Here is a 56,965-nt window from a genome sequence, read left to right on the forward strand (position 1 = left end):
GTGCCCAACAATGCTCACGCGTTGTTCGCACGGCCGATGGTGACCAGCCCGACTGCATTGATCGCCATCGAGATCGAGGACGACAGCCACGAGGCGCTGGTGTTCTGCGACGGTCGCCGCGAGATGCGGGTGCCGGCCGGTGGGCGGCTCGAGGTGACCAAGTGCACGACACCGCTGAAGTGGGTGCGCCTCGACAGTGCACCGTTCACCGATCGTCTGGTGCGCAAATTCCGGCTGCCGGTCACCGGCTGGCGGGGGCAGTGAACCGGCGATGCTGGCTGAGATCCGGATCGAGTCATTGGGCGCGATCAGCGCCGCCACCGCGGAGTTCGACCGCGGCCTGACCGTGCTGACCGGCGAGACCGGCACCGGCAAGACCATGGTGGTGACCGGACTGCACCTGCTGGGCGGGGCGCGCGCCGATGCCACCCGGGTGCGGTCGGGTTCGGAGCGGGCCGTCGTCGAAGGCCGTTTCGCCACTGCAGAACTCGATGACGCCACCGGCAAGCGGATCGACGAGATCCTGGATTCCTCCGGTGCCGATCGCGACGACGACGGCAGCATCATCGCGCTGCGCACAGTGAGCCGGGACGGGCCGTCGCGGGCCTACCTCGGTGGGCGCAGTGTGCCCGCCAAGTCGCTGTCGACGTTCACCTCGGAACTGCTGACGCTGCACGGCCAGAACGACCAGCTGCGGCTCATGCGCCCCGAGGAACAGCGCGCCGCCCTGGATCGCTTCACCGGCGTCGACGCGAAACTCGAGCGCTACAAGAAGCTGCGCGACCAGTGGCAGGTGGCCCGGCGGGATCTGGTGGATCGGACGAACCGGGCTCGCGAGCTGGCGCAGGAGGCGGACCGGCTGAAGTTCGCGCTGACCGAGATCGACGGCGTCGACCCGATGCCCGGAGAAGACGAATCGCTGGTGGCCGACATCCGCCGGCTCTCCGAACTGGACGCGCTGCGCGAGGCGGTCGCCGGCGCCCGCGCCAGCCTGTCGGCCGACGACCTCGCTGACGGTGAACCCCGCTCGGCCACAGACACTTTGGGGCGGGCGGTGGCGCTGCTGCAGTCCACTGACGATCCCGCGTTGGGTGCGTTGGCCCGTCAGCTCACCGACGCGCTGACCGTCGCCGGCGACGTCGCCCGTGAACTCGGCGACTTTCTGGGCGACTTGCCTGATGACGCCAGCGCCTTGGAGACCAAGCTCGCGCGCCAGGCCGAGCTGCGCAACCTGACCCGCAAGTACGCCGCAGACGTCAACGGTGTGCTGGCGTGGGCCAAGGAGTCCCGGGAGCGCCTGGCGCAGCTCGACGTCTCCGAGGACGCGCTGGCTGGGCTGGGTCGGCGCGTCGACGAGCTTGCCGGTCAGGTGGCGACGTCCGCGCTGGAGCTGTCCAAAGCCCGCACCAAGGCGGCGAAGGGTTTGGCCAAGGCCATCACCGCGGAGCTGACCGGGTTGGCGATGACACACGCCGACTTCAGCGTCACGGTATCGCTGATGCCGGCCCGCGACGATGACAGCGCACCGTTGCGGTTGCCGTCGGGCGAGACCGTGCATGCCGGTGGCGAAGGCATCGACCTGGTCGAGTTCGGGTTCACCGCGCACCGCGGCACCGACGTCCTGCCGCTGAACAAGAGCGCCTCCGGTGGTGAGCTGTCCCGCGTGATGCTCGCACTGGAAGTGGTGCTGGCCGCGTCGGCGGAGGGCACCACGATGGTGTTCGACGAGGTGGACGCCGGCGTCGGTGGCCGGGCCGCGGTGCAGATCGGCCGCCGCCTGGCGCGGCTTGCCCGCAGCCACCAAGTCATCGTCGTCACCCACCTGCCGCAGGTCGCCGCATATGCGGACAGCCACCTGGTCGTCGACAGCGCAGGCAACGGGACCAGCGGGGTGCGGCGCCTGGACACCGAGGAGCGGGTGGGCGAGCTGGCGCGGATGCTGGCCGGGCTGGGGGAGTCCGACACCGGCCGCGCGCACGCCCGCGAGCTACTCGAATCTGCTCAGGACGAACGGCTCAACTGAGCTCGGTCAGCCGGTGCTGGCCGAGAGCGGTAAGGACGAGAATCACGTATCCGAACCGTGTTACTGCTGTGACAAAATGTGACTTGTGGGGCTGGTGTTACGGCGCGCCTCCGCGGATATCCGCCCGGTCGCCGACAGAATCCCAGCATGAAGATGTCAGCGCTTCTCTCCCGTAATACCGGTGCACGACCAGGAGTCGCGGGGACTGCCCGCGTCGATCGCGACATCGATCGCCTGCTGCGCCGCGTCGGCCCGGGGGACATCGTGGTGCTCGACATCCTCGACCTGGACCGGATGACCGCTGACGCTCTGGTCGACGCGAACATCGCCGGCGTGGTCAACGCCTCCCCGTCGATCTCGGGCCGCTACCCGAACCTCGGCCCGGAAGTATTGGTGGCCAACAACATCACGCTGATTGACAGCGCGGGTCCCGAAGTCTTCAAGAAGATCAAAGACGGCGCGAAGATCCGGCTGCACAACGGTGGGGTGTACTCCGGTGATCGCCGGTTGGCCCTGGGCGTGGAGCGCAGCGATGAAGAGATCGCCGACCTGATGCAGGACGCGAAGACCGGGCTGGTTGCGCACCTGGAGGCATTCGCAGGCAACACCATCGAATTCATCCGAAGCGAGAGCCCGTTGCTGATCGACGGTATCGGCATCCCGGACATCGACGTCGACGTCTACCGCCGCCACGTCCTGGTGGTAGCCGACGGGCCCGGCGCCGAAGACGACCTCAAGGCGCTCAAGCCCTTCATCAAGGAGTACCAACCGGTGCTGATCGGGGTGGAGAGCGGAGCGGACCTGCTGCAGAAGAACGGCTACCGGCCCCAGCTGATCGTCGGCAACCCCGACCAGATGAGCGCCGACGTACTCAAGAGCGGTGCGCAGGTGGTCCTCCCGGCCGACGCCGACGGGCACGCCAACGGATTGGAACGCATTCAGGATCTGGGCATCGGGGCGATGACTTTCCCGGCCGCCGGTTCGGCCGCCGATCTGGCGCTGCTGCTCGTCGACCACCACGGCGCCTCGTTGATCGTGACGGCCGGCCACTCGGCGAGCATCGAAGAGTTCTTCGACCGCTCCCGACAGCAGAGCAACCCCTCGACGTTCCTCACCAGGCTGAAGGTCGGCGAGAAGCTCGTCGACGCGAAAGCTGTTGCCACGCTGTACCGCAACCACATCTCCGGTGGCGCGATCGCCATGCTGATCCTCGCGGTGCTGTTCGCGATCATCGCCGCTCTGTGGGTGTCGCGGGCCGACACATTCGTCATCGACTGGATTGTGACCTACTGGAACCGCTTCTCGCTGTGGGTGCAGAGCTGGGTGACCTAGGCGTAGAGCAGAAAGGCTCACCGCTGTGATATCGCTACGCCACCATGCCATTTCGCTGGCTGCGGTGTTCCTTGCGCTGGCCGTCGGCGTCTTCCTGGGCTCAGGAGTGCTGTCCGACACGTTGCTCTCCGGGCTGCGCGACGAAAAACAGGACCTGAACAAGCAGATCACCTCGCTGACCGATCAGCGCAATGCATTGAACGAAAAGCTTGGTGCTGCAGACGATTTCGACAAACAGATGTCGAGCCGGATCGTCAAGGACGCGTTGGCCGGCAAGTCCGTGGTGCTGTTCCGCACCCCTGACGCCAACGACGACGATGTGGCGGCGACGAGCCGGCTGATCGGGCAGGCCGGCGGAACCGTCACCGGCACGGTCGCGCTGACGCAGCAGTTCGTCGACGCCAACTCCGCGGAGAAGCTGCGCTCGGTGGTCAACTCCTCGATCGTGCCCGCCGGCGCACAGCTGAGCACCACGCTGGTCGACCAGGGCTCGCAGGCCGGCGACCTGCTCGGTATCGCGCTGCTGATCAACCGCAACCCCGCGATCCGACCGGCGGACGACACCCAGCGCGACACCGTGCTGGCCGCGCTGCGTGACACCGGCTTTCTGACCTATCAGGGCGATCGCCTGGCCGCGGCCAATACTGCGGTCGTCGTGACCGGGGGAGCGCTCGGCGACGACGCCGGTAACCAGGGCTCCACGGTCGCCCGGTTCGCCGCGGGGATGGCCCCGCACGGGTCGGGAACGGTGCTCGCCGGCCGGGATGGATCAGCCACCGGAACCGCGGCGCTCGCGGTGACGCGGGCTGATGCCGGGATGGCGGCCGACGTGACCACGGTCGACGACGTCAGTTCCGAGTCGGGCCGGATCACCACCGTGCTGGCCCTGCAGAACCTGATCAACGGGGCGCCGTCGGGCAAGTTCGGCATCGGGCCCGGCGCCGCGTCGCTCACCGTTCCGCAGTAGACGCCGGGCAACGCAGAGGTAACGAAGGCCACTGGCGTGTTAGCGCCGGGTTGTCGGCGTCGGTGTTAGGGTGAGATTCCGTGGGTAGGCAGGCCCCAGGCAGTTCCCAGCGATCCCCTGCCCGACGTCACGGAGGTTGCTCTTGCCCCCACTGCGCAAGCACCCGCAGACCGCCACCAAACACATCTTCGTCAGCGGTGGAGTTGTCTCGTCCCTCGGTAAGGGCCTGACCGCCAGCAGTCTCGGTCAGTTGCTGACCGCGCGCGGTCTGCAGGTGACGATGCAGAAGCTCGACCCCTATCTGAACGTCGACCCGGGAACGATGAACCCGTTCCAGCACGGTGAAGTGTTCGTCACCGAAGACGGCGCAGAGACCGACCTCGACGTCGGGCACTACGAGCGCTTCCTGGACCGCAACCTGTCCGGATCGGCCAATGTGACCACCGGGCAGGTGTATTCGTCGGTGATCGCCAAGGAGCGCCGCGGCGAGTACCTCGGCGACACCGTGCAGGTGATCCCGCACATCACCGACGAGATCAAGGGCCGCATCCTGGCGATGGCCGAGCCCGATGCATCGGGCAGCCGACCCGACGTGGTGATCACCGAGATCGGCGGCACCGTCGGTGACATCGAGTCGCTGCCGTTCCTGGAGGCCGCGCGCCAGGTCCGCCACGAAGTCGGCCGGGAGAACTGTTTCTTCCTGCATGTCTCGCTGGTGCCGTATCTGGCGCCGTCTGGCGAGCTGAAGACCAAACCCACCCAGCACTCGGTGGCCGCGCTGCGCAGCATCGGCATCAGCCCCGACGCGCTGATCCTGCGCTGCGACCGTGACGTGCCCGAGCCGCTGAAGAACAAGATCGCGCTGATGTGTGACGTCGATATCGACGGGGTGATCTCGACGCCCGATGCGCCGTCGATCTATGACATTCCGAAGGTGCTGCACCGCGAGGAACTCGACGCCTATGTGGTGCGCCGGCTGAACCTGCCGTTCCGCGACGTGGACTGGACGCAGTGGAACGACCTGCTGCGCCGGGTCCACGAGCCCAAGGAAACCGTCCGAATCGCGTTGGTGGGCAAGTACGTCGACCTGTCGGACGCCTATCTGTCAGTGGCAGAGGCGTTGCGCGCCGGCGGGTTCGCGCATCGCGCCAAAGTCGAGATGCGCTGGGTCGCCTCCGACGACTGCGAAACCGACAACGGTGCGGCCGTCGCGCTGGGGGACGTGCACGCCGTGCTCATTCCCGGCGGGTTCGGCATCCGCGGCATCGAGGGGAAGATCGGCGCGATCCGCCACGCCCGGCATCGTGGGCTGCCGGTCCTGGGTCTATGCCTCGGGCTGCAGTGCATCGTGATCGAGGCGGCCCGATCGGTGGGACTGACCGAAGCCAACTCGGCCGAATTCGACCCGGCCACACCGGATCCGGTGATCTCCACGATGGCGGACCAGCGTGAGGCGGTCGCCGGGGAGGCCGACCTGGGTGGCACCATGCGGTTGGGTGCCTACCCGGCGACGCTGGAAGTCGGTTCGATTGTCGCCGAGGCATACGACTCGACCCATGTGTCCGAGCGCCACCGGCACCGCTACGAGGTCAACAACTCGTATCGCGACCGGATAGCGCAGAGCGGTTTGCAGTTCTCGGGCACCTCACCAGACGGCCATCTGGTCGAGTTCGTCGAGTACCCGCGCGACGTGCATCCGTTCCTGGTCGGCACACAGGCCCATCCGGAGCTCAAAAGCCGTCCGACGCGCCCGCATCCGCTGTTCGTCTCGTTCGTCGGTGCGGCCATCGACTACAAGGCGGCCGAGCGGTTGTCTTTGGAGATCCCGGAGCAGCACTCCAACGGCAAGGAACACCCGGAAGAGGCGGCCCAGCCGCTGGCCGAGCAGGTTCCAGAGCACTCAGCCCGTGGCTGACCACGACTTCGAGACCGTCTCCTCTGAAACCGCTTATCGCGGAAACATTCTCGCCCTGCGAGTCGATCAAGTCCGGATGCCGGGCGGCAATATCGCCAAGCGCGAGGTCGTCGAGCATTACGGTGCCGTGGCAGTCGTCGCTGTCGACGAAGCCGGCCGGGTGGCGATGATTTACCAATATCGGCACCCGATCGGGCGCCGGCTGTGGGAGTTGCCCGCCGGGCTGCTCGACGAACCGGGGGAGGACCCGACCGAAGCCGCGGCCCGCGAGCTGCGCGAGGAAACCGGCCTGACCGCCGAACGCTGGGACGTGCTCGTCGACTTGATGTCCTCGCCGGGGTTCAGCGACGAGGCGTTGCGCGTGTATCTCGCCCGGATTCTCACCGACGTCGGGCGTCCCGAGGGGCACGACGAAGAAGCCGATATGGAAGTGCACTGGGTCCACATAACCGACGCGGTGCAGCAAGTGCTGTCCGGGGATATCGTGAATTCCACTGCGGTGGCGGGCATTCTGGCCGCGCACGCGGTGATCATCGACGGTAAGCCGACGCGACCCTTCGATGTGCCGTTCCCGGACCGCCCGACTGCCTTCGCCGCGGGGAAGGCCCGCTCATGACGACGTTCTCGGCCGACATCCCGGGTCGCTCCGCTCCTTCCCTCCGAACCGATATCCCGGGTCGCTCCGCTCCTGCCCTCCGAACCGCCTTGGACGATCAGCTTCAGGGCTATCTCGACCACTTGACCATCGAGCGCGGGGTGGCGGCCAACACCATCAGCTCCTACCGGCGCGACCTGCGCCGCTACGTCGAGCATTTGTCGTCGCGCGGCATCGATGACCTGACCAACGTCAGCGAGAACGACGTCAGCGAGTTCCTGGTGGCGCTGCGCCGCGGCGATCCGGACACCGGCGCGACGCCGTTGTCGGCGGTCTCGGCCGCGCGCGCCCTGATTGCGGTGCGCGGCTTTCACCGGTTCGCGGCCGCCGAGGGAATCATCGGCATCGACGTCGCCCGGGCAGTCAAGCCCCCCACGCCCAGCCGTCGGCTCCCCAAGAGCCTCACCCTCGACGAGGTCTTGGCGCTCCTCGAGGGCGCCGGCGGCGACAGCCCGTCGGACGGACCGCTGACGCTACGCAATCGCGCCCTGCTCGAGCTGTTGTATTCCACGGGCGCACGGATCTCGGAGGCTGTCGGCCTCGACGTCGACGACGTCGACACCGAGGCCCGGTCGGTGCTGCTGCGCGGCAAGGGCGGCAAGCAACGCCTGGTGCCTGTCGGCCGCCCGGCGATCGCGGCGCTGGACGCCTACCTGGTGCGCGGCCGTCCGGATCTGGCGCGCCGGGGCCGCGGCACGCCGAAGATCTTCCTCAACGCCCGCGGTGGGCCGCTCTCCCGGCAGAGCGCCTGGCAGGTACTGCAGGACGCCGCCGAACGGGCAGGCATTTCCTCGGCGGTGTCGCCGCACACGCTCCGGCATTCCTTCGCCACCCACCTTCTCGACGGCGGCGCTGACGTCCGCGTGGTGCAGGAACTGCTCGGACACGCCTCGGTCACCACGACGCAGATCTACACGCTGGTCACGGTGCATGCCCTGCGCGAGGTATGGGCCGGCGCACATCCGCGGGCATGATGTCGCGGGTCTGCCTCGTGCGGCGGCGACACACCGTTAGACTTTCGCGGATGTTCGCCACGCCGCCGAAAAGCCTGCTGACGGGGGGCACGGCGTGACCGACGAGGCAGACGAAGCCACACCGATCGGTCTCACCGGCCGCCCGCCCCGCCACATTCCCGAACCACAGCCGCTGACCTCGCACGGGCCGGCCACGGTCATTTCGATGTGCAACCAGAAGGGCGGGGTCGGCAAGACCACCTCGACGATCAACCTGGGGGCGGCGCTGGCCGAGTACGGCCGGCGGGTGCTGCTGGTCGATCTGGATCCGCAGGGCGCGCTGTCGGCGGGCCTGGGCGTGCCGCACTACGAGCTGACCCATACCGTGCACAACCTGATGATCGAGCCGCGGGTGAGCATCGACGAGGTGCTGATCAACACCCGGGTGAAGAACCTGGACCTGGTACCCAGCAACATCGATCTGTCGGCCGCCGAGATCCAGTTGGTGAACGAGGTCGGACGCGAGCAGACCCTGGCCCGCGCGCTGCACCCCGTACTCGATCGCTACGACTACGTCCTGATCGACTGCCAGCCGTCGCTGGGCCTGCTCACTGTCAACGCGCTGGCCTGCTCCGACGCGGTGGTCATCCCGACCGAATGCGAATACTTCTCGCTGCGCGGGCTGGCACTGCTCACCGACACCGTCGACAAGGTGCGTGAGCGGCTCAATCCGCGGTTGACGATCAGCGGCATCCTGATCACCCGGTTCGACAACCGCACCGTCAACGCCCGTGAGGTGATGGCGCGGGTGCTGGAGCGCTTCGGCGATCTGGTGTTCGACACCGTCATCAGCCGCACCGTGCGCTTCCCCGAGACCAGTGTCGCCGGCGAGCCCATCACCACCTGGGCACCGAAATCCGTTGGTGCACAGGCATATCGATCGCTGGCCCGCGAGGTCATCGACCGCTTCGGCAAGTGACCGAATCGCCGGCGCCCGAAAAGGGCTTCCGTGTCAGGCTGACGAACTTCGAGGGTCCGTTCGATCTGCTGCTGCAGTTGATCTTTGCCCACCGCCTCGATGTGACCGAGGTCGCGCTGCATCAGGTCACCGACGAATTCATCGCCTACACCAGGGAGATCGGACCGAAGCTCGAACTCGACGAGACGACCACCTTTTTGGTGATTGCTGCCACACTGCTGGACCTCAAAGCCGCGCGGCTGCTGCCTGCCGGCGATGTGCACGACGAGGAGGATCTGGCGCTGCTCGAGGTGCGCGACCTGTTGTTCGCCCGGCTTCTGCAGTACCGCGCGTTCAAGCATGTCGCTGAGATGTTCGCCGAGCTGGAGGCCGCGGCGCTGCGGAGCTACCCCCGGGCGGTGACTGTCGAGGATCGCTTCGCCGACCTTCTTCCCGAGGTCATGCTGGGTGTCGATGCCGCCGCCTTCGCCGATATCGCCGCTGCGGCGTTCACTCCGCGCCCGGTTCCCACCGTGGGGACCGAGCACTTGCATGCGTCGCAGGTGTCGGTGCCGGAGCAGGCCGAGCTGCTGTTGGAGTTCCTGTCGTCGCGCGGGGCGGGGCAGTGGGCGTCGTTCAAGGAACTGGTGGCCGACTGCGAGGCGCCGATCCAGATCGTCGGACGGTTCTTGGCGCTGCTCGAACTGTATCGGGCCAGGACGGTAGCATTCGAGCAGCCAGAACCACTTGGTGTGCTCCAGGTTTCATGGACCGGCGACCGGGTTGTGAACGAAGAGCTGGTCCGAGCCGAGTGGGAAGAAGAGCAGAACCAATCATGACCGACGACGCAGCCGACATACCCGACGTGGACCTTGCGTCCGACTTGGGGTCCGATCTGGCTACTGACGTCGCTCTCCCCGAGATGGACGACGACGAACTGGTCCGTGTGCTGGAGGCGCTGTTGCTGGTCGTGGACACTCCGGTCAGTGCCGAAACGCTCGCGTCGGTGACCGAGCAGCCACTGGATCGGATCACTGCCACCGTGGAGCGGATGGCGGCAGCGTTGGCGGACCGCGACAGCGGTATCGACCTGCGCGAGGCTGGCGGTGGCTGGCGGATGTATACCCGGGCGCGGTTCGCGCCATATGTGGAGCGGCTGCTGCTGGACGGGTCGCGGTCCAAGCTCACCCGCGCGGCGTTGGAGACGCTGGCGGTGGTCGCCTACCGGCAGCCGGTGACCCGGGCCCGGGTCAGCGCAGTCCGCGGCGTCAACGTCGATGCGGTCATCCGTACGTTGGTCGCGCGCGGGCTGATCACCGAGGCGGGCACCGACGAGGACACCGGCGCGACCACGTTCGCGACCACCGAGCTGTTTCTCGAGCGGCTCGGGCTGTCGTCCCTGACCGACCTTCCCGACATCGCGCCGCTGCTTCCCGACGTCGACGTGATCGATGACCTGAGTGAAAACCTGGATGCAGAACCGCGTTTCGCCAAGCTGGCCGGCGTCTCGGCAGCCGATCCGAACGTCTCGATCGATGTGGACACCGATGCCTGAACCAGAGGGAGTACGGCTGCAGAAGATCCTGTCGCAGGCCGGAGTCGCCTCGCGACGGGTGGCCGAGCGGATGATCGTCGATGGGCGGGTGGAGGTCGACGGACGGATCGTCACTGAGTTGGGCACCCGGGTCGATCCGGCCAACGCCGACATCAGAGTCGACGGGTCACGGATCGTCGTCGACGACTCGATGATGTACCTGGCGATCAACAAGCCCGTCGGAATGCACTCGACGATGTCGGACGAGCGGGGCCGGCCGTGCGTCGGTGATCTGGTGGAGCACCGAGTCCGCGGCAACAAGAACCTCTTTCACGTCGGACGACTGGACGCCGACACCGAAGGTCTGCTGCTGCTGACCAATGACGGGGAGCTGGCGCATCGGTTGATGCACCCGTCCTTCGAGGTGCCCAAGACCTATTTGGCGACGGTAACCGGTTCGGTTCCAAGGGGTTTGGGTAAGACGCTGCGCGCCGGCATCGAGCTCGACGACGGACCGGCCAAGGTCGACGACTTCGCGGTGGTCGATGCGGTGCCGGGAAAGACGCTGCTGCGGGTGACCCTGCACGAGGGACGTAAGCGGATCGTGCGCCGGCTGTTGGCGGCGGCGGGTTATCCGGTGGAGGCCTTGGTGCGGGTGAGCATCGGTGAGGTGACACTGGGTGAGCAGCGGCCTGGCAGCATCCGTGTGTTGACGCGCAAGGAAGTCGGCGATCTGTACAGGGCGGTCGGTCTGTGAGTCGATACGTCGTGGCGGTCGACGGACCAGCCGGGACCGGAAAATCCTCGGTGTCAAGGGGATTGGCGCGTGCGTTGGGCGCCCACTATTTGGACACCGGTGCGATGTACCGACTCGTGACGCTGGCGATGCTGCGCGCCCACATCGACTTGACCGACGCTGACGCCATCGCGACAGCCTCCGATGTGGCGCTGTCGGTGGGTTCTGATCCGGACGTCGACCGGGCTTACCTTGGCGCTGAAGATGTTTCGTCCGAGATTCGGGGCGATGAGGTCACCAGGGCGGTTTCGGCGGTGTCTGCGGTCCCTGAGGTGCGCACCCGGATGGTGGCGTTGCAACGTGAATTGGCGGCGGGGGCCGACAGGGTCGTGGTCGAAGGCCGTGACATCGGCACGGTCGTGCTTCCGGATGCCGACGTGAAGATCTTTCTGACCGCGTCGGCCGAGACGCGGGCGCGCCGCCGCAACGATCAGAACGTCGCGACCGGACTGCCCGATGACTACGACACGGTGCTGGCAGACGTGATCCGGCGCGACCATCTGGATTCCACCCGCACGGTGTCACCCTTGCGGCCGGCGGAGGACGCGATCATCGTCGACACCAGTGACATGACCCAGGACCAGGTGGTGGCCAATCTGCTTGATCTGGTCGAAAAGCGAAGTGGTGCAATGCGATGAGCGAAGACGGCACGTGGACTGACGAAAGCGATTGGGAGCTTTCCGACGAGGGATTCGACGATGACGGGGAGGCGCTGGCGCCGCCACCGGTGGTGGCGGTGGTCGGGCGGCCCAACGTCGGCAAGTCCACGTTGGTCAACCGCATTCTCGGCCGGCGTGAGGCCGTCGTGCAGGACCTGCCGGGGGTGACCCGCGACCGGGTGTCCTACGACGCGTCCTGGACCGGGCGGCGCTTCGTCGTGCAGGACACCGGCGGGTGGGAGCCGGACGCAAAGGGCTTGCAGCAGTTGGTCGCCGAGCAGGCCTCGGTCGCGATGCAGACTGCCGATGCGGTGATCCTGGTCGTCGACGCGACGGTCGGTGCCACCACCGGCGACGAGGCCGCAGCGCGAATCCTGCGACGGTCGGGCAAGCCAGTGTTCTTGGCGGCCAACAAGGTTGACAACGAGAAGGGCGAGGCCGACGCGGCCGCGTTGTGGTCGCTGGGGCTGGGGGAGCCGCACCCGATCAGTGCCATGCACGGCCGGGGGGTGGCCGATCTGCTGGACGAGGTCGTCGCGGACCTGCCTGCGCAATCCGAGGTGGCTCAGGCCACTGGCGGACCACGACGGGTGGCTCTTGTGGGCAAGCCCAACGTCGGCAAGAGCTCGCTGCTGAACCGGTTGGCGGGAGCTGAGCGTTCGGTGGTCCACGATGTCGCGGGAACCACGGTCGACCCGGTGGACTCGCTGATCGAACTAGGCGGCAAGACATGGCGTTTCGTCGACACCGCTGGCTTGCGTCGCCGGGTCGGCCAGGCCAGCGGCCACGAGTTCTACGCGTCGGTCCGTACGCACAGCGCGATCGATGCCGCCGAAGTGGTCGTCGTGCTGATCGACGCGTCTGAGCCGCTGACCGAACAGGACCAGCGTGTCCTGACGATGGTGATCGAAGCGGGTCGGGCGCTGGTGCTCGCGTTCAACAAATGGGACCTCGTCGACGAGGACCGGCGCTATCTGCTGGACCGCGAGATCGACCGCGAACTCGCGCAGCTGCAGTGGGCGCCGCGGGTGAACATCTCTGCCAAGAGCGGTCGCGCGGTGCAGAAGCTCGTGCCGGCGATGGAGACCTCGCTGGCATCCTGGGATTCCCGCATCTCGACCGGGCAGCTCAATACCTGGATCAAAGAAGTGGTCGCGGCCACCCCGCCGCCGGTACGCGGCGGTAAGCAGCCGCGGATCCTGTTCGCCACCCAGGCCACCGCCCGCCCGCCGACGTTTGTGCTGTTCACCAGTGGTTTCTTGGAGGCCGGCTATCGGCGGTTCCTGGAGCGGCGGCTGCGCGAGACCTTCGGTTTCGAGGGCACCCCAATCCGGATCAACGTGCGGGTGCGGGAAAAGCGCAAGCTCAAGCCGCGTTGATTCGGCGGGTTTGACGGTATTTGGCCGCCGCTGGGCATAGATTGCCGGTCATGGAGTTTGCTACCTCATTGGCGCCGACGCGCCGACTGGTCTATGGCGTTGCCGGTTTGATGATCGCCGCGGCGCCCGCCGTCGCCGTGTTCTCCGGAGCGTTCGACGGCGCCGCGCCCCGGGTGCTGGCGTGCTCGGAATCCGACACCGAGGACAGCTTCTCGATGAACTGCGCGCCGTCGATGATCCCCGATGTCAGCGACAACCTGACTGAGGCGGAAGTGGCCGAACCAGGCTTCAACGCCGGTGGTCCGGGCCCGGCCGGTGGCGCACCCGGAAGCGGCGGCCACCGCTAGGTGTACTCGGCTTAGACATTGGTGACGGATCGCTATTGCTGTAGGGAGGACCTCCGGGCTTAGTGGAGATGTCTGACGTCTTCACCAGTCCACGGAGGTCCTCGTGTCCCACGCTAATGCCCGTTTGACCGTTCATGGTCGTCTGCTGCTCGTTGAGCGGATCGTTAAGGGACACCGACCGGTGTCTCATGTCGCTGCCGAATTAGGAGTGTCGCGCCAGTGCGCTCACCGATGGGTGCGCCGGTTTCGCGATGAAGGCGTTGCCGGGTTGTCGGATCGCTCCTCACGACCACACCGCTGCCCGCGCCGCACATCAGCTGTCATTGAAGATGCGGTCCTCGAACTGCGCCGCGCCAGTAGGCGGGGCCAGGACTGGATCGGCGCCGAACTCGGTCTGCCGGCCCGCACGATCTCGGCGATCTTGCGCCGCCACCAGCTGCCGTATCTGAGGGACTGCGACCCGCTGACCGGTGACGTGATCCGGTCATCGAAAGCGACCGCGGTCCGCTACGAACGGGCACGCCCCGGAGAACTAATTCATATGGATGTCAAGAAGATTGGCCGCATCCCTGACGGAGGCGGATGGAAGGCTCACGGCCGAGCCAAGAGCAGATCTGCTGCACAGAGGAACGCGCGCATCGGGTTCGACTACGTGCACTCCGTCGTTGACGACCATTCGCGGCTGGCCTACTCAGAGATCCTGCCCGATGAAAAGGGAGCGACGTGCGGTGAGTTTTTAGCCAGGGCCGCCGAGTACTTCCGCGCCCACGGCATCCCGACCATCGAGAGACTCATCACCGACAACCACTGGAGTTATCGACGCTCCGCCGATGTCGCGGCTGTCATCGCAGGCCTGGGCGCCAAGCACGTCTTCATCAAGCCGCATTGCCCCTGGCAGAACGGGAAAGTGGAGCGCTACAACCGCACCCTGCAGACCGAGTGGGCCTACCAGCAGATATTCACCACCAACGACGCTCGCAGCGCTGCCCTTGCACCCTGGCTCGAGGACTACAACAATCGACGACGCCACTCAGCCCTCGGAGGCCAACCCCCGATCAGCAGACTGACGCCAACGTCCTAGCCGAGTACAGCTAGGTCGTGAGCCCGCGGTTTCCGTACGTGTCGAAGTGGACGACGTCCTCGACCGGCCTGCGGGTGGTCGGGCCATAGCGTCCGCGCGGCCAGCCGAGCGGAACCACGCAGATCGGGGTCACCGAGAGCGGTAGGCCCAGTATTCTGCGCGCCGAGGTGACATTCCACAGCGGCATCGTGATGAGTGACGCGCCCAGTCCCATCGCCCTGGCGGCCAGCAGAAGGTTCTGCACGCTGGGATAGATCGAGCCGAAGTACGACGTTTCGCCCACGAAAGGCGTCGGGACGTAGGGCACGCGGGTGCCGCCGCGCAGGCAGGGAACCACCAGGACCGGTATCTCGCTGAAGTGCTCGACCTGCCACTCCACTGCCTTGAGGATCTTCAGCATCGACTCGTCGTTGGCGGCTTGCCGCCTGCCGAGGGCTCCGTAGATCGACCAGGGCTGGCGGTAGCGCTTGCCGAGTTGATCTTTGACGCGTTGGTCCTTGACGACGATGAACTCCCAGTTCTGACCGTTGGACCCAGTGGGAGCGCGCAGTGCGAGCTCGATGCATTTCACCACGATGGCGTCATCCACCGGATCGGGTTTGACCCGCCGGATCGCGCGCTGGGTCATCATTGCATCGAGCAGGGGCATGGAGAGGTTGGTCAGCGCCTCGTCAGTACTCGGAATCTCGCTCATGGGAATAACAGGCTAGGTGGCTCGCCGCCTGCATAGGGCTGTGTGCCGTATCACGCTGCGGGGGAGCGTGTTTGGTGGCCGCTGCGGGCGCCGTCGGTGCTGATCGGTCCGCCGGATAGGGTTCGTTGGTGTCCGTTGCCCACATGATCGTGATCGTCCTGGCCGGGATGGGGGCCGGCGCCATCAATTCGCTGGTCGGTTCGGGCACGTTGATCACCTTCCCGACGCTGGTGACGCTCGGGTTTCCCCCGGTGACGGCGACGATGTCGAACGCGATCGGTTTGGTGGCCGGCGGGGTGTCGGGTACCTGGGGCTATCGCAAGGAACTGCGCGGCCAGGGCGATCGGTTGCGCTGGCAGATACCGGCGTCGCTGATCGGCGCGGCGATCGGGGCGTTCCTGCTGCTGCACCTGCCGGAGAAAGTGTTCACGCAGATCGTTCCGGTGCTGTTGGTCGGCGCCTTGGTCCTCGTGGTGGTCGGGCCGCGTATTCAGGCCTATGCCCGGGCGCGCGCCGCGGCGGCAGGCCGCTCGGCCGAGCATGTTTCGCCGAAACGGATGACGGCGCTGGTGATCGGGACATTCGCGGTGGGCATCTACGGCGGCTACTTCACCGCGGCGCAGGGCATCCTGCTGATCGGGGTGATGGGCGCGCTGCTGCCCGAGGATATGCAGCGCATGAACGCGGCCAAGAACCTGCTGTCGCTGCTGGTGAACATCGTCGCTGCGGTGGCCTACACCATCGTTGCGTTCGATCGGGTGAGCTGGGAGGCGGCCGGGCTGATCGCCATCGGGTCGCTCGTCGGTGGCTGGCTTGGTGCGCACTACGGTCGCCGGCTCTCGCCGAACGTGCTGCGGGCAGTGATCGTGGTGGTCGGGCTGATCGGCTTGTACCGGTTGCTCAACGTGTGACACCCGTGGCCGATGCGGGTGCTTGGCGGGTGCTGCGGTAGGCTTTCGACCTGCTGCCGGCGGTAGGTCGGCGGCAACGGGCTGTGGCGCAGTTTGGTAGCGCACTTGACTGGGGGTCAAGTGGTCGCAGGTTCAAATCCTGTCAGCCCGACTCAGAGAAATATGCCTGACCTGCGGCAGTCCTCTTGGTGGTGGGTTTCTTGCTCGCCAACACCGGAGATCACGCCGAATCGCAGGATCGGCACGGCCAGTGCGAACACGGTCGCCGTCGAGTTTCCAGCAGCTGCAGCCCGACTTTGTTAGGGAACAGTTGGGCGGCGGCGACGTCGGATCCCAGGACGACGGTGATCAGCAGTCACTGCCCACGAATTCGGCCGACAGTCGCCGCGTCGGGCTGACCGTGTCCATCACGCGATCACAGCCTGGCTATCGACGCCGAGGCGGCGCGACTGTCACGCCGCTGTATGGATGTCTGCCGATACAGCGGTCAAGCGGCGGAGGCGGACAGGGCGTCCATGATCTCCGTTTCCGAACCTGCGCTGTGCTGCAACACCGGGTATGCGCAGCTCGCCTGTCAGGCCGCCGCGATGGTGACAACTTTCCCGTTGGGCCGCTGTGGCTGCCCGGTGTGCCGGTTGGCCGGTAATGGCAATGGCCTCAGCGGATTTCGATGGATGTCAAACGTTTGATAGGCCACCAATACCACTAACCCCGCGATGAGCACCGAGGAGGCTCCGGCGTTACCCCAGCCCACTCCGCCACGATCGGGGCTCCTGCTCAGGATATTGCCCACCTCAGCGCCCCATGGGCGGGTCAGGATGAACGCGATCCAGAACAGCAGCATCGCATTGAGTTTGGTGAAGTAGTGCGCGGCCAACAGCAGCAGCATCGCCGCGGTCAGCATCAGCGCGGCGGGTCGCAGCCCGAGGTCCAGCCCGCCTGCCAGATAGTCCCCGGTCGATGTGCCAAGGCTGTTGGAGAAGACGACGGCGATCCAGAACAGCACTTCGCCGCTGAGGGTGGCGACGTTCTCGACGTTAAGCGTCTGGCCGCTGCGCCACCAGACCAGCATCACCACGGCAAGCCCGCTGCCGAGGATGAGTACGCCGGTGAGCTGACCCAGGTGGGACGTGTAGTTGATGTAGTCCGAGATCGTAGTGCCGGCAGTGCTGGTGAGGACCACCACGGTCCAGAACAGGGCCGGGTGAAAACGGCTGGCGCGCAACTGAATTGTTACCGCGACGAGAAAGACGGCGAGTAGGAGGCATGCGGAGCGCAGTGTGCCCAGCCCGAGTGTCTGGGAGAAGTAGTCACCGGCCGTCTCGCCCAGTGTGGTGGCCAGGATTTTGAGAGCCCAGAAGAGAGCGGTGATGTGCGGCAGCTTCCGCAACACGTACTGGCCGGGAGTTAGACGCATGTCGGTGTAAACCCCGGACTTATCCGCCACGTGGTAGTCCTTTCGACGCGCTGTGTTGATCCGCAGTGTCTCAGGCCGGTGGCCGCGGCGCCTATGGACACAGGCAGTTCCCAGCTGGGCATTGCGTCGACCATGTCGTTGGGCGTCGCACCCAATGCGCACCGATACGCAGGTCGACGGGGGCGGCGACGCCACCAGGCGGGAACGCGCGACGGTCAACACCACTAACCCGGAAAGGCGTGGCGGTAGTGTGGCCCACGCTATTCCGTTGTTATGAGTTGGTCGCCCATACGCTGGCGATCGGCGGTGTGGTGGCTGCCAGACCGGTCTTGGGCAGTCCGTAAAGCTGTTCGACCGTGGACAGCACGCTGTAGTGATTGATCGGTTCCCCGTAGGTTCCCGGTCGGACGTCGGCGCCGTAGAGGATCGTCGAGATCTGGTTGCGTTCGGCGTCGTCGTCCTCGTCGAAGGTGACGATGAGCAGGCCGTGGTTGGCCATGGCCCAGTTCGCATAGGGCGCGATGTTGGCGGCCAACCAGGTGTCTGCCTGGGCCACGCTGCCGTCATGCATGTCGTTGTCCAGATTGGGGACGACGAAGGACACCGTCGGAAGCTGGGGCCCGGCAGCGAATGAGGTGAATGGCATCGACGCCGCCGGGGCCACATTGCTGAAATTTACCCATGGCGCATGCTTGCGGGCGTACTTTCCGGCCCCGCATACCGTCGACCCGACCGCGGGCAGGTCTTCGGCGAAACCCCCGAAGCTGTATCGGGAGGCGATCAGTTCGGCGGCCAGATTTGGCTCTGGCCCCAGCGTGAGCGGGCAGGCGTCCGAATCGACCCCGAAGGTGTTGCCTGCGAACAACGCCAGGTAGTTGGGCTCACTTGGGTGGGCCACCGCGAACGCCTGCGTCATCAGTGCACCGTTGGCGGCCAGCGTGTTGATGAACGGCGCGGACTTGTTGCCGATGATCTGCGAGGCGGCATGGTTTTCCTCTACCACTATGACCACGTGGTCATAGTGAGGGAGCTGGACTCCTGCCCGGGCTGGCCACTGCGCGGTCCATACAGTCAGCGCCGTCACCGACGCGATGGCCATGAGAGTCCGCAGCATCATCGACCTACCTCGTCAGCCTGCCGCGAACGGATCGAAGAACGAGACGCCTCCGAAGCCGGCGGACGCGTCATACGTCGACCAGGTGGGAACGTCGCCGGCCGGTGTCAAGATCTTGAAGGAGACTTTGTCTCCGGATGCCGAAGGCATGTCCGCATAGTAGGTGCCGAACCCGGTGTTACCGAAGTAGGTGTAGTTGAACATGGACCCGACCGGTGGGACATCGCCGGCACCGGTTCCGGCGGTACCGGTGGTGACCTTGGTGACCAAGATCGCTTGGCTGTAGGTGCCGTACATGTCCAACTGGGTCGACACGTCGGCGTCGAAGCTTCCCTGCTGAACCCCGGCCGCGTCGTAGATACCGAACTGCTGATAACCCTGAAGCTGAATTTCTCTGGGCGGCAACCCATTTACACCACTCGGGATCATAGTCGAAGTGGGCAGGAGGCTACCACCGCCGGGACCCGGTAGGCGTTTGACGGGTGGCAGCGCCGACGCATCGAGCAGATTCAAAGGGAAGGTGCCGATGTTCGACACCGTGCCGTTGTTCACCAGGATTGTCGAAACCTTGTCGCCGAATTGAGAAGGCAACGAGGAGTACACGGCGTACGTGGTGCCGTTGGCCTCGTACATGACGTTGAACACCGACCCTGCCGGCGGGACCTCGCCGGGCGTTGTCCCGGCGATTCCATTGGTGACCTTGGTGACCAGTATCGCCTCGGTCTTGACCCCCATGACGTCCGCAGTGGGGGTGAGGACCCCCTCGAAACTCCCTAGGGTGTTACCGGACGGGTCGTGGATGTCGAAGACCTCGTGGGCTTGAACCGTGGTGTAGTAGGGCAGGAATCCGCTTGTCCCGACGTATGTTTCGCCGGTGGGATCGGCGGGAACGATGCTGTATCCGTTGCCGAGGTTCACCGGCCTGTTGTCGACGGTGTGATCCGCAATGCCCTTGGCCGCGTCGAAGCGAAACGGAAGCGGGATGTCGCCGAAGGGCGTCAGCAACTTGAACGTGACCACGTCGCCGAGTGGTGACGGGATGGCGGAGTAGGACCAGCCGAACCCGCCGATGAGGTCGAATCTCGAGATCAACGAGCCCACCGGCGGCACCTGACCCGGGCCGGCGCCTACGTTGGTGCCACCGTTTGACGTGACCAGGAGTTCAACGTACTTACTGCCCAAGTTGAACGGACTGCCTGTACTGACAAGGGCCCCAAAACTTCCCACGTTCCCCTTGGTCGTGGGATCCACAACGCTGTATTGCTGCTGTCCCTGGACCAGGGTCGGTCCGCCCGGCCAGAACGTCCACTGCCCGTAGAACGACGTAACCAATTCGGTAGAGCTGGGCACCAGACTGTAACCGTTGAACGGCAGCGTCTGGTTCAGTGTGGACACGGTCGGGCCGACGTGAACTGCGATGGACACCGCGCGAAGAGCCGCCTGCGCCACGCCGACCAGAGAAGACGCAACAGCCGTCCAGATCTCCTGAGGCGATGGTTTCGGAGGCAGCGCATAGGGATCCGCGGTCGCGTTCTGTGCCGAGGCCGCAGCGGGCTTGGCCCGTGCGACGGCAACCGGCGCAGTCACGGCCTGAGCGGGGGACGTGGTGAGCGGCTGTGCCGACGAGGGGTTGCGGGAGGCCACGCTAATTGGGCTGGCGGCGGCGCTCGATGCGGCGGGTCGGACAATCCGCTGTGCGGCGCCGGTGCGGCCGGCGCCTTGCGCGGGTCGCGTGCGCGCTGGGCTGTGAGCCGGCGCGCTGCTCGCCGCGGGGCTCGACGAGTCCGAGGATCCGGAGTCGGCCGAGGCGATTGCGCAGCCGGCAAAGGCCACGGTTCCCACGCCGAGGACGACCGCCAATCCGCCCACCCGGCCGATCCAGGTTGCTGCCCCTTGTGAAGCGCTCATTGCTCGACACCACACTTTCAGTTCAGCCGGCGCGGTCCGGAAGGTCGTACGCCTCGTACACATACTCGAGGTCGGTTCGGATGCGTTCGGGATCGAGTCCGAACTGGTCGGGGGAGTGCTCGTGACTGCTCTTGTATGTGCGTTGCCGTTGCGCTTGTAGCCGCACCTCGTCGCGGAACTGCGCAGTGGGCTCGATCTCGATGAAGTCGAGAATCCGCGCGATCGTCGGTTCGAGGTTCGTCAGCAGGTCGGTGTAGCGCACGACGCAGAGATTGCGTTCGGGGATGAGGCCCGCCGTCTGTGCCTCGTGGAACGTGCCGAGCATGGCGCAGGAAGCCTGGTAGAGGTTTTCGATCCAGCGCCCCTGGTCCTCCTTGCGAGTGCGGTTCCACACGTCGTAGCCGTTCTCCAGCACGCCGGCCAGCAGTGACATCCCGGACGGGATGACCTCGACCGGGTCGCGAATGATGTAGACGAGCTTGCAGTCCGGGTAGCGCTGCAGGACCTCTGGCAGCCGGAAGGCCAGCATGCTGGTTTTCGCCAGGATGCGGTTGCGTCGCTTATAGGCCAGGTTCCGTCGCCAGCAGGCTTCGTAATAGCGGAAGAAACGCTCCCGCTCACGGTCGGTCACGTCGGCGATACCGAAGTTGTGCCAAGAGAGCTCGCTGCCCCACTTGTCCTGCCAGGCAAGGAAATACGCCCAGGCGAACGGTCCGTCGAGGGTGCGGAAGAACCACGCCACGTCATCGGTCTCGATACCCCGCAGACTGGTGTCGTGCACGTCGGACGGGTGATAGCGCGCCGGTGAGAGCCGGTCCATGCGTGGGACGATGCGGCCGAGCAGCTTTCGCGCCGTGATGGCCGGGAAAAGCATCTCCCACAACTCGAAGGACGCCATCCCGCCCGCGCCGAGCAAGAGCCGGTGCAGGAATGTCGTGCCGCTGCGCGGGTTGCCGACGATGAAGATCGGCCGATTGATCGGCTGCTTGCGGTGGCCAGGGTAGACGAGATGGTCCAAACCCAGAGTCACCGCCGAGATCGCCTGGCGCACTTGCAGAAGGAGGAAGGCACCGATCGGACGTACTCTGTACCCGAAGGTCTGGCTGATGACCCGGTACAGCCGCAGGTAGTGGCTCACCGGTCCGCCCATACGGCAGCGGCCCCCACGATGGTGAAGCCGGCGGCAGCGCTCGCGAGGATCAGTTTGTCACCGGTGTGCACCGAGCCTTGTTTGAGGCGGTAGTCCAACGCCAGCGCCCACGACGTGCTTGCGGTGTTACCGAACAACGCGTGCGTGACGATTCCGGCCTGCGGACGTGCACCGAGTCCGTTCAGCACCTGCTCCACCATCGACTCGCTGGGCTGGTGAAACACGTAGTGGTCGACTTCCTCCGGCACCCATCCCACACTGGACAACAGGCGCCGCACTTCCCCCGGCACATGGACGCCGAGTGCGAACAACTCGTTGGACCTGGAGACGAAGTGACCGTCCACCGGCGCACGACACAGGTCATAGTGCTCTGACAGCGTCCTGTGTTGAAGCGCCAACACTCGCGCTCCGCCCGCGGGCAGCAGGTCGCGGGTGACCAGGAGCGCCGCGGCGGCGTTGCCGAGTGTCAGTCCGGCCACCTTGAGCGCGACGTCCTCGAAGGTCTGGAAGTCGTAGCTGACCCGGTCTCGGGTGATTTCACCGGCGCAGATGAGCGCCGTGTCGATGTCATCGTGAAGGGCGAAGTAACCGGCGACAACGTGCAGCGCTTCGATGAGCCCGGCGCAGGCGCAGGTGACGTCCATGGCGTGCAGGGGCGTCGCACCGAGCCGTCCGGCCACCTCGGTGGCCGTCGCGGGTTCGAATGCGTCGCGGGCGATCCCGCCGTAGACGAGGAGGTCGACGTCTGTGGCTGCGACTCCGTTCTGTTCGAGGCAGGCGGTCGCCGCGCGGGTGGCGAACTCTCCGGGCGACACGGCAGGGTCCCCTTCGAGGTACCGCATCTTGCTGTTACATCGGTCGAAGGCATACCGAATGGCGAGCTCGATAGGCGCCCATTCGGCGGTGGTGCCGCGAAACGATTCCCGCACGCGTGCCAGCAACTCCTCGTTGTCCACCGCGGCATCAGGAAGCGCCACTGCCGGCCTCGAGAGGTGCAGTCGGGGAATCGTCATCAGGCCAACCGTCCTCGTGCGCTTGGTCGGGTGTTTCCTGCATCAGATTAATGGGAATGGGGCTTCGCTACGCGGCCCTTGCCCCTCGTCGTCGGCCCGTGTCTATGACTCTTCCGCCAGCGCGGCACTGAGTCCGCGGGTAGCCGCGGCGAGTTGCTCGCCCATCCGGGTGACGTCCGCCCCGCTCATCGGTTCGGGACTAGGAACCAGGCTCAGGATCAGGGCAATACGTGAGTCCGCAGCCAAGACCGGCGAGTCGATATGGCTCACCTCGTAGGTGCGGTCTCTGTCCAGGCTGACTGGAAACCACTGTTCCTGATGGATCAGCTCGTCAGTCAACGCCTGGGCCAGCTCGCTGAGCCGGGTGGAGCGAACCTCGGCACTACGGACGATGAGCGCCAGTTCCTGCAAGCGCAGATCGGGCAACAGATGAAGTCCGACCGCGTACCCGCGCTCTTCGGCGGCGGCGATGGCTTCGCGGTAGCGCTCGCGCACATCGTCGGGCAGCGCGGCCAGCCACCGCTCCCGCGCGTGCGCCCCGGCCCACGCCACCGTCGAGGCGCCATACGGCGGGCGGTGCGGGAACTGCGTACCGATCGGCATCGGATGGCCACCGCCGAGCCGGCTCCGAACTTGGTCGACGACGGTGGAGTGGTCGTCACCGACCGAGAAGGCGACACAGTGCGCGCCGGTCGCGGCGGACAGTTCGATCATCGCCGAACGGGCCAGCGCCAGGGCTGGATAGTGGCCCGCAGCTTCCCGGCCGAGGCGGACCAGCCCGGGGCCGAGGTGATACGTCTTGCGAACGGGGTCACGCAGCAGCCAGCCGGCCCGGAGTAGTTCCGCCAGCATCGAGTGGCAGCTCGCCTTGTGGACGCTCAAATAACGCGACACCTCGGCCAACGTCAGCCCGTCGCGTCCCTCACCGGCCAAGTGCTCGAACAGATTCACGACCCGCTCGGTCTGCGGAGAAGGACGCGGCGGCATCGACCGATGGTCGCATAATGCGACTGCTTGCGGTGGTATACGCGACCATGTGACGATGCCCACAATGAGGGACCTACGGGGCGCAGTGGCGGTCATCACCGGGGGCGCCGGCGGGATCGGGCGCGCCATGGGTAGGCGCTTCGGCCAAGAAGGCATGAAGGTAGTGCTGGCCGACGTCCTCGCCGAACCACTCGACGAGGCAACCCGGGCGTTGACGGACGACGGCATCGAGGCGATCGGCGTGGTCACCGACGTCACCGACTACTCCTCGGTCGAATCGCTCGCCAAGCACGCTCTCGATCATTTCGGCGCCGTGCATGTCGTGTGCAACAACGCCGGCACCGGCGCGGTGTCCGAGGGCTACATGTGGGAACACGATCTTGCGGACTGGCGCTGGGGGATCGACGTCAACGTCCTCGGGGTCATCCACGGCATCAAGGCGTTCGTGCCGATCCTGCTCGACCAGGGCAAAGGTCACGTCGTCAACACCTGTTCGGGGAACGGCGGTTTCGCGCCGATCGCCCGCGGCGCCATGGGCGGCCCGGCCACCGCGGTGTACCCGATGACCAAGGCTGCCGTGCTGTGCCTGACCGAAAGCCTCTACACGCACCTGGAAATGACCGGGACCGGCGTCCGGGCCCATGTGCTCTTCCCGGGCGGCTTCTTGAACACCGGCATCTGGGAATCGTGGCGGCACCGGCCGCAGCGGTATGCGGCCACTCAGGAACGCCGCACCGAACTGCAAACCCTGGCCGGCGTCGTCGCCCGCTTCGAAACAGCAGGCGCGCATGTGGAATTCACGCCGCTGGAGTCGGTCGCCGCTCAGGTCATCGAGGGTCTCCGCGCGGACAGCTTCTGGATGATGGGGCCACCCGCGCCATCTGATGACGTGGTGAGCAAGAAGGCGGCCTCGATCATCGCGCGTGGCGAACCCGACTACCTGGTCGACGTCCTCGGCAAGCACGCCGGGCAGAAAGCCGAAACCGAAGGAGGAAACCGATGAGCGTCAACACAGTTCGCTACGGTCCGCGCCCACCCGAGGCGCGCGTCGATCACGAAATCGATGCCACCAAGGCGCCGATCGCCACCGAGGCGGTCACCGTCACCTATCTCACCGATCCTGAGATCGTCGCCGCGGTGCTGCCCAAGCCGCTCGAACCGGCGGCCGAACCCCTGGTCCGCGTCCAGTTGCAGCGGGTCCAGATCGAGGGTCGGCCCCCGTTCGGGTCGGCGGTGTTCTCGGTGGCGGCCCGGCACGGCGACGTCGACGGCGACTACCCGCTGCTCATGCCGCAGTCCACCGAACAATCCGTCACCGGTGGACGCGAAACCTTCGGTGAGCCAAAGAAAATGGCCGATATCCGAGTGGCCCGCGCTGCCGACGATGTCACGGCCACCGTCGTCCGGCTGGGATATCCGCTCGTCACGGTGCGCGGGCGGGTCACCGGCCCAGCAGAATTGCCGCCCGACCAGGTGAACACCGAGTTCTACTTCAAGTTCCTGCGCGCCCCCGACGGCGACGGCATCACCGATCCGCACCTGGTCTACGGCGAGTACCACCGGCACTACGAGCTGCTGGAGAACATCGACGGCACAATCGAGTTGGGCGAGTCGCCGCTGGACCCGGTGGCCGATATCGCGGTCCGCCAGCTCAGGTCGATCACGTGGTGCCGGCGCCGCACCGTTCAGGTCGGCCGGATCGCCGAGCGCGTTCCGGCGGAGTGGCTGTTGCCGTACGTCCACCAGCGCTACGACGACGTCGCTTTGCTCGCCGCGCCGAGGCCCGAGCCGACGCGGGTGTAGCGGATGGACCGGTACACCGTCATCTCAGCCGACTGCCATGCCGGAGCCGACCTGCTCGACTACCGCGACTATCTCGACCCAGGCTTCCGCGACGAATTCGACAGTTGGACAACGACGTACGTCAACCCGTTCGCTGATCTCGCGGACGCCGACGCCGAACGAAATTGGGACAGCGACCGTCGCAATGCCGACCTGGACGTCGAGGGTGTCGCCGGTGAGGTGATCTATCCCAACACCATTCCGCCGTTCTTTCCCTCGTCCAGCCTGGCGGCCACGCCGCCGGAGACCGCCCGCGAGCTCGAGCTGCGCTGGGCTGGGCTGCGTGCGCACAATCGCTGGCTGGCCGACTTCTGCTCGCTGTCGCCCGAACGGCGCGCCGGGGTGGGGCAGATCCTCCTGCAAGACCTCGACGAAGCCGTCACCGAAGTGGCGCAGATCGCGAAACTCGGTCTGCGCGGCGGTGTTCTGCTGCCCGGAATCCCACCCGGAGCGGCCATCCCGCAGCTGTACGCCGAGCACTGGGAGCCACTGTGGGCGGCCTGCGCCGAAGCCGGTCTCGTGGTCAACCACCACGGCGGCAACGCCGGACCCAGCCCCCTCGACGGGTGGGGCAGCTCATTCGCGGTCTGGGTGTACGAGACGCACTGGTTCGCGCATCGGGCGCTGTGGCACCTGATCTTCAGCGGCGCGATGGATCGTCATCCGGACCTCACCGTGGTTTTCACCGAGCAAGGTGCCGGCTGGATCCCGGCCACCCTGGACTCCCTCGACGTCGCCGCGGCCCGCTACGCGCGAGAAGGATCCGCGATCGCCCGATTCGCCGGACCCACAGCGGGGTCGCTGACCCTCAAGCCCAGCGAGTTCTGGGCCCGCCAATGCTATGTCGGGGCCAGCTTCATGCGGCCGGTCGAATGCGCCGAACGTCACGAGATCGGCGTCGACCGAATCATGTGGGGAAGCGACTATCCTCATCTGGAGGGAACCGGCTTCTTCACCCGAGAAGCGTTGCGCTACACCTTCTCCGGCGTGGCACCCGAGGAAGTCGCGGCCATGCTCGGCGGCAACGCGGCAGCCGTCTACGGCTTCGACCTGGCGGCGCTGCAACCTCTGGCCGACCGAATCGGCCCGACGGTCGCCGAGGTCGCCGAGCCGCTGACAGAGGTGCCAGCAGGTGCGAGCAGCACCGTCTTCGAGCCCGACCCCATCCGTACCTGGTAATCGAAAGGCCCATCGTGAACAACGTCGCCCCGTATCTCATCATCTCCGCCGACACACACGCCGAGCTTCCGACCGAGCGCTACCGCGAATACGTCGACCCCGAATACCGGGAGGACTTCGAGGCCTACCTCGCCGAGAAGCAAGCCGCGGCGCAGGCCGGTGGGTTCATCGACGAGGAGTTCGCGCAGACCTGGTTCGACGAACACGGCGAGGGCATCGCCGGCGGATGGGATGTCGCCCAACGGGACAAGGAACTCGACGGGGACGGTGTGGCCGGCGAGGTCATCTTCCCCGACGCCGACGCGGTGACGGGTGTGGCGGGAGCTCCGTTCGGCGCCGGCCTGGGCCAGTCGGGTGACCTTGACCCGGGCCGGGCGATGGCCGGTGCGCGAGCCCACAACCGGTGGCTGTCCGAGCTGTGCAGCCACAGTCCGGAGCGGCGGGCCGGAGTCGCGGTAATCCCGATACTGGCCGATGTCGATGCGGCGGTCGCCGAGATCACCCGCGCCGCCGACGCCGGCCTGCGGGGCGGGATCCTGATCCCCGTGCTCTGGGGTGACTACCCGCCGTATCACGATCGTCGCTACGACAAGGTATGGGCCGCTTGCCAGGACCTGCAGATGCCGGTGCACACCCACGTGGGTCCCGCTCCGAGTGCGGAGTACGGCGAGCACCTGGGCATCTACACCACCGAGGTGCGGTGGTGGGGCGCCCGGCCGCTGTGGTTCGCCTTGTGGGCCGGGGTGTTCGAGCGGTTCCCCGCGCTGCGCTGGGGCGCCACCGAGTGCGGTGCGTTCTGGGCCAACGATCTGCTGTGGCTGATGGACACCCGCTTCCTCCGAGAACACTCGGCGAAAAAAATGAGTCGAGCCCTTGAAGGTGACCTCACCATGCCACCCTCGGCGTACTTCGACCGGAACTGCTTCATCGGGGCGACCACGACCGAGCGTCGCGAACTGGCGCGTCGCTATGAGATCGGCGTCCCGAACATGCTGTGGGGCAACGACTATCCGCATCCGGAAGGAACCTGGCCGAACACCCGGAAATGGCTGCGGCACGCGTTCTGGGACATCCCCATCGACGAGACCCGGCAGATGCTGGGGCTCGCGGCGGCCGAGATCTACCACTTCGACCGCAAAGCGCTGGCTCCGCTCGTCGAACGCATCGGCCCGACGCCGGACGACCTCGGGCAGGATGACGCGGTGAGCATTCCGAAGTGGGAAGCGGCGCGGCAGGCCGGCCGGCACTGGCTCACCGACACCGACCCCCTCGCCGACTTGGTGGAGAACTGATACATGGATCTGGCTGATCAGCCGCACCTGAAGGTGGAACGCGACGGTGACGTCGTCGTGCTGACGATGAACAATCCGCGGCGGCAAAACGCCCTCACTCCGTCGATGATCGAGTTCATGGCGCAAGCCTGGAACGAGATCGACGCCGACGACGGCATCCGCGCCGCGATCCTGACCGGGGAGGGCTCGTCGTACTGCGTGGGCGGCGATCTCGCCGACGGGTGGATGGTGCGCGGGTCGTCAGCCGGCGGTGGCAGACCTACGCCCGAGCGCAAGGCCGCCGGCAGCGTCATCACCGACGGATTGTTGCTGACCCGTTCGCTGGCCAAGCCGCTGATCGCCGCGGTCAACGGAGCGTGTCTGGGCGGTGGCTGTGAGATGTTGCAGCAGACCGATATTCGGGTCGCCGAGGAGCAAGCGGTGTTTGGACTGCCCGAGGTGAAGTGGGGCTTGATCGCCGGCGCCGGGTCGACGGTCCGCCTCAAACGCCAGATTCCGTACACCAAGGCCATGGAGATGATCCTGACGGGGGAGCCGTTGACCGCCGCGGAGGCGTATCACTTCGGTCTGGTCGGCCACATTGTTCCGACGGGTCAGTCGCTGGACAAGGCGCGGGAGATCGCCGCGAAGGTGTGCGCCAACGGTCCACTTGCGGTGCGTAATGCCAAGGCGTCGATCCTGGCCAGTGGCTGGCTGGACGAGGCCGACGCCCGTCAGGTTGAGCAGCGACTCGTCGTGGAGGTCATGCGTTCCGAGGACGCGAAGGAGGGTCTCGCGGCTTTCGGTGAGAAGCGTGCGCCACGATTCTCGGGACGGTAAGAGAGTGGGTATGGAACATACTGGGCCGCTGCGCGGTATTCGCGTTCTGGAGTTGTCGCTGGCGCTGACCGGCCCCTACATCGGTGCACTGTTCGCCGACCAGGGTGCCGATGTGGTGAAAGTGGAACGTCCCGACATCGGCGACATCCTGCGCTGGATCGGTCCGAGTGTGAATGGGTTGAGCGCGGTCTTCCGGGTCTGCAATCGCGGCAAGAAGTCGATAGCGGTCGATGTCCGAACCGACACCGGCCGGCAGATCGCGCTCGAGCTGGCGGCGCAGGCCGATGTGGTGATCCAGAACTTCCGCCCCGGCGTGGCCGACCGGCTCGGTGTCGGGTACGACGATGTCGTCGCGATCAATTCCGAGGTCGTCTACGTCTCGCTGACCGGTTTCGGTGAGATCGGGCCCTATCGGGACCGCAGCGCCTACGACACGGTGATTCAGGCGTACGGCGGTGTGGCGTCCAGCCAGGCCGCGCCCGATGTCGGGGAGCCGATCTTCTTGCAGCAGGTGCTCGCCGACAAGGTCACCGCGCTGTATGCCAGCCAAGCCGTCACCGCCGCACTGTTCGCACGAGCGACCGGACGCGGAGGACAACACGTGCACGTCTCGATGGTGGACGCGGTGGTGTCCTTCTTGTGGACCGATGCGGCCGGCAACGAGGTCCTGCTGGACTCGGACAATTCGCAGCCGTCCAGTTTCACATCGGGATTCAAGCCGTTCCGCTTCATCGACGGATGGGGTGTGGTGACGCCGATCTCGGATTCCGACTTCACCGGCATGTGTCGTGCGCTGGACGCGCCCGGCGCTGACGACCCGCGATTGCAAACAGCCGAGCTGCGAAACCAGCACCGCCCCTTGATGGCCGAGGTGATGGCAGCATGTTACGCAGGCGCGGAAAAGCTGACGGTCGACCAAGCGACGGAGAGATTCGAAGCCGCCGACGTTCCGTACGCGATGATCGTGCCGCCCGAAGAACTACCCGACGATCCGCACGCCATCGCAATGGGGCTGTTCGAAGAACGTGACGACCCGGTGGTGGGGCGGGTGCGTATCCCGCGGCATCCCGCGCTCTTCGACGGCACTCCGGCTCGATTAGCCGGTCCGGCACCGAAATTGGGCGAGCACACCGAGGAGATACTCGCCCAGGTCGGTCGCGTCGGCCAGGGATCCGGCTTGCGGGACTCCGGGGTCATCGCCTGACGGCGCCTAGATTGCGACAGCCTCCAGGATGCTGAGCGGACCGACGGTGTCGACCACTCGAGTCAGCCGGAATCCTGCCGTGTCGAGTAGCTGACGGTACTCGGCTGCGGTGCGCTCGCGAGCGTTGGCGACGACCAGCATCTCGATGTCCACCCACTTGCCGTGGAAGTTCCTGTCGTGGTCGGGGATGACGAACTCGATCAACAACAGTCGTGTGCCTCGGCGAGCGGCGGTGCGGATATTCTGCAGAATGCGGACGGCATCGTCGTCGGGCCAGTCATGGATGATGTGCTTGAGCACATAGGCATCGGCGCCCTTCGGGGCGGATTCGAAGAACGATCCCGGGTCGATGCGAGTGCGGTCCTCGACGCCGTACTGCCGCAGCAGAGCAGGTGCGCCCGCCACCACCTCGGGCAGATCGAACAACACGCCGCGGGCGTGCGCCGCAGACGCGAGGATCGCGGCGAGCAGCCGGCCCTGACCGCCGCCGATGTCGGCGATCGTGGCGAAGCGGCTGAAGTCGTAGGCCGCGACAACAGCGGTGACCGAAGACTCCGACAGCCCTGTCATGGCCTGGTTGAAGATCCCGGCCAGCGCCGGCTCATCGGCGAGGTAGTCAAAGATCGGCTTGCCCCGCAAGGCCGGGACCACCGCGGAGCCTGTCCGTATCGCGTCCGCCAGGTGGCTCCAGTGCTCGCGGTGTTGTGCTGAGCCAACCCAGCGGGCCATGCCCGCCATCGAGACAGGGGAGTCGGTGCGCAACGTCTCCGCGAGGGCGGTGAGTTCGTAGCGGCCGTCGCTGCGGTGCCGGAACACACCGATACCGATGAGCGCCCTAAGCATCCGGCAGAGTGCGTCCTGGTCGACATTGAGTCGCCGAGCGAGGTCTTCGCCGGTCGCGGGCCCGTTAGCCAACTCATCGGCAACGCCGAGTTCGGCTGCAGCGGAGATCAATTGGGAAATCCATGCCCCCATGATCAGCTCCATCATCGAGGCCGCCGGGGGCGCGGAGCGTTGGTGAATCCGGTACAGAGCGTGACGGGCCCGTTCGATGGCCCGGACAATTTTTGTCGGTGGCGCTTTGGTGGACGTCACGGGTCCATCCCTTCTCGGTTGTTCACGTAGCCGGAAAGCGCCCGAACCGTAACTCCGCTTGGCGTTTAAGGCAAGTATTCACTTGCATTAAGATTCGGGGTGTGCCGAAACGCATCGACGAAGATGGCCTGTTCCAGACAACTGTCGCGGTATTCGCCGAGTGCGGTTACCGGGCCACCACGACACAGGAGATCGCGACGCGCGCGGGTGTCAACGAAGCGACATTGTTCCGCCGCTACGGAGCCAAGGCGAATCTGATCAACACGGCCTTGAGGCACGTGTTGGCGGATTCGTCGTTCGCGAGAGTGGCGATCACTGACGACGTCACCGCGGATCTGACCGCGCTGGTGCGGTCGTACGTCGAGACCGCGCAACAGTATGGCGGTGCGGTCGCGACGCTTCTCGCCGACGTGCCCCGGAATCCGGAACTGCGCGATGCGATTGCGGCCTTGATGCCCAATCTCGTCAATGCCGCCGGTGTGTTGGCGGCACATCAGGACGGCGGGCGGCTGGCGGCGGGCGACCCACTGCAGACGCTGGTGGCGTTGATCGCACCGTTATTAGTGTTTGGCCTCTGGGCGCGTACCGGAGCAACGCCGCGGGTTCCCGACATCGATCCGGCCGGCGTGGTCGCTGACTTCCTGGACGGGCATCGCGCCCGCGTCTAGGTGGTGTGGGTGGTCGGCAGGCCGAGTTCGTCCGCCGGCGCGCTGAGGTAGCGCTGGATGCTGGGACCGATGAGCGTGACCACCTCGTCGGCGGTCAGGGTCGACAGCGGCGGCACCTGCATGACGTACCGCAGCATCGCCGTGCCAACGAGGCTCGTGGCGGCGAGCATCGCCCGCAGTCGCGCGTCATCCGCGCCGCCCAGGGCATCGGTGACCGCGGTCATCACGTAACTGTGCAAGAACTCTCGAAATGCCTTGTGCGCATCACTGTTCGATGTCGCCGACTGCAGCATCGAGACCATGCTCGCAGCGGTGTCGGGTTGCTCCCAGATAGTCAGATAGGCACGGACGATGCGGAACCCCAGCCCGTCATCATTGCCGGCGGTCAGTTCTTCGGTGAACAATTCGGGATCGAGAACCAGCTTCATCGACTCGCGGAAGAGTTCCGCCTTCGAGCCGAACAGATACAACACCATCGACGGGTCCACATGGGCTTCGTCGGCGATCGCGCGCAGCGTCGTCTTCTCGTAACCGTGTTGAGCGAACTGGTTCTTGGCCGCGCGCAGGACCACGTCCCTGGACACGGGTTCGCCATGGCGTCTGCCGCGTCGCTTGTCCATCGCTGCACGTGAAGGCATGTCTGACCATATCATTTCAATAGCCATTGAATTATTTGCACAGCGGGTTTACGCTCGTGGCCATGATTTCATCCGTCGTTGAAAAAAGTCCGCACCCGCAGCCGGGGCATGCGGCGGAGCGAGTGCGTGCGTGCGCGGGGGCCGGGCGCGCGGCAGGAATCGTCGTCGGACTGTCCGTTGCCGTTGCATTGGTCTTGCTGCTGCCGAACCGGATAAGGCTGAGAACCATTGCACTGTTGATATTTTCAGCGATAGCGGCGGCATTGATCACCGCTGTCCTGCGGTGGCTCGTTGGTTCATTCGAGGGAAATGCGGGCGGGGTCGCCGCCGCTCTGATGCTGGGTTTGGGCGGCGCGGGCCTGGCAGTACTGGGGCTGGGTACGTTGTTCGAGCGCATCGGGCTTGCGCTGGGTTCGGCGTTGGCACTGCTGCTGGGAAACCCACTGTCAGGTCTGGCCAGTGCGCCGAAAATGCTGCCTCGCGGTTGGGGCGTAGTCGGCCAATACCTTCCTCAGGGAGCTACGGCGACGCTGCTGCGCTCGGCCATATTCTTCGATGGGGCAGGAGCCGGCGCCGCGGTCATCGTCTTGATCGCGTGGGCTGTCGGAGGTGCGGCTCTCGTCGGGTTCGCGCTACTCCGGTCGGCGGCGCACCGTTCGTCAGGCGCCCGGCCGTTCGGTGGTCCTGTTGTCTGGCTGGGTGCCGGCGCGATCACCGTCGGCATCGGCGCTGCTCTGGCGCAGGGATCGGCGGTCGCGAGCGCCGACACCGGACACAGCGGGAGGAGCGACGCCGGTGCCGGAGGCAACGTCGGACCCACTTCACCCACCCGCCATGGCGATGCAGTCACGATCAAGGTGCCAAAGGCAATTCGGCCATCTGCCGGCGCGAATCGGACGACGCCCGCCGGCCCGGCGGGCAACCCACTCCGCCCTCATGACGTACTGGGCTGGGTCCGCCGCGAGTTGCGCTACACCCTGTTCAACAAACCACCGGTGATCGCGGCCGTTCAACACACAGAAGATCCGGTCACCGGTGTCGTCACGGGTGAACTTCTCGGCACCAAGGGATCTCGGGGCGCACTGACCTACACAGTCACACAGCCCGCCAATGCGGCGGTCCGCGTGAACCCAGACGGCACTTTCACCGTCACTCCCGACGTGACCACCGCCCACCTTGGCGGGTCGGTGAGCTTCACCGTCACCGCCGACAACGGCAGCACGTATCGGCTGCCCGGCGTGCTGGGCCGCATCCAGTCGGTAATCCACTACTACGCACAACGATTGGGCATCAGCGGCCACGACACGACGACCACACTGGTGATCGTAGATGTCGGTTCCATCAACAAGGCGCCGATTATCAGCGGCTATACGGACGCCACCCCCGCCATCGACGGCACCGTCACCGGCCAGATCGAGGCAACTGATCCCAACCAGGACAGCCTGCTATTCAGCGGGTCAACGACGAGCGCAGCCGGGGGAGCCGTCAGCGTCAACTCCGACGGTTCGTTCAGCTATACGCCTACCTTCCAGATACGACATGCGGCGGCCGCTGACAACGCCCCCGGCTCGGCAACCACTGACAGTTTCACGGTCACCGTCAGTGACGGCTACGGCGGTTCCGCCACCCGGACCATCACGGTGCCGGTGAGTGCCGCCAACGGAAACCCCAGCGGCGGCACGATCACCGACTTGGCGGTCGATGACGTCATCGGTGTCGTCTCCGGATCCGTCGTCGGGGTCACCGACCCGGATTCGGACCCGCTGAGCTACAGCTCGAATCCGACCACCGTCGGAGGAGGCGCCGTCGACGTCTACGGGGACGGGTCATTCACCTACAACCCGACGGCCGAACAGCGGCACCTCGCCGCGGCGTTGGGCGCCCCCTTCACGCTGACCCACGACAGCTTCACCATTTTGGTCTCCGATGGTCACGGCGGCAGCACCGCGATCACGATCGTCGTCCCGGTTCCGCCCGAGACGGATGAACCTCCGTCCGGGGTTGCGGCCGGCTGATGGCGGCGAATGCCGAGAACGGACACGCTCGCCGAATAAGGGACTAGAGTTCGCTCGCCGGTCGAGGAGTCTCGAAGACGGAAGGGCGGCTTGACGATGACGAGGTACCTACCCAGCGCTGTCGGGGTGCTGACTGCGCTCATCGCCATCGGTTCGACGGTGACGAGTCCGACCGCATCAGCCTTGCCCTCGTGTACACCCGATTCGCTTGGTGTGAGCACCAACGCGCCCGCGTCACCCGGCGATGCGACGCAGATCCACTTCGACGTGATCTTCACGAACATCTCACCTCAGCCGTGTGAGGTGCAGGGGTATCCGGACGTCGATCTCATCGGTCCCGATGATCCGATGTGGGGTCCGGACTATCAGCTGCCTCAACAAGCCGACACCGCAGTGCCTATCACGCTCCCACCGGGTGCCTCGGCTGGTAGCCGCTTGACGTTCCTGGCGGACCCCAACGGCTGGGTGCCGGACACTATCGCGGTGACTCTGCCGAATTCGCCTGGGCGGATGGAAGTTCCCTGGATCGCCGGCCGGGTACCCGTCGCCCGACAGGACGCGGCGAGTCACCCGGGGACGTACATCGGACCGCTGCGATTCATGACCGACTGATGGACAAGGGGGAGCTGGCGGCCGAGCTCAGCCATCCGGGTGCTCGACAACTGTTGTCGGGTGCGATGGCTCGCCTCGCCTACAACGGACACGACGGGTTTCCGCGCGTCATTCCCGTCGGGTTCCACTGGACCGGTGAACGGATCGTGGTGTCGACGGCACCGACCTCGCCGAAGGCCCGCGCGTTGGCGTCCCGGCCTCAGGTCGCCGTGACGATCGACGGCGGCTCGTCGCCGGAGGAAGCCAAGGCCCTGCTGGTGCGCGGCCTGGCCACCCTGGTAACAGTCGACGGCGTCGCCGAGGAGTACCTCACGTCGGCGCGGAACACCATGAGCGGCGCCGAACTCGCCGAGTTCGAACGCACCGTGAAATCCACCTACCCGCGGATGGTGCGCATCTCGATCGAACCGGTGTGGGCCCGGTTCTACGACTTCGGTGCAGGCCGACTGCCGAAGTTCCTGTCGGACCTGACCAACGACAGCTAAGCCGTGATGCTTTGGGGGTAGCTGAACACGTTGTCGGGGTCGTAGGTCGCCTTGATCAGACGTAGCCGCTCGACATTGGTGCCCCAGTAGGCGCGCTCCCAGTCCGGCATGCCGGCGTTGGGTACGTTGACATAGGCGCCATTGACGTAGGGCGCCAACGCTTCGGCGAGTGCCGCGACCCACGCGAGGACCGTCTCGGTCTCATCGTCCGAAGCGGGCGGGCCGCCCCGAACACCCCACCCTGCGCCCGGTTCGGCGTAATACAGCGCGCGGCGGTGCGCGAACGCCGACCCGCCCGAGGGCTCACTGTCGGGCAGCACGCCACCGAACGCATTGGTGAAGTAGTTGCACCCCGCTGGTGCGTTCGCCATGAACTCGGCAATGGTGCGCACCGCGTCGGACGGCAACGGCTCCGTCATGAACTGTGAGGCGAACTTCCAGTTCGCCGGTTCTTCTGTGATGGGGATCTGAAACCCGGCGTAGATCTCTGGCCAGCTCGCTTCCCGCACGACGATATCAGGGCTCCCGATCGACAGCATGGGCGAAAGAAGCTGCAGTGCTTCAGATTCCGTCCCGCCGGCGAGCAGGGCATGTAACCCGACCTTCTCGCCCTCGATCTCCAGCTGACTCGTCAGTCGACGGTCCACGTACGGCGCGGACTGCTGCCAGGACTCGAACACCGCCTCCAGATCGTCGAAGCCGGGCCACGTTGCGACGACGAAGATCGCTTGGGTCAGCCGGTGAATCCGGTATGTCAGCGACGTGACGATGCCGAAGTTCCCGTTGCCGGCACCCCGTAACGCCCACAACAGGTCGGGGTTGTTCTGTTCGTCGGCGACGATCACCTTGGCGCCGCCGTCGGCTGAGGCGACGACGATCTCGACCGCCAGCAGGTTGTCCGATGCCATTCCGTAGTTGCGGGTCAGCAGGCCGAAGCCGCCGCCGAGCGTCGCGCCGACCAGCCCGACGCTGCCTTCTGTTCCGGTAGGTGCCGCGAAACCCGCCGCGCCGAGTCCGGTCACCGCCTCCAGCTGGTTGAGTCCCGCACCGACTGTGGCAGTCAGGGTTTGCGCGTCGATTGCCACCGACTTCAATCCGCTGACGTCGATCACCACGCCGTCGTCCAGACCCGACCATCCTTCCAGGGCGTGGCCGCCGCTGCGCACTCGGACGGCGAGCCCCTCCTGGCGTGCCCAGGTCAGCGCGTTGACGACATCATCTGTGCTGCCGGCGAAGACGACGGCCTTGGGGCGGTGGGTGAAGAAGTGGTTCCAGCCTCGGCTGGCATCGGGGTAGTCGGCGTCATCGGGGTGCACCACTCGGCCGGTGAGTACAGCAGTCATGATCACTCCACCTCCGCGAACATGTTGGGGTCACCGGGCTCTTCCTCGAGCACCGAGCGATTGAACTTCCACATGTAGAGGAAGTACAGCCCGCCGGCGGCGGACACACCGAAGGCCAGAACGATGGGCGCCCAACCCGGGGACGTCGTGATCACCACGAAGAGCGAAATGATCACCCAGACAAGCGCTCCGATCGCCACAGGCCACTCCCAGCGGCCCAGGTCGAATCCGCCCGGCTTGCGATCGAGCTTGTGGCGTGTCGCCAGATATAAGATGATCGTGAACAGGTAGGGCAGGATCGTGACGATCGCGCCGGCCATGATCAGTTGCAGCAGTGCATCTCCCGGCATAACCGCCATCAGGATCACTCCTACACCCAACACCAGGAAAGTCGCGGGAATCGGTGTACGGGTGCGCGGATCGACTCTGCCCATCACCTTGTGAGCGGGAAAGCGTCCGTCGCGCGACATCGCGTAGATGTAACGAGCTCCCGACACCATGCTGACCAGGGCAGCCCCGAAGAACGCCAGGGCGATCGCAGCCAGCAGGGGCCGCTCGAAGCCCGGTCCGAAGCGCTGGTTCATGATCTCGGCAACCGGCGACTCGGTGTTGGAGACTTTGGCCATGTCGGTGATCGACACGGTCAGGATGATGACGAACACCATTCCCAATACCGACGCCGCGACGACCGAGCCGATGATCGCCCGCGGAACGGTGCGGGTCGGATTCTTGGCTTCCTCAGCCATATTCGATGCCGTCTCAAAACCGACCAGCGTCGACAAGCCCATGATCGATGCCGCCATCAATCCGCCGCCGATGACCCAGAAGTTCGGGTCAGCTTCGGTGATGCCGCGGGAGAACAGGTTCGCCGGCGCGGCGTTACCGCTGACGATTATCGCGATGGTCAGGGCGACACCGATGACAAGCAAGATGCCCAGTTCGACGCCAACCGACAGTGAGTTGACCCAACCGACGATGCGTGTCGCGGCGACGGCCAGAACGAACTGAATGATCAACAGCGCCACCGTCATCACTCGCGCGGTGGTCTCACTGGGCTCCATACCGAAGAGCGGCATGAGGCACTGGCTGGCTAGGGCGTTGTCGATGGTGACCGGACCGGCGACCGCGCTCAGAACGGCCAGCCAGCCGAAGGCCCACCCGAGCTTGGGGCTGGCCAGCCGCGACGCCCATGCGTAGGACGATCCGCTGAGTGGGATACGCGCGGCGAATTGCGCGTACACCAACGCCACCAGGATCTGTCCGATTGCGACGATGGGGAACAACCAGATGCCTACCGGTCCCGAATCCCGCAACACATCGTCATAGGTGGCGAAGATTCCTACCGCGACGGACAAGGACGCGAACGAAATGGCAAATACCTGAAAGCCATTCAGTGTTCGCTTGAGTTCCGGCTCATAGCCGCAGTCTTCGCAGAAGTTGTCGGCGGCTTCGTCGCCGGTGAGAACTTGTGTCACGTGCTTCACCTTGCTGTTCGGTGTAGAGGGGACTTTAAGCCGTGGAAAACAGTTACTTGCCGGTATGGGCCGTGCTCGTGTGAGCGGCGCCAGGGAGGTGACCGGCGCCCGCGCCGCTGTCGTCGCCGTGGATCGGGATCGGGTGATCCCGGGGGACGACCTCCTGGTCGCCGCGATCGTAGGACTGAAGTTGGTGGGTTCCGGACGCCGTTACCGTGGAGTCGGCCTGCGCCAGACCCGTCCCGATGCCGAGAGCAGCAGCGCTGATGCCGCCGAGGAGTGCGCCGTAGGCGGCCAACTTCGTGATGCCGGTGATCGTGTTCATGCTGTTCAACGTATGGCGCATGGCCATACTGACTCTTCGGCCGAACTATGTGTTCTGCGACCGCGGCGTATGGGTCAAATGATGTAGACCGGCCATGACCCGACATGAACCGGACACGGCCAGAGCATGACGGTTCGGCAAGCCGCTCGGCGATTCGCTGCTCTCGGCTGGCCGGCGCAGGATATGAATCAACAGTGAGCAACCACCACGTGAACCTGACCCCGCAGGAAGACTCGCTGATCGGTGAAAGCCAACCGGAAGCGCTGGCCCGCATGGACGTCAAGCAGCTCAAGGAATTGCAGAGCCGGCTCCGGCAAGCGCGGGAGAAGAACTTCAGTCTGTTGCGGCGACAGGGCGCGGCTCGAGTGGAGGCCGAGGGTGGCCGCGGCGCCGCGCAGCCGGCCAATGAGAAACGTTCGGAGAAGGTGGACGTCTTTGACGAGGCGCTGGTTCGGGTGACCGAGCGTCTCGACGCCGTCGCCGAGTAGCTGCTACCGGGCGGGGTCGCCCGGGCGCCCACCCCGCCCACGATTGAAAGCTGCACCGGCGCCGGCGATCGCTGCGCCTGCGCGACCGGCGCGCAGGCAATGGGCGGTCCTCATGCAGTGGCCCGTCCGATGGCCAACGGATGGACGACAGCCGGCATCCCGTGCCATACCGCGGCATCGGCCTTCACCGTGAACCCACAGGCCTGCATCAACTGCAGGGTCGGGCGGTTGCACACGCATCCGCCTGCGAAACCCCGCCATATCCTCAGCATCAGGTCCTGATACGCGGCAAGGAAACGCGAGCCCGAGCGGATGTGTTCGATGAACAACAGCTGTCCGCCCGGTCGTAGGACGCGGGCGATTTCCCGTAACGCAGCCGCCGGGTCGGGGACGGTGCATAAGACCAGCGTCGAGACGACGGTGTCGACCGAGCCATCGGTGAACGGCAGATGCAGGGCGGACGCGTCAGAGATCTGAGCGGCGCGCCCGACCCGTGCGAGCCGGCGGGCGAGTTTGCGGCGCATCGCCGCCTCGGGCTCGGTGAGCACAAGCTCGTCGACGCTGCCGGGGTAGTACGGGAGGTTGAGTCCCGTTCCGGCGCCGATCTCGATGACGCGTCCGCGCGCGTCGGCCACCAGCTCGCGCCGCCGGCGTCGCATGCCCGCCAGCTCGCCCAGCCAGACGAACGGGTCGTAGACCAGCGCCGTGACGCGCAGCCACATCGCATAGGCGGGCGTGGGCTGCTGATCGGCGCGGGAATTCTCGCGGGCGGTTTCAGTCATGTCGAGAAACTACGGCCGGGCCGAGCCGACACGCATCGCTCAACCCGGCCATCTTGGTTGGATGGCCCGTTCGGGTCACCCGCGGCCGACTGCCGCAGTCGAATGCGGGAAATGGGGTGAACCGGACAACACCCTGGCTCGTGTCGAAATCAGTCGACAGTTCCGGGTCGCCCAACGAGACAGGGGCACGCGCGCATCGTGGAACACGGTCTGATGGGACTTGCCTTCGGCGCCGGGTTGGTGGCTGTGCTCAACCCGTGTGGCTTTGCGATGCTGCCTGTCTACATGACGCTGGTCGTGCGCGGAGACGCCACCGGTCAGCTCACGGCGCTGCGCCGCGCCGGGGTGGCCACCAGCGAGATGGTGCTGGGCTTTATGACGGTATTCGGTGCTTTCGGCCTGCTCTCCGTCTCCGCGGCCGCGGCAGTGGAGCAGTACCTGCCGTATGTCACGGTGGCGATCGGCGTGGTCCTCGTCGCCTTGGGGATCTGGTCGCTTGCCGGCCGGCACCTTCCCGGCCTCAACCCGGTGACCCGAAGCAGCCGGTGGGCGCCGACGGCGCGCGGCGGCTCGATGTTCGGCTACGGCGTCGGATATGCGATCGCGTCGCTGTCCTGCACCATCGGACCGTTCCTGGCCGTTACCGCGGCCAGCTTCCGCAGCGGCTTGATCGTCGACGGGTTGCTGACCTATCTGGTGTACGCGGCGGGGATGTCGCTGATCGTCGGTGTCCTGGCCATCGCCGCGGCCTTCGCCAACCCGGTCGGCGTGTATCGAATGCGGCGAATCCTGCCGTATATCAACAGGTTCGGTGGCGCGATGGTACTGCTCGTGGGCGCGTACGTCGGCTACTACGGTGTCTACGAGATACGCATCTTCGCCGGCACCGCGGTGCCGGGCGACCCGGTGATCGCCGGTGCGGGACGCATTCAAAGCGGTCTTGCGGTGTGGGTGCACGGCCACGGCGGCTATCCCTGGCTCGCGGCTTTGGCGGTGCTGATGCTGAGCGCGTTCGCGGTGTCCTGGACACGGCGCCTGCGGCGCACCGCCAAGGTTCGCCGCGTACTGCGGCTGCATTCCGGAGACTTGAGCCCGTCTTCGTCGTAACTGACCGAATTCCGCGTGGATTCCTGCTGAACCAACCGGAAACGCCACTCGTGACTCAAACTAGAGGACACTGAGTGCGCGATCAGGGAAAGTTCATCACAAAACAAGGAGTGTCGATGTCGACACCAACGGTCGAGGCGAACGACGGTGTCGGGCTGCCCGAGATCACGCCCGGGGACGCTCGGCAACGGATCCTGGACGCGACGGTCGAGTGCTTCCGCGCCTACGGGTACGAGAAGTCGTCGATGCGCCTGATCGCCAATACGGCCAAGGTGTCCCAGACGCTGCTGCACTACCACTTCGAAACCAAGGAAAAGCTCTTCGACGCCGCCATCAACGATGTGGCGACGAAACTATTCGCCGCGGCTGAGACCCAACTGATGCCTGCCGACTCCGTCGGCGACGGACTGGCCGATGCGGCCGGCCTGTTGTACACCATGTTCATCGACAACCTCGACACGGTCACGTTCGTCGTCGAGTTCGGGGCGGCCGCCAATCACAACGAATTCCTGCGCACCGCCTACCTCGAATTCCGGGACACCCAACGGCGGCAGTTCGCCGGGCTGCTGCGATCCATCGCCGGGGACGCGGCGCCGGAGCATGTGATCGACGAATCGGTGCGACTCATGGAGGTTGTGCTGCTGGGGATGTCGATGCAGCGCCCCTTCGCGTCCGATCAGGAACGGTTACGCGGCGACTTCGACAGCTTTGTCGTCATGCTGATCACCCGGCTCTTCGAGGGCTTGGCCTCGGGATGACGTGATGACCACAGTCGACGGTCCGTCGTCGCCCGGCGACGCCCACCCGTACGCGCTGTGGGATGCGGCATATGTGCTCGGCTCTCTGTCGTCGGCGGAGCGGCGCGATTTCGAGACGCACCTGAGGGCCTGCCCGTCTTGTGTCGACGCCGTCGGCGACCTCGGCGGTATGCCGGCGCTCTTGGGGCAGATCGACCGTGGCTACGTCGACACCCTCGACGAGTGCGGCGGCCGGGCGGGGCTGCTGCCGCTGCGGGAAGACTTGCTGGCCAAGGTCAGTGCCCGACGGCGCCGGTCGCGGACGGCGACGTGGACGTGGTCCGCGGGCGCGGCGTTGGTCGCCGGCCTTACCGTCGTTGCCCTCCAGTCGAATCCGATCGTGGTGACGCCGGCACCGGCTCAGACCGCGGCGCTCACGATGACGCCGATGAGGCTGGTTCCTCTCACTGCGACTGTCACTCTCACCCGCCGGACGTGGGGTACTCGCATCGAGATGCAGTGCATCTATGAGGCGGGACCGATGGACGTCGACTACGACGGCGGCGAGGCGAGCCACACTCTGGCGATGGTGGCGGTCGGTCGCGACGGGAGCCACACCCCGCTGGCCACATGGACCGCGCGGATCGGGATGCCGGCAACGCCGGGTGGCAGCACATCGATGCGTCTCGACGAAATCGCCTCAGTCCAAATTGTTTCCGTCGACGCCGGCGCGGTGCTGCTCGAGCGCGATCTCTGACGCTATGCAGACCGAGGAGTCTGGACGTGGAGCTCCACGTGTGCGCACGGAGCTTCACCTTCAGGTGTGCCTGCGACCTCAGTCTGCCTTGGCGAACTGAGTTTCGAGGTCGTCGCGGGTGACCGGTGGTCCCGGGAGCGGTGCTTCGTCGGGTGATCGCAGACCTCGGACGAACAAGCTGAGATGGCGGCGGCCGATGGTGGGCCCCGCGGGACCATGGGGCAGAGGCTGGCCCGTCATGGCCGCACAGACGATGACGTCCGTGGCGTTGACGTCGGTGTGCACGGTCCCGGCCGCGCGGCCCGCGGCGAGGAATTGTTCAAGGGAAGCGTTGATTCGTCGACGGGCGGCGATGGCGGCCTCCGAAGTCAGTGGCGGCGCTCCGCGCAGGGGCAGCACGAGCTGGTGGCCGAGGTTCAAACTTTCGAGCAGGTAGGTCTCTACCGCGTCGGCGCCGGTCTGCCCGGACTCTTCGATCTGATCGAGGATGTCGATGAGCATGTCGTACGAGCGGTGCTCCAGGGCGTGCAGTAGCGCCGTGCGGTCCGGAAACCCACGGTAGAACGTGCCGACACCGACGCCAGCGGCTCTGGCGATGTCTGCGAGCGGAATGTTGAGTCCGTGACGGGCCATCGCGTCGGCCGCTGCACACAGAATCTTCTCTCGGTTTACGAGCGCGTCGCGCCGGACCGCGCGGCGACGCGGCTGCGGGGACGACTCACCGGTCATCTCTCGAGTGTCACACAGCACCCGGATCGGCTGGCGATGCGATGGTCGGCGTCCGCCGTAGCTCGAGCCGCTCCCAGTCGACGCAGCGGGCGACCCACCGTCGATGCCAGGGCGAATTTCCGCGAAAGCGATTGCAGCTCAATATATCTCTGCGTTCGGCGCGGCCGCACGCCAAGGATGGAACTTCCTCGGCGCCCCGCGAACCTTGGCTCGGCAGCGGACTTCGCATTGCCCGAACGCCGGTGGGGGCCTACCCTGGCGTTATGCGGAATATTTCGTCCGCTGTTGAGCGGAGAAGATTGTGGCGCTATCTGGTGTGGTCGCCGTCGTCGGAGCAACCGGGCAGCAGGGCGGCGCCACCGCGCGGGCTCTGCTGAGTGCCGGGGTGGCGGTGCGGGCGCTGGTCCGCGACCCGCAGAAACCGGCCGCTCAGGCGCTGGCAGCTGACGGAGCGGAACTGGCTATCGCTGATTTCGACGACCCGGCAAGTGTTCGCATGGCCTTCGATGGGGTTGAGCGTGCCTTTGCGATGACCACGATGACATCGGGCCGTGGCACGGAGGGTGAGATCAACGACGGCATCCTCATCGCGGATGTGGCCAAGTCTGCCGGCGTCGAGCATCTCGTATACAGCTCAGTGGGCGGCGCGGAGCGGCACACCGGGATCCCGCACTTCGAGAGCAAGCGCCGTGTCGAGGAGTACATCAAAAACCTTGGAATCCCAGCCACATACGTGCGTCCGACGTTCTTCTATGACAACTTGCTGAGCCAGTTGTCGAACTTCGAGGCGAGCGATATGGTCGTCCGCCTTCCGATGCCCGACGGTGTTCCGCTGCAAATGGTGGCCGTCAGCGACATTGGCGCCGTCGCCGCCGCTGTGCTCATCGACCCCTCTCGTGTCCCCACGGGTGCGGTCGAGATCGCCGGCGACGAGCTGACCGGCTCGCAGATCGCCGACGTCTTCGGACGCCGAGCGGCACAACCAGCTCGTTTCGAAGCTCTGCCGGCCGCCGCTGCCGGCGACGACGACCTGCGCGCAATGTTCACGTGGTTCTCCACACCGCCGTCCTACCAAGCAGATCGGGCGCTCACCGCGGAACTCGACCCGTCTTTGCAAACATTCGAACGATGGCTCGATCAGCGCTGGAACCCATGATCAGCCCGACCTGGCAGTTCGTCCAGGGTGGCGACTGGAAACCGCTCAAACACAGGACCTTTGGCCGTCCTATCACGAAAGGCGACGCGATATGAGCATGGCATACCTGGCTCAGCCCGAGCAGCAACAAAAACTGGAATGGCTCGATGGTGGCACGCTGGCGATCTTGCTGGACGGTAAGGCAACTGACGGCCAGTTGATGGTCGGACGCTTTGACGTCAGCGAGGGTGAGGCGCCGCCGTACCACAAGCACACCCGCGAAGACGAGGTGTTCATGTTGATTAAGGGAACGGCATTGGTTTGGGTTGACGACCAGGAGATGGAGCTATCCGAGGGTGGAATCGTGTTCTTGCCCAAGAATATTCCGCACGCCTACCGCGTCACGTCGAAGACGGCAGACTTGCTGATGATCAACACTCCCGCGGGAATCGAGGGCATGTTCCGGCACTCTGGGCGCGATCGGGCGACGCCTCGACCGGACGGCTTCGAGATCACGGCCTCGAAGATGGCAGAAGGGGCAAGGGAATTCGGTCAGATCATTCTTGGCCCCCCGCGTTGACATCCGGTCCGGGCACGGTGTCGCCCGGCGGGGTTGCACCGAATGTCGGCGCAGGCGCTGCCTACTTCCTGGTCGCAGAGAGTCGACCAAGAAACGACAGCACTGACGGTTCTCCACCGCACTAACCAATTCGCTGCGTAATCGCCGCGCTACCGCGATCGGTCAGTTAAGGTGTCGCGGTGACGGCAGGGCAGCGCAATACCGCGCGCGCGAAGAACAGGACGGTCAAACGAGCCCGGCGACCTTATCTGTGGCTGGGAGCCGGCGCCGTCGCGTTCGGTGTCGGGGCCGCGGTTGCCAGCGGATCTGCGGCCGCACATGCGGATAGTGCTGTCGGAGGAGCTGGTCCGCGCGCAGGGGCGGAAAGCCATTCCGGCCGTGCGCTGATCAACTCGCAGACGCTGCGTGGTGTCGCGCTCGTCGCCAAAACTGCTGTCCCCGAACGAGTGACCGGCGCCTCGGTCATCCCTGCCGAGGCTAAAGCACCGAAGTTCGCCAGCATCCCGTCGATCCGGGTGGCGGCCACGGTGACGGCGACAGCCGCTCAGCAGGCTCTGACCGAGGGTCTCAACGGCGTCGTCCAGACGCTGACCGGGCGGCCTCTGGTCGGCAACGGCGCCAACGGGGTCACCAATGCCCAAGGGGTGGGTACGGCAGGTGCCCCGGGCGGTTGGCTATGGGGTAACGGCGGCAACGGTGGCAACAGCACCGCGGCGGGCGCGTCCGGTGGCAACGGCGGCGCCGCCGGCTTGGTAGGGCTCGGCGGAGCCGGTGGAACGGGCGGCTGGGGTGCGGCGGGCGGCGTCGGCGGCTCTGGTGGGGTCTTGTACGGCAACGGCGGTGCCGGCGGTGCCGGCGGACCGACCGGTCCGGGCGGTGCGGGCGGCAACGCGGTGTTCGTGGGCGTTGGCGGAGCCGGCGGTCTGGGTGGCGAAGTCGCTCCTGGCGGAGCCGGCGGCCGGGGCGGCGTTCTGAGTGGCAGCGGCGGAGCTGGTGGCGCCGGTGGTGTGCTCGGAGCCGGCGGTCTGGGCGGCTCGGCCGGCCTGTTCGGTCATGAGGGTGCATCGGGTGCCGCCGGTGGAGCACCCACCGTCGCCCTAACCTATACATCGAGCAACAACTACACGACGGTCGGGCTCTCGATCGGTGGTGGCCCGGTCACCCAGGTCGAAGTCGACACCGGCTCAAGCCCTTTGATCATCCCTATTACTCAAGTCAACGCCGACAACATCGGCCAGCCCACCGGCAAGACCGGGATGATCGAGTACGGCGACTGGGGCAAGTTCTACTACAGCGTCTACAACACTTCCGTGGATTTCGGCAACGGAATGGTCACCGCGCCCACGGATATCGGCGTCGTCACCACGGTCGAGGAATCTACGGATGGCGGCATCACGTGGAAGGACATTCCCCAATCCGAATGGTCGGACCCGAAGTACGCGATCTCCGCGGACATGGGCGTCTGCTGGGGATCCTCCGATGGACTATCGAGTGTGGTTCACGCGTTGCCAACCGGTCTCAATCAGGGCCTGTTGATCAACGAGCCGTCGGGCGAGCTCACGTTCGGAGCGAATCCGTTGACCCCGGTCACCTCGGCGACCGGATGGTATGACACCACCCTGGCCGTGCAGATCAGCTACGCGGGCACCTCGAGTGCGATCCAGCAGATCGTCAGCAACGTGACCATCGACAGCGGTGGCCTCGGTGGGAACATTCCCCGGGACGTCCTTCCGTCCAGCCTTTCGGGCTATGACGTCGGTGACGACTTGCCGGTGGGCACAACGGTTTCGGTCTACACCAGCGACGGTCAGACATTGTTGTACACCATGACGATCACCGCCGCGGACTACAGCGCTGGCAACGTTCCCGACGTCTCGACAAAGAGTTACGGCATGAACACCGGCAGTTTTCCCTTTCTTCAGGGGCCGATCTATTTCGAGTACACGCCCGCCGACGTCGGTACAACAACATTCGATTATGCGCCTGGCGCGGTACTAAGTTCCTAGACGACAACAACTTTCGGGATGGTGCCCGGAGCGGCGCCCGAGGCCAGGCCGGCGAAGTAGGCGCCGGACCACATCCACAGTCCCGCTTGCAGCCGCAGTGAGCTGCGGCCGATGGCCGCATCGCCGTCGGCATAGGCGGTCATGCTGGACAACACCGCCGCCTTGCTGACCATCAGGTAGGCCGAACTCAACTGCACCAGTGCCGTATACGAGGCGGGGGAGAAGCCGGCTTGGGCCAATCCTTCCCAGACGAACCGCCCCGCGCTGGTTGCACCCTCGAGCACGCTGGTCCACATCGACATCTCCGACCAGCCGGGCGTGGCCGGGGCGTCGAGCTTGCCCAGCGCGCTGTCGTAACGGGTGGCGAGCTCCAGCGGGAACGCCGTCGAGTTGCACGCCAGGAAGCCGCTGCACGTCAACGTGTTCTGCATCGAGGGAACGCCCGCCGGCGGGTGCTCCAGCACCACCTGCAGATAGCCGCGGTTGTACCCGTACAGCGCCAGCAGCACCGGCACCGAGACGTGTGCGACCGCCGAGACGACCCAATCCGGCGCACTGGCCGCCGCACCCGTCAAGCCGGCCGACACGGCGTCGAACAACCGGATGCCGATCGCCGACGGGGACAAGTCGAGCGCCGGGAACGGCACCGTGGGCGCTGGGATCGCCAGAGTGCTGGTGGGGGTGGTATGTAGGTTGTCGCGCAACCAGATTCCGCCGAAGTAGCCCGATGCCGCCAAATTGCCCATCAGCAACCTCACCTGAGGTGCCGGAATGTTCTCCTCGGCCAGCGCGTCCAGACTCTTGACAGCCAGATCGCCGAAGAAGAACCGTGCGCTGTCGGCCGGATCGCCGCCGGCGGCAATGAAATTCGTGGCGAACGGCTTCATGAATCCGGCGGACACCGAGAATGACGCGCCACTGACGACCGGCATCGGCGGCAGTGCCACCGATACGTTGGGCGCTACAGTCGTTGTGGCGGTTATCTTTTCGATCGATCGGGGAGCTGAGCGCGCTGCCTGTCGTGCGGCCGGGCGGTGACTTTCACTGCGGGCCGCCGCGGGTTGGCCGGCCTGCCGCGCCGACTTGGCGGCGGGTGTCGTCACTGACTTCTGGGCAGCGGATCCGGCGTCGGGAGCGGCCGAGGCCACTCCGTGCCCGAGGAAGAGCCCAGCGCCGATCCCGAGCGCGAGCACACCGCCTGCGACATACCACGATGGCTGCACGCTGCAGAGACTATCAGTTCAGCAAATATTGATGTCGTCGTTCAGCCGTTCAGCTCGGCACCTGTCTCGGCCACCGTGTCTTCGTCGCAGAGACGCAGACCGTAGGCCAGTTCGGCGGCCTGTCCGGCGTCGGCCACCAGGTGCATCGGAATGCCCTCGTCGCGGAGCGTCTGCGCGTGGTCGCGCAATGACACGTTGCGCTCGTCGTCGTCGGCGCCGACCTGCCGGATGATGGCCGCGAGCACCCGTCCGGGAAATTCGCGCGCCACTTCCTCGTAGATCAGTGGGTCGCGCTGACCGCTGTCGCCGATCACGACGAAATGCATCCGCGGGTAGGCCGCGAACAGTCGGCGGACAGCGGCTCGTTTGTGCTCGGCGCCGCTGCGTCGCAGGTAGCGCTCGGTCGGGCCCCAATCGGTGAGGAACATCGGGCCCGGCGGAAAAGCGCGCAATTCGACGAACTGCTCCAGCATCGAATAGAACGACCAGCTGCCCGTAGAGACGTAGAAGAAGGTGGGTTCCGCTCGACGGTTCCCGGTGCGGCTCTCGACGCCGCGGGCCAGACCGCGGTAGAACGGCGCCATCCCGGGAATCGCGCTGCGTTGTTCTACAGCGTGCAGCAAGGTCCTGGCGACCATCGCCACACCCTCGGTCAGGCCGGTGAGAAGAATGGTGTCGTCGATGTCGGAGATCACCAGATAGGGCGCGGCCAGCGACGGTTTCATCACCCAGCCGGTGCCGACGGCCGGTTCGTCGTCGCCCATCGCCTCGGCGACCGCCTCCGCCGTGTGCCAGCCGACCCGCAACTTGGGCACCGGCAGTGAGAAGTTGGCGAAGCCGTGGCTGTCGGTGACCTCGATGGCCCGATGCTCGCCGACGCGCAGCTCGACCTCGGCACCGACGATGGACAACGTTGCGTGGCGTCGCACATTGCTCTGCGCGACGTCCCAGTACGGGATCCGGCTGTCGCCGGGCAACTCCGGTGTCTCCATCACCCGGACCCGGACCTTGGCGATGTCGTCGGCCACGTACCCGCGATAGACCACCACATGGACACCGCGGAAGGCGCCCAACTGCACCTTGAGGTCACGACGTCGTTCGGTGAGCTTGCTCTCCAGCCCGGCCACGACGGCGGTCAGATCCGATGTGATCCGGCGGGGCAGACGAGGCATGCGAACAGCATGGCAGCCCGACGTCCTCCGATTGGTGGACACCGGATTCATCCGCTGCATCGGCCGATCGACCTATGCCGTCGATGCTCACGAACAAGCAGAGTTACAGGCAACGACGACAACACCGAACTGGGAGGTCAGCCATGAAGGCTCGAATCACGCGTTGGCTGGAGCGGGTAGGAAACAGCCTCGGTGGCGCGGATGCGCTGACTCCGATCGATCCCTATTACGGCGCGACGTGGACCGGTCGAGTGCCCGCCATGGTGGAAGGGCGCGCCATGAACGCCGGCCGGCTGCCGATGATCGCGGCCGCGCACCTCCCGGTGTTCTGAGCCGGCGGTCTGGGACACTGTCGCGCATGGACTCGCTCGTCTCGAACGTATCCGACACCGCCCGCTGGGTGACTGCGCACCGGGCGAAGGAATCGGCGCGGCCCGACGCTCTGTTTCGCGATCCTCTGGCCGAAAGGCTGGCGGGGCAACAGGGTCATGCCATCATTGCCGCCGCGCCGCGCAGCATTCGCGACGGCTGGTGGCTGGTGGCCCGCACCAAGATCATCGACGACCTCATTGCGCAGGCCATTGAGCAAGGCTGCGACCGGGTGCTCAACCTGGCGGCCGGTCTCGATACCCGGCCTTACCGGCTGGACCTGCCGGCTGGGCTGAAATGGGTCGAAGCCGACCTTCCGGCCCTGGTTGCCGAGAAAGAGCAACTGCTGGCCGATCAGACCCCGCGCTGCCGGCTGTCGCGCCACGCCGTCGACCTGGCCGATTCGCGTGCCCGGAATGCCTTCCTCGACGAGGCACTCGCCGGGGCGACGAAAGCCTTCGTGCTCACCGAAGGTTTGCTGATGTATCTGGAAGAAGCCGATGTCATCGGGCTGTCCGCGGCATTTCAGCGCTCCGAGATTGCTTGGTGGACATTCGATTTCGGATCCGGCGGGATCAAGACGACGATGAACGACAAGACCGACGGTATGATGCGCAACGCGCCGATCAAGTTCGCCCCACCCAACGGTCTGGCGTTCTTCGAAAATCTCGGCTGGTCAGTCGCCTCCGCGGAATCACTGTTGACGGCGGCCCGTCGGTTGCGGCGGTTGCCGCTGCTGCTTCGGCTCGCGGCCCGCCTACCACAGCCCGATCCGCGCAACCCGGGCGACAAGATGTGGAGCGCGGCAGTGTGTGTCACCCCGGGCGCGCGCTCAGGCCAATAACGAATCGATCGCCGAGCGCGGAACCAGCACCTGGGTGGCGCCCGCCGCCTCGGGCAGCAGCTGGCCCTGGCTGAAGAAGAAGATCACGCCGTCATTGGTGATCGCGAATTCCTGGTAACTCGCGGGGTCCATCCCCGTGACCGGATCGACCGAGATCGGCTGGCCGGCCTGTTTCTGCAACTCGCTGACGACGATCGGATACACCACTGTCAGTGGGTCGGCGTCCGGGCGCCACAGCGTGGCGTAGGTGATCGGCGTGCGGGAGGTCTGATCCCAGTTGAACGCTTTGAACGAGGTGTCGGGGTGTGCGCCGCCGATGTTCTCGTAGTTCTGCAGGACCAGGGACTCGCTACCTCGCGGCGGCAGCGTCGAGCTGTACGGGGTTGCGGTGATGTCGAGCTCGAACGGCACGTCACCGGGATTGGACGCCTTGGCCACGTTGAGGAAGCCGTCGCGTGTCCGGCTGATGTAGTCAGCGACGGACTTGAGGTCCGGGTAGCGGCTGGGGAAGCTGATCTTTACCTGGTAGGCCGGGTTGGATTGTTGGATATCGCACGTCTGCCCGTTGTCGACGCCCTTGAGATCGCCGCAGTAGTTCTTGGGTGCGGCTGCAGCGACGCCGGGGGCGCCCGCGATCGCGGCGGCGGCGATCAGCGTCGTCAATGTCGCCCTGCGCATGTTCAATCCTTCCCTCGTGCAGAGTTGTCCAATGTAAGCATCGATTCAGGGGCTAGGACATGCCGAGCAGTGACTCGATCCCGGCGCGGGCGAAATACAGTACGAAACCGGCCGCGACGACCCAGAGCAGCGGGCTGATCTCCCGGGCCTTGCCTGCGGCGGAACGCACCACCACCCACGTGACGAACCCGACGCCGATGCCGTTGGCGATCGAATAGCTGAACGGCATCACCGCGACCGTGAGGACGACTGGTAGCGCCATCGAGAATTCCGAGACGTCGACATGACGCAGCTGGGAGAACATCATCGTCCCGACGATCACCAGCGCGGCCGCGGCGACTTCGGTCGGAACGATCTGCGCGAGCGGCCCGACGAACATAGCGGCCAGGAACAGCGCGCCGGTGACGAGGTTGGCCAGACCGGTCTTGGCGCCCTCCTCGATACCGGCGCCGGATTCGATGAAGACGGTGTTCGACGAGGCCGATGTCGCACCGCCGACGATGGCGCCCGCGCCTTCCACGACGAGCGCCGACCGCAGGTGGGGGAAGTTCCCGCGGTCGTCGGCCAGCCCGGCTTCGCGGGACAGTCCGGTGAAGGTGCCCATCGCGTCGAAGAAGTTGGCGAACACCAGCGTGAAGACCAGCATCGTGGCGGCCAGGACGCCGATCCGCCCGAAACTGTCGAAACTGAAGGCGCCCACCAGAGATAGATCGGGAAGCGCGAACGGCGATCCCGATAGGCTGGGGACCGACAGCGTCCAGCCACCGTGGTTCTCGGTCGCCGGACCCAGGTGCCAGATCGCTTCGATGACGACCGCGACGACGGTGCCGGCGACCAGACCCAGCAGTATCCCGCCCCGGACGTTGCGAACGACGAGAATGCCGGTGAGCAGCAGTGTGAACACGAACACAACCGTGGGCACGGTGCTTATCGATCCGTGTCCACCGCCGCCCAAACCAACTGGGGGAGAAGGCATTCCGGTCGAAGAGATGAAACCCGCGTCGACCAGGCCGATGAACATGATGAATAGGCCGATGCCTGCGGTGATCGCCAGCTTGAGTTGCATGGGAACCGCGTCGAACACCAGCCTGCGGAGTCCGGTGACGGCCAGTGCGACGATGATGAGGCCGTTGATGACCACCAGGCCCATCGCCTCGGGCCAGCTGACCGTGCCGACCACGGTGGTCGCCAGGAACGAGTTGATGCCCAGCCCCGCGGCGAACGCGAACGGAAGCCGGGCGAACACGCCGAACAGGATGGTCATCACGCCGGCGGCCAGGGATGTGGTGGCCGACACCTGGGCGAAGCCCAGTTTGTGTCCGGTCACGTCGGCGGCCCCGGACAGGATGATCGGATTCAATACGACGATGTAGGCCATCGCGATGAACGTGACCAGGCCACCACGAACCTCGGCGCCGATGGTCGACCCGCGGGCCGTGATCTCGAAGAAGCGGTCGAGACGATTCACGATTGGAACCCTAAGCGACGACGTAGGTCAGGCCGGTGCAGCGGTCACGGGGATGGTGACTGTGCCTTGGCAGGCACCGCTTTCAATGGTGGTCTGGAATGTGCCCGCCAGCGATCCGTCGGATTGCGGGGTGTAGTTGGTCACCGAATGCGCGGGGTCGTAGGTGATCGTGCCGTCCGGCAGCGTGCAGTCCCATCGCCAGCTGTTCGACCGCGACCATTGCGAGCCCGTCCACACGAAGCTGGTCGATTGCGCGGCGTTGTCCTTGGGCGTCGGGCCGTCGAGGACCGAGGCGGTGCAGATGTCGGCCGCACAGTCCGTGGTGATCTTGAACGAGGCGGTGTAGGGCGTTTCCTGTTGTGTCGCCGCGACGGAGGTGCCCGACTTCTGATCGGTGTGGAAGGTGATTTTGTACCAACCACCCCAGAACGCCTCGTCGGCGTGCACGACGGGCGCGGCGATCAGCACAAGAGCGGCGCTCGACGCCACACCAAAAACCTTGAAGCTAGCCAAAATAACTCTCGCCACCGGTGGGATAGCCGCCACCGTTCGTGGCGATGTGAACGTGAGTGTAGTGGTTGGCGTCGTTACCGCCGAGATCCGGCATTAGGGATGGCTTGCCGCCGTGGTCGTACATGATGCGGCGCCAGATCACGTGATTCAACGACAGCCGGTCTGCGTTGGCCAGGGCGAATGCCGCGATCCGGTCGCCGAGTTCCTTGCCCTCCGGCGTCTGCCAGTTCGGGATCATCACGTCGATGGCCAAGCCCATCGGATGCCACTTCAAGGAGTCGGGCCGTACGCCGCCGATGTTGTGGATCTGCGGGAAGTACGCGCTGATGAGACGTTCGGCCAGGACCGTTTTGAGTTGCAGACCCTGTTCGACACCTACGCCTGCGGGTAACGCGCGCAGGGGGGTGCGGTTGACCGCACTCCTGCTGGCCACCAATTCGGCCTGGGTCATGACGACGTAGTGCGCACTGATCGGCGTGGCGGCCAGATTCATCGGCGCCGCGGCGACCAGTTCGGCACAGCACTCGACGGTGCCCGCGGTCATCCTGGCGGGGCCGGAACCGGTGCTGCCGGACAGCACGGCGGCCAACGGGAGAGCGGCCAGCGCGACCACGGCGACTGACCATCGGCGCCGGGGCCTGGCTAACCGGTGCTTTCCCACGGACGGCACTTTACCTGGACAGTTCCGGCGCACATACACCGTTCGCTATCTTCTGGGCTGGCCGTCTGGGCCGCTGTGAGACTCCGGGATGTTGCTATCGAGGCCGTATGGCGATCAGCGTGGAACGCACCGAGTCAGCGGTAAGTAGCCCCTGACGTGCGTGTTCATCTTTTGTTCACCGAACCGAATCCGGACCGATACTATCGCCCTTACGGTTCGCTCGATCCGCGTCAGATTGTGGCGTTTACTTCTTGAACCGGCCTGCGAATCCGCGCAGCGGCAGGTCCGCGCTCGTGATCAACCCGGGTGCGGCGGCCACCACTGCGGGAATGGCGTTCAGCGCCGGCAACCCCGTGACGGTCATACCGATGGATGCGAACGACGCCACGTCGGACAGGTCCACGCCCGGCTTCGGAAAGATCATGTGCTTGTTGTAGACGTACGGGTCGCCGGCGATCTGGGTGATGTAGCAGCCCTTGATATCCCAACTCGGATCGGTGTGCGGGGTCATCTGCCACTCGAGGTGCGTCTCCACCCGCGCCACGCCGTCGACCATGCCCTGGTACTTGAGGTAGTTGCCGCCGAGTGAGCCCTTGGGCAACTGGTACCAGCCGAGGTCCACGTCCTCGGTGCAGGCGCCCAGTTCGTAGGTGAACTTCACCTCGTCGAGTTCGAGGTCGAAGCAGTCGGCCATCATCAGCACGCTGTCGGCGAAGACGCGGGTGTACTTCTCGAGCATGCCGGGCAGCGCCGGATCGTCGACGGGCAGGCCGTAGCCGACTTCTTTCCAGGTGTCGGCCGAGTGGTGGCAGGACACATCGACGGATTCGATGGTGGTGATGTTCTCGATCTCGGCGACGTCCGACGAGCAGACCACGCCGAGGATCTGGTTGACGCCGGGATTCATCCCGGTGCCGTAGAACGTGGAACCGCCTCTCTCGCAAGCCTCTTGGAGAAGCTCGGACACCTTCTTGCCCGACGGGTGCGGATGATTGGTATCGCGGTGCCAGCCGGTGATCCAGTCGGCGGTGGTCACGATGTTGATGCCCGCTTCGAGCACCTTGATGTAGAGGTCCTCGTCGGGAAACACGCCATGGAAGGTCAGCACATCGGGCTTGGCGGCGATGATCTCGTCGATGGAGCCTGTTGCGGTGACACCGTTCGGTGCGATGCCGGCGATCTCGCCGGCGTCGCGCCCGATCTTCTCCGGCGAGTAGCAGTGCAGGCCGATCAGCTCCAGGCCGCGGTGCTCACCGATCCGCTTGATCATCTCGGTGCCGACATTTCCGGTCGCCACCTGGAACACCCGGATCGGGCTATTGGCTGACATGGGCTGGTTCTCCTTGGTGGTCGGATACATAGAACTGGTTGGCCCACTTGCGGATTGCGGTGAATCCGTCGAATTCGGTGGTCGCGAGCGCCGGCCGGTGGGTGTAGCGCTGGTGCTGCCAGATTTGGATGTCGGCGGCGAACTGGTCGATCACGTCGTGGGCGAACGCCTTCGCCTTTGCTTCGGCTTTTTGGCTGTCATCACCGGGCTTTCGGCCGATGTAGACCATGAACCGGACATCGGAGGTGTTCTCATCGACCGGGGTGACCGCGGAGATGGTCCGGTTGTCCACCATGCCCCAACTCTTGGTGACGGCGACGCCGAGTCCGCCGTTGATGGCCTCGACGCCACTGTTGATGTCGTCGATGATCTGGCCTTCATCGCCCTCGAACGTGATCGTGAAATCCACGTAGGACACCGGCTCGTCGAAATCGTGCCGGGTGAACAGCGGCACGATGGGCGTCTGGTGCACGAACTTGAAATGCGCGAAGTCGACGCCATTTTCGAGGACGTACTGCGGATGCAGCTCGAGCTGTGGGCGGTACAGCCGGGCCTGCGGGTAGTAGTCGGCGGACGTCTTGTCGTCACCGAAGTCGGCGAAGATGTCCGGAGCGTCGAAGTAGGGCTCGCGACCGGCGACGTCATGCCAGATGTACACCGATGAATTTCGCTCTACGACCGGATAGGTGGGGATCCGGCGACCGCGATTTGGCCTGTCCTGGTAGGGAATACAGACGTTGCGACCCTCATGATTCCACTGCCAGCCGTGAAAGGGGCACTGGATTACCTCGCCGACCACCTGGCCGCCATACCCGAGGTGGGCGCCGAGGTGTTCGCAGTAGGCGTCCATCACCGTCAGTGCGCCCGACTGGGCGCGCCAGGCCACCATGTCGGTGTCGAAGTACTTCATGCGGTGGACGTCACCCACCGCGATCTCGTCGGACCACGCCACCTGGAACCAGCCGGTGGGCTTCATCGACAGGGACGGTTTCGCCACGCTGGCGAGTCTAGAAACGGATCATAGAAGTGTCAACGAATCTGGGTTAGGCTTTCGATGTGGCCGAAGCGGACAGTGCGCGACGACGGCCGAACCGGCGGGGTTCGGCCACCCGCGAGAGCCTGCTCGAAGCCGCGTTGACCGCGCTCGCCTCCGGTCAGCCCGGTGCGGTGTCGGCCAATCGGATCGCGAAGGACGCCGGCGCCACCTGGGGCACCGTGCAATACCAATTCGGTGACACCGACGGCTTTTGGGCGGCGGTACTGCGTTACACGGCCGAGCGGCGGGCCAACATCTTCACTTCACCGGATACCTCGGCAAGCCTGCGTGACCGGGTGGCCGGCATCATCGACACGCTCTATGACGGGTTGACCAATCGCGACTCGCGCGCGATCGAGAACCTGCGGGCCGCTCTGCCGCGGGAGCATGCCGACCTCGAGAGGCTCTATCCGCAAACCGCTGCCGAACTGTTCTCCTGGGGGCAGGGCTGGCAGGAGACCTGTCAGAAGGCGTTCGCAGACCTGCACGTCGACCCGCAGCGCATCCGGGAGATGGCCTGGCTGATTCCCGGTGCGATGCGCGGGATCGCCTCCGAGAAGCAGCT

General features: G+C 65.8%; 58 protein-coding genes and 1 tRNA gene (2 of these 59 only partly in view). 37 read left to right on the plus strand and 22 right to left on the minus strand.

The features are described from left to right. From Y900_RS23720 to Y900_RS23790, 15 genes are all read left to right on the plus strand, one after another. A protein-coding gene (locus tag Y900_RS23720; RefSeq protein WP_036344810.1) for an NAD kinase crosses the window boundary here: on the plus strand, nt 1-264 show its final stretch. Its footprint begins 657 nt before the window's first position; only the last 264 of its 921 coding nucleotides appear in the window; its start codon lies beyond the left edge, outside the window; it ends in the stop codon at nt 262-264. Between the two features lie 7 nt (nt 265-271). Next, the gene (recN, locus tag Y900_RS23725; protein WP_036344811.1) at nt 272-2,023 is read left to right on the plus strand and encodes a DNA repair protein RecN; all 1,752 of its coding nucleotides are present in this window, start codon (nt 272-274) and stop codon (nt 2,021-2,023) included. A 147-nt stretch (nt 2,024-2,170) separates the two neighbouring features. Further along, nucleotides 2,171-3,355 (plus strand): putative cytokinetic ring protein SteA, encoded by a 1,185-nt coding sequence (steA, locus tag Y900_RS23730; protein ID WP_036344812.1) that lies wholly within the window; start codon nt 2,171-2,173, stop codon nt 3,353-3,355. Nucleotides 3,356-3,380: 25 nt separating this feature from the next. Then, the gene (locus tag Y900_RS23735) at nt 3,381-4,322 is read left to right on the plus strand and encodes a copper transporter (protein WP_036344813.1); all 942 of its coding nucleotides are present in this window, start codon (nt 3,381-3,383) and stop codon (nt 4,320-4,322) included. 142 nt (nt 4,323-4,464) lie between these two features. Continuing rightward, entirely contained in the window at nt 4,465-6,237 is a 1,773-nt protein-coding gene (locus tag Y900_RS23740; protein ID WP_036344814.1) for a CTP synthase, read from the plus strand. Continuing rightward, nucleotides 6,230-6,853 carry an NUDIX domain-containing protein gene (locus Y900_RS23745; protein WP_036344815.1) on the plus strand — a complete coding sequence of 208 codons (624 nt, stop codon included), beginning with the start codon at nt 6,230-6,232 and terminating at the stop codon, nt 6,851-6,853. Before Y900_RS23740 ends, Y900_RS23745 begins: the two co-directional genes overlap by 8 nt. Next, nucleotides 6,850-7,866 carry a site-specific tyrosine recombinase XerD gene (gene xerD, locus Y900_RS23750; RefSeq protein ID WP_237752633.1) on the plus strand — a complete coding sequence of 339 codons (1,017 nt, stop codon included), beginning with the start codon at nt 6,850-6,852 and terminating at the stop codon, nt 7,864-7,866. Before Y900_RS23745 ends, xerD begins: the two co-directional genes overlap by 4 nt. Nucleotides 7,867-7,960: 94 nt before the next feature. Further along, nucleotides 7,961-8,824 (plus strand): ParA family protein, encoded by an 864-nt coding sequence (locus Y900_RS23755; RefSeq protein WP_036344816.1) that lies wholly within the window; start codon nt 7,961-7,963, stop codon nt 8,822-8,824. Beyond that, nucleotides 8,821-9,642, plus strand: a complete 822-nt coding sequence (locus tag Y900_RS23760; RefSeq protein WP_036344817.1) for a segregation/condensation protein A — start codon at nt 8,821-8,823, stop codon at nt 9,640-9,642. The genes Y900_RS23755 and Y900_RS23760 overlap by 4 nt, the downstream gene beginning before the upstream one ends. After that, on the plus strand, nt 9,639-10,358 hold the full coding sequence (gene scpB / locus Y900_RS23765) for an SMC-Scp complex subunit ScpB (RefSeq protein ID WP_036344818.1): 720 nt from the start codon (nt 9,639-9,641) through the stop codon (nt 10,356-10,358). The genes Y900_RS23760 and scpB overlap by 4 nt, the downstream gene beginning before the upstream one ends. Further along, the gene (locus Y900_RS23770; RefSeq protein WP_036344819.1) at nt 10,351-11,094 is read left to right on the plus strand and encodes a pseudouridine synthase; all 744 of its coding nucleotides are present in this window, start codon (nt 10,351-10,353) and stop codon (nt 11,092-11,094) included. The genes scpB and Y900_RS23770 overlap by 8 nt, the downstream gene beginning before the upstream one ends. Next, a complete protein-coding gene (gene cmk / locus Y900_RS23775; protein WP_036344821.1) occupies nt 11,091-11,771 on the plus strand; it encodes a (d)CMP kinase in 681 nt (226 codons plus the stop codon). Before Y900_RS23770 ends, cmk begins: the two co-directional genes overlap by 4 nt. Continuing rightward, on the plus strand, nt 11,768-13,171 hold the full coding sequence (gene der, locus Y900_RS23780) for a ribosome biogenesis GTPase Der (RefSeq protein ID WP_036344822.1): 1,404 nt from the start codon (nt 11,768-11,770) through the stop codon (nt 13,169-13,171). Before cmk ends, der begins: the two co-directional genes overlap by 4 nt. 50 nt (nt 13,172-13,221) lie before the next feature. After that, nucleotides 13,222-13,518, plus strand: a complete 297-nt coding sequence (locus tag Y900_RS23785) for a hypothetical protein (protein WP_036344824.1) — start codon at nt 13,222-13,224, stop codon at nt 13,516-13,518. A 103-nt stretch (nt 13,519-13,621) separates the two neighbouring features. Further along, the gene (locus tag Y900_RS23790) at nt 13,622-14,599 is read left to right on the plus strand and encodes an IS481 family transposase (RefSeq protein WP_036338172.1); all 978 of its coding nucleotides are present in this window, start codon (nt 13,622-13,624) and stop codon (nt 14,597-14,599) included. Between the two features lie 10 nt (nt 14,600-14,609). Here Y900_RS23790 and Y900_RS23795 read toward each other — a convergent pair whose 3' ends face one another. Continuing rightward, on the minus strand, nt 14,610-15,293 hold the full coding sequence (locus Y900_RS23795) for a nitroreductase family protein (RefSeq protein ID WP_036344825.1): 684 nt from the start codon (nt 15,291-15,293) through the stop codon (nt 14,610-14,612). Nucleotides 15,294-15,436: 143 nt separating this feature from the next. On the opposite strand from Y900_RS23795, the gene Y900_RS23800 reads away from it, so the two are divergent. Together Y900_RS23800 and Y900_RS23805 are read left to right on the plus strand one after the other, a co-directional pair. Next, entirely contained in the window at nt 15,437-16,204 is a 768-nt protein-coding gene (locus Y900_RS23800; protein ID WP_420329839.1) for a sulfite exporter TauE/SafE family protein, read from the plus strand. A 77-nt stretch (nt 16,205-16,281) separates the two neighbouring features. Then, nucleotides 16,282-16,355 (plus strand) — tRNA-Pro (locus Y900_RS23805). A gap of 423 nt (nt 16,356-16,778) precedes the next feature. On the opposite strand, the gene Y900_RS23810 is transcribed toward Y900_RS23805, so the two are convergent. The 6 genes from Y900_RS23810 to Y900_RS23835 form a co-directional block, all read right to left on the minus strand. Further along, nucleotides 16,779-17,621, minus strand: coding sequence for a COG4705 family protein (locus Y900_RS23810; RefSeq protein ID WP_036344827.1), 843 nt, complete (start codon nt 17,619-17,621; stop codon nt 16,779-16,781). Nucleotides 17,622-17,892: 271 nt separating this feature from the next. Further along, nucleotides 17,893-18,738 (minus strand): alkaline phosphatase family protein, encoded by an 846-nt coding sequence (locus tag Y900_RS23815; RefSeq protein WP_192827543.1) that lies wholly within the window; start codon nt 18,736-18,738, stop codon nt 17,893-17,895. A 12-nt stretch (nt 18,739-18,750) separates the two neighbouring features. Then, nucleotides 18,751-20,643, minus strand: coding sequence for a hypothetical protein (locus Y900_RS23820; RefSeq protein ID WP_131536259.1), 1,893 nt, complete (start codon nt 20,641-20,643; stop codon nt 18,751-18,753). 22 nt (nt 20,644-20,665) lie between these two features. Next, nucleotides 20,666-21,781, minus strand: a complete 1,116-nt coding sequence (locus Y900_RS23825) for a sulfotransferase family protein (RefSeq protein WP_157838270.1) — start codon at nt 21,779-21,781, stop codon at nt 20,666-20,668. Continuing rightward, nucleotides 21,778-22,806: a 3-oxoacyl-ACP synthase III family protein gene (locus Y900_RS23830; protein ID WP_081845216.1), complete on the minus strand. Its 1,029-nt coding sequence runs from the start codon at nt 22,804-22,806 to the stop codon at nt 21,778-21,780. Before Y900_RS23830 ends, Y900_RS23825 begins: the two co-directional genes overlap by 4 nt. 102 nt (nt 22,807-22,908) lie before the next feature. Next, entirely contained in the window at nt 22,909-23,793 is an 885-nt protein-coding gene (locus Y900_RS23835) for a helix-turn-helix domain-containing protein (RefSeq protein WP_036344831.1), read from the minus strand. Nucleotides 23,794-23,857: 64 nt separating this feature from the next. On the opposite strand from Y900_RS23835, the gene Y900_RS23840 reads away from it, so the two are divergent. The 6 genes from Y900_RS23840 to Y900_RS23865 are packed head-to-tail and all read left to right on the plus strand — an operon-like array spanning nt 23,858 to nt 30,129. Continuing rightward, nucleotides 23,858-24,796 carry an SDR family NAD(P)-dependent oxidoreductase gene (locus tag Y900_RS23840; protein ID WP_036344832.1) on the plus strand — a complete coding sequence of 313 codons (939 nt, stop codon included), beginning with the start codon at nt 23,858-23,860 and terminating at the stop codon, nt 24,794-24,796. Beyond that, nucleotides 24,793-25,596 carry an acetoacetate decarboxylase family protein gene (locus Y900_RS23845; RefSeq protein WP_036344833.1) on the plus strand — a complete coding sequence of 268 codons (804 nt, stop codon included), beginning with the start codon at nt 24,793-24,795 and terminating at the stop codon, nt 25,594-25,596. The genes Y900_RS23840 and Y900_RS23845 overlap by 4 nt, the downstream gene beginning before the upstream one ends. A gap of 3 nt (nt 25,597-25,599) precedes the next feature. Then, entirely contained in the window at nt 25,600-26,814 is a 1,215-nt protein-coding gene (locus tag Y900_RS23850) for an amidohydrolase family protein (RefSeq protein WP_036344834.1), read from the plus strand. Nucleotides 26,815-26,828: 14 nt separating this feature from the next. Further along, a complete protein-coding gene (locus tag Y900_RS23855) occupies nt 26,829-28,106 on the plus strand; it encodes an amidohydrolase family protein (RefSeq protein ID WP_036344836.1) in 1,278 nt (425 codons plus the stop codon). Nucleotides 28,107-28,115: 9 nt separating this feature from the next. Then, the gene (locus Y900_RS23860) at nt 28,116-28,925 is read left to right on the plus strand and encodes an enoyl-CoA hydratase-related protein (protein ID WP_420329840.1); all 810 of its coding nucleotides are present in this window, start codon (nt 28,116-28,118) and stop codon (nt 28,923-28,925) included. A 10-nt stretch (nt 28,926-28,935) separates the two neighbouring features. Then, nucleotides 28,936-30,129 (plus strand): CaiB/BaiF CoA transferase family protein, encoded by a 1,194-nt coding sequence (locus tag Y900_RS23865; protein WP_036344840.1) that lies wholly within the window; start codon nt 28,936-28,938, stop codon nt 30,127-30,129. 6 nt (nt 30,130-30,135) lie between these two features. On the opposite strand, the gene Y900_RS23870 is transcribed toward Y900_RS23865, so the two are convergent. Then, nucleotides 30,136-31,224 (minus strand): methyltransferase, encoded by a 1,089-nt coding sequence (locus Y900_RS23870; protein ID WP_036344841.1) that lies wholly within the window; start codon nt 31,222-31,224, stop codon nt 30,136-30,138. Nucleotides 31,225-31,325: 101 nt separating this feature from the next. On the opposite strand from Y900_RS23870, the gene Y900_RS23875 reads away from it, so the two are divergent. Beyond that, nucleotides 31,326-31,892: a TetR/AcrR family transcriptional regulator gene (locus Y900_RS23875; protein ID WP_036344842.1), complete on the plus strand. Its 567-nt coding sequence runs from the start codon at nt 31,326-31,328 to the stop codon at nt 31,890-31,892. Here the strand turns inward: Y900_RS23875 and Y900_RS23880 are convergent. After that, entirely contained in the window at nt 31,889-32,530 is a 642-nt protein-coding gene (locus Y900_RS23880; protein ID WP_036344843.1) for a TetR/AcrR family transcriptional regulator, read from the minus strand. The genes Y900_RS23875 and Y900_RS23880 overlap by 4 nt on opposite strands. 236 nt (nt 32,531-32,766) lie before the next feature. Here Y900_RS23880 and Y900_RS30460 point away from each other — a divergent pair, with 236 nt between their 5' ends. The 3 genes from Y900_RS30460 (at nt 32,767) to Y900_RS23895 (ending at nt 35,642) form a co-directional block, all read left to right on the plus strand. After that, nucleotides 32,767-34,545 (plus strand): cadherin-like domain-containing protein, encoded by a 1,779-nt coding sequence (locus tag Y900_RS30460; protein WP_131536261.1) that lies wholly within the window; start codon nt 32,767-32,769, stop codon nt 34,543-34,545. A 96-nt stretch (nt 34,546-34,641) separates the two neighbouring features. Next, the gene (locus tag Y900_RS23890; RefSeq protein ID WP_036344844.1) at nt 34,642-35,157 is read left to right on the plus strand and encodes a DUF4232 domain-containing protein; all 516 of its coding nucleotides are present in this window, start codon (nt 34,642-34,644) and stop codon (nt 35,155-35,157) included. Continuing rightward, nucleotides 35,157-35,642, plus strand: coding sequence for a pyridoxamine 5'-phosphate oxidase family protein (locus Y900_RS23895; RefSeq protein ID WP_036344845.1), 486 nt, complete (start codon nt 35,157-35,159; stop codon nt 35,640-35,642). The genes Y900_RS23890 and Y900_RS23895 overlap by 1 nt, the downstream gene beginning before the upstream one ends. Here Y900_RS23895 and Y900_RS23900 read toward each other — a convergent pair. The 3 genes from Y900_RS23900 to Y900_RS23910 are packed head-to-tail and all read right to left on the minus strand — an operon-like array spanning nt 35,639 to nt 38,785. Beyond that, nucleotides 35,639-36,985, minus strand: coding sequence for an FAD-binding oxidoreductase (locus Y900_RS23900; protein ID WP_036344847.1), 1,347 nt, complete (start codon nt 36,983-36,985; stop codon nt 35,639-35,641). The genes Y900_RS23895 and Y900_RS23900 overlap by 4 nt on opposite strands. A 2-nt stretch (nt 36,986-36,987) precedes the next feature. After that, nucleotides 36,988-38,460: an APC family permease gene (locus tag Y900_RS23905; protein WP_036347657.1), complete on the minus strand. Its 1,473-nt coding sequence runs from the start codon at nt 38,458-38,460 to the stop codon at nt 36,988-36,990. 52 nt (nt 38,461-38,512) lie between these two features. Then, nucleotides 38,513-38,785, minus strand: a complete 273-nt coding sequence (locus Y900_RS23910; protein WP_131536263.1) for a hypothetical protein — start codon at nt 38,783-38,785, stop codon at nt 38,513-38,515. A 194-nt stretch (nt 38,786-38,979) separates the two neighbouring features. Here Y900_RS23910 and Y900_RS23915 point away from each other — a divergent pair, with 194 nt between their 5' ends. Beyond that, nucleotides 38,980-39,273: a hypothetical protein gene (locus tag Y900_RS23915; RefSeq protein WP_036344849.1), complete on the plus strand. Its 294-nt coding sequence runs from the start codon at nt 38,980-38,982 to the stop codon at nt 39,271-39,273. Nucleotides 39,274-39,383: 110 nt separating this feature from the next. Here Y900_RS23915 and Y900_RS23920 read toward each other — a convergent pair whose 3' ends face one another. Next, nucleotides 39,384-40,055, minus strand: a complete 672-nt coding sequence (locus Y900_RS23920; protein WP_036344851.1) for a class I SAM-dependent methyltransferase — start codon at nt 40,053-40,055, stop codon at nt 39,384-39,386. A 198-nt stretch (nt 40,056-40,253) separates the two neighbouring features. Between Y900_RS23920 and Y900_RS23925 the strand changes: the two genes are divergently transcribed. The 3 genes from Y900_RS23925 (at nt 40,254) to Y900_RS23935 (ending at nt 42,656) form a co-directional block, all read left to right on the plus strand. Continuing rightward, nucleotides 40,254-41,162, plus strand: a complete 909-nt coding sequence (locus Y900_RS23925; protein ID WP_036344853.1) for a cytochrome c biogenesis CcdA family protein — start codon at nt 40,254-40,256, stop codon at nt 41,160-41,162. Nucleotides 41,163-41,278: 116 nt separating this feature from the next. Beyond that, a complete protein-coding gene (locus Y900_RS23930) occupies nt 41,279-41,920 on the plus strand; it encodes a TetR/AcrR family transcriptional regulator (protein ID WP_051660465.1) in 642 nt (213 codons plus the stop codon). A 4-nt stretch (nt 41,921-41,924) separates the two neighbouring features. Beyond that, nucleotides 41,925-42,656: an anti-sigma factor family protein gene (locus tag Y900_RS23935; protein ID WP_036347660.1), complete on the plus strand. Its 732-nt coding sequence runs from the start codon at nt 41,925-41,927 to the stop codon at nt 42,654-42,656. A gap of 78 nt (nt 42,657-42,734) precedes the next feature. Here Y900_RS23935 and Y900_RS30465 read toward each other — a convergent pair whose 3' ends face one another. Continuing rightward, nucleotides 42,735-43,385, minus strand: coding sequence for a TetR/AcrR family transcriptional regulator (locus tag Y900_RS30465; RefSeq protein WP_051660229.1), 651 nt, complete (start codon nt 43,383-43,385; stop codon nt 42,735-42,737). A gap of 301 nt (nt 43,386-43,686) precedes the next feature. On the opposite strand from Y900_RS30465, the gene Y900_RS23945 reads away from it, so the two are divergent. The 3 genes from Y900_RS23945 (at nt 43,687) to Y900_RS33490 (ending at nt 47,106) form a co-directional block, all read left to right on the plus strand. Then, nucleotides 43,687-44,541, plus strand: coding sequence for an NmrA/HSCARG family protein (locus Y900_RS23945; RefSeq protein WP_051660230.1), 855 nt, complete (start codon nt 43,687-43,689; stop codon nt 44,539-44,541). 91 nt (nt 44,542-44,632) lie between these two features. Continuing rightward, the gene (locus Y900_RS23950) at nt 44,633-45,100 is read left to right on the plus strand and encodes a cupin domain-containing protein (RefSeq protein WP_036344860.1); all 468 of its coding nucleotides are present in this window, start codon (nt 44,633-44,635) and stop codon (nt 45,098-45,100) included. A 179-nt stretch (nt 45,101-45,279) separates the two neighbouring features. Next, nucleotides 45,280-47,106, plus strand: a complete 1,827-nt coding sequence (locus Y900_RS33490) for a PecA family PE domain-processing aspartic protease (RefSeq protein WP_051660231.1) — start codon at nt 45,280-45,282, stop codon at nt 47,104-47,106. Here Y900_RS33490 and Y900_RS23960 read toward each other — a convergent pair. Further along, nucleotides 47,103-48,329: a hypothetical protein gene (locus Y900_RS23960; RefSeq protein WP_036344861.1), complete on the minus strand. Its 1,227-nt coding sequence runs from the start codon at nt 48,327-48,329 to the stop codon at nt 47,103-47,105. The genes Y900_RS33490 and Y900_RS23960 overlap by 4 nt on opposite strands. A gap of 41 nt (nt 48,330-48,370) precedes the next feature. Beyond that, on the minus strand, nt 48,371-49,501 hold the full coding sequence (locus Y900_RS30470) for a phosphatase domain-containing protein (RefSeq protein WP_051660232.1): 1,131 nt from the start codon (nt 49,499-49,501) through the stop codon (nt 48,371-48,373). Nucleotides 49,502-49,644: 143 nt separating this feature from the next. Between Y900_RS30470 and Y900_RS23970 the strand changes: the two genes are divergently transcribed. Together Y900_RS23970 and Y900_RS23975 are read left to right on the plus strand one after the other, a co-directional pair. Further along, entirely contained in the window at nt 49,645-49,833 is a 189-nt protein-coding gene (locus tag Y900_RS23970) for a hypothetical protein (RefSeq protein WP_036344863.1), read from the plus strand. Between the two features lie 26 nt (nt 49,834-49,859). Next, nucleotides 49,860-50,714, plus strand: a complete 855-nt coding sequence (locus Y900_RS23975) for a class I SAM-dependent methyltransferase (RefSeq protein ID WP_036344864.1) — start codon at nt 49,860-49,862, stop codon at nt 50,712-50,714. Here the strand turns inward: Y900_RS23975 and Y900_RS23980 are convergent. From Y900_RS23980 to Y900_RS24005, 6 genes are all read right to left on the minus strand, one after another. Beyond that, complete coding sequence (locus Y900_RS23980) at nt 50,703-51,392, minus strand: esterase (protein WP_036344866.1); 690 nt, start codon at nt 51,390-51,392, stop codon at nt 50,703-50,705. The genes Y900_RS23975 and Y900_RS23980 overlap by 12 nt on opposite strands. A gap of 52 nt (nt 51,393-51,444) precedes the next feature. After that, entirely contained in the window at nt 51,445-52,860 is a 1,416-nt protein-coding gene (locus Y900_RS23985; RefSeq protein WP_036344868.1) for an NCS2 family permease, read from the minus strand. A 27-nt stretch (nt 52,861-52,887) separates the two neighbouring features. Continuing rightward, complete coding sequence (locus Y900_RS23990) at nt 52,888-53,349, minus strand: Rv2253 family sensor-like surface protein (protein ID WP_131536265.1); 462 nt, start codon at nt 53,347-53,349, stop codon at nt 52,888-52,890. A 16-nt stretch (nt 53,350-53,365) separates the two neighbouring features. Continuing rightward, complete coding sequence (locus tag Y900_RS23995; protein ID WP_036344870.1) at nt 53,366-54,034, minus strand: VldE C-terminal domain-containing protein; 669 nt, start codon at nt 54,032-54,034, stop codon at nt 53,366-53,368. Nucleotides 54,035-54,278: 244 nt separating this feature from the next. Next, on the minus strand, nt 54,279-55,364 hold the full coding sequence (locus Y900_RS24000) for an NAD(P)H-dependent amine dehydrogenase family protein (RefSeq protein WP_036344871.1): 1,086 nt from the start codon (nt 55,362-55,364) through the stop codon (nt 54,279-54,281). After that, on the minus strand, nt 55,351-56,361 hold the full coding sequence (locus Y900_RS24005) for an aromatic ring-hydroxylating dioxygenase subunit alpha (RefSeq protein ID WP_051660233.1): 1,011 nt from the start codon (nt 56,359-56,361) through the stop codon (nt 55,351-55,353). Before Y900_RS24005 ends, Y900_RS24000 begins: the two co-directional genes overlap by 14 nt. A gap of 59 nt (nt 56,362-56,420) precedes the next feature. Here Y900_RS24005 and Y900_RS24010 point away from each other — a divergent pair, with 59 nt between their 5' ends. Next, nucleotides 56,421-56,965, plus strand: partial view of a TetR/AcrR family transcriptional regulator gene (locus Y900_RS24010; protein ID WP_036344872.1) — the 5' portion only. The gene runs 70 nt beyond the window's last position; 545 of the gene's 615 nt are visible here — the first part of the coding sequence; the start codon lies at nt 56,421-56,423; the stop codon falls past the right edge of the window.

The sequence above is a fragment of the Mycolicibacterium aromaticivorans JS19b1 = JCM 16368 genome (genome assembly GCF_000559085.1).
Taxonomy (GTDB): Bacteria; Actinomycetota; Actinomycetes; order Mycobacteriales; family Mycobacteriaceae; genus Mycobacterium; species Mycobacterium aromaticivorans.

What these genes read in the sequence shown, in the direction of transcription:
- recN (WP_036344811.1), top strand. Translation starts at nt 272, where the DNA reads ATGCTGGCTGAGATCCGGATCGAGTCATTGGGCGCGATCAGCGCCGCC.
- steA (WP_036344812.1), top strand. Translation starts at nt 2,171, where the DNA reads ATGAAGATGTCAGCGCTTCTCTCCCGTAATACCGGTGCACGACCAGGA.
- xerD (WP_237752633.1), top strand. Translation starts at nt 6,850, where the DNA reads ATGACGACGTTCTCGGCCGACATCCCGGGTCGCTCCGCTCCTTCCCTC.
- scpB (WP_036344818.1), top strand. Translation starts at nt 9,639, where the DNA reads ATGACCGACGACGCAGCCGACATACCCGACGTGGACCTTGCGTCCGAC.
- Y900_RS23770 (WP_036344819.1), top strand. Translation starts at nt 10,351, where the DNA reads ATGCCTGAACCAGAGGGAGTACGGCTGCAGAAGATCCTGTCGCAGGCC.
- der (WP_036344822.1), top strand. Translation starts at nt 11,768, where the DNA reads ATGAGCGAAGACGGCACGTGGACTGACGAAAGCGATTGGGAGCTTTCC.
- Y900_RS23785 (WP_036344824.1), top strand. Translation starts at nt 13,222, where the DNA reads ATGGAGTTTGCTACCTCATTGGCGCCGACGCGCCGACTGGTCTATGGC.
- Y900_RS23795 (WP_036344825.1), bottom strand. Translation starts at nt 15,293, where the DNA reads ATGAGCGAGATTCCGAGTACTGACGAGGCGCTGACCAACCTCTCCATG.
- Y900_RS23800 (WP_420329839.1), top strand. Translation starts at nt 15,437, where the DNA reads ATGATCGTGATCGTCCTGGCCGGGATGGGGGCCGGCGCCATCAATTCG.
- Y900_RS23810 (WP_036344827.1), bottom strand. Translation starts at nt 17,621, where the DNA reads ATGCGTCTAACTCCCGGCCAGTACGTGTTGCGGAAGCTGCCGCACATC.
- Y900_RS23815 (WP_192827543.1), bottom strand. Translation starts at nt 18,738, where the DNA reads ATGATGCTGCGGACTCTCATGGCCATCGCGTCGGTGACGGCGCTGACT.
- Y900_RS23820 (WP_131536259.1), bottom strand. Translation starts at nt 20,643, where the DNA reads ATGAGCGCTTCACAAGGGGCAGCAACCTGGATCGGCCGGGTGGGCGGA.
- Y900_RS23830 (WP_081845216.1), bottom strand. Translation starts at nt 22,806, where the DNA reads ATGACGATTCCCCGACTGCACCTCTCGAGGCCGGCAGTGGCGCTTCCT.
- Y900_RS23835 (WP_036344831.1), bottom strand. Translation starts at nt 23,793, where the DNA reads ATGCCGCCGCGTCCTTCTCCGCAGACCGAGCGGGTCGTGAATCTGTTC.
- Y900_RS23840 (WP_036344832.1), top strand. Translation starts at nt 23,858, where the DNA reads ATGAGGGACCTACGGGGCGCAGTGGCGGTCATCACCGGGGGCGCCGGC.
- Y900_RS23845 (WP_036344833.1), top strand. Translation starts at nt 24,793, where the DNA reads ATGAGCGTCAACACAGTTCGCTACGGTCCGCGCCCACCCGAGGCGCGC.
- Y900_RS23850 (WP_036344834.1), top strand. Translation starts at nt 25,600, where the DNA reads ATGGACCGGTACACCGTCATCTCAGCCGACTGCCATGCCGGAGCCGAC.
- Y900_RS23865 (WP_036344840.1), top strand. Translation starts at nt 28,936, where the DNA reads ATGGAACATACTGGGCCGCTGCGCGGTATTCGCGTTCTGGAGTTGTCG.
- Y900_RS23880 (WP_036344843.1), bottom strand. Translation starts at nt 32,530, where the DNA reads ATGCCTTCACGTGCAGCGATGGACAAGCGACGCGGCAGACGCCATGGC.
- Y900_RS23890 (WP_036344844.1), top strand. Translation starts at nt 34,642, where the DNA reads ATGACGAGGTACCTACCCAGCGCTGTCGGGGTGCTGACTGCGCTCATC.
- Y900_RS23895 (WP_036344845.1), top strand. Translation starts at nt 35,157, where the DNA reads ATGGACAAGGGGGAGCTGGCGGCCGAGCTCAGCCATCCGGGTGCTCGA.
- Y900_RS23900 (WP_036344847.1), bottom strand. Translation starts at nt 36,985, where the DNA reads ATGACTGCTGTACTCACCGGCCGAGTGGTGCACCCCGATGACGCCGAC.
- Y900_RS23910 (WP_131536263.1), bottom strand. Translation starts at nt 38,785, where the DNA reads ATGAACACGATCACCGGCATCACGAAGTTGGCCGCCTACGGCGCACTC.
- Y900_RS23920 (WP_036344851.1), bottom strand. Translation starts at nt 40,055, where the DNA reads ATGACTGAAACCGCCCGCGAGAATTCCCGCGCCGATCAGCAGCCCACG.
- Y900_RS23930 (WP_051660465.1), top strand. Translation starts at nt 41,279, where the DNA reads ATGTCGACACCAACGGTCGAGGCGAACGACGGTGTCGGGCTGCCCGAG.
- Y900_RS23935 (WP_036347660.1), top strand. Translation starts at nt 41,925, where the DNA reads ATGACCACAGTCGACGGTCCGTCGTCGCCCGGCGACGCCCACCCGTAC.
- Y900_RS30465 (WP_051660229.1), bottom strand. Translation starts at nt 43,385, where the DNA reads ATGACCGGTGAGTCGTCCCCGCAGCCGCGTCGCCGCGCGGTCCGGCGC.
- Y900_RS23950 (WP_036344860.1), top strand. Translation starts at nt 44,633, where the DNA reads ATGAGCATGGCATACCTGGCTCAGCCCGAGCAGCAACAAAAACTGGAA.
- Y900_RS30470 (WP_051660232.1), bottom strand. Translation starts at nt 49,501, where the DNA reads ATGCCTCGTCTGCCCCGCCGGATCACATCGGATCTGACCGCCGTCGTG.
- Y900_RS23970 (WP_036344863.1), top strand. Translation starts at nt 49,645, where the DNA reads ATGAAGGCTCGAATCACGCGTTGGCTGGAGCGGGTAGGAAACAGCCTC.
- Y900_RS23975 (WP_036344864.1), top strand. Translation starts at nt 49,860, where the DNA reads ATGGACTCGCTCGTCTCGAACGTATCCGACACCGCCCGCTGGGTGACT.
- Y900_RS23980 (WP_036344866.1), bottom strand. Translation starts at nt 51,392, where the DNA reads ATGCGCAGGGCGACATTGACGACGCTGATCGCCGCCGCCGCGATCGCG.
- Y900_RS24000 (WP_036344871.1), bottom strand. Translation starts at nt 55,364, where the DNA reads ATGTCAGCCAATAGCCCGATCCGGGTGTTCCAGGTGGCGACCGGAAAT.